This window comes from Parapedobacter lycopersici, from assembly GCF_024643285.1.
Classification (GTDB): Bacteria; Bacteroidota; Bacteroidia; order Sphingobacteriales; family Sphingobacteriaceae; genus Parapedobacter; species Parapedobacter lycopersici.
On sequence record NZ_JAMSLW010000002.1, the window covers coordinates 461372 to 518222 of the forward strand.

Here is a 56851-nt window from a genome sequence, read left to right on the forward strand (position 1 = left end):
CCGGTCTTATATTCATAGGCTGTGCCGCTTCCAGTACAGTTTATGTATAGCATACCTGTTGCCAGCAGGCATGCCATAAGTCCATTCCGCATCATGATGCTAATATTGGTTATTAATGACTGTCAAGTCCTTTAAGGCCGGATGATCGTACCGTCTCCCTTGCGGATTGTCCACCGCGAGCGGGTGCCGATCGGGTATTTCGCCGCTTCCTTCTCATTGATGTCCACACCCAGTCCCGGTTTGTCACTCAGCTGGAAGTACCCATTCTCAATGACCGGTGTACCGGGCAGTACCTCATGAACCCGCTCGTTGAAAAACTGGGACTCCTGGATGCCGAAATTCCAAACTGCGGCGTTGATCGCGTTGTTTGCCGCATGTCCAACCGGAGAAGTATCGCCCGGTCCGTGCCATGCCGTTTTCACATTGAACCATTCGCCCAGGCGGGCAACCTTCATTGCCGGTGTAATGCCACCGATCTGCGAAATGTGAATCCGTATATAGTCAAACAGCTGGTCCTTCATGTAGTCCCGGAACTCATTGATGTTATTGAACAGTTCGCCCATCGCCAACGGAACCGTCGTCGATGCACGGAGCTGTCGGAACCAGCCCATGTTTTCGGGCGAGAACGGATCCTCAATGAAAAATGGCCGGTACTCTTCCAGGCGCTTGATCATATTGATCGCGTCCATCGGCTCCACGCGCTCGTGGACGTCGTGGCACAGCTCCAATTTCTCCCCAAACCGCTTCCGTACAGCCTCGAACATCTTGGGAACCGTTTCCAGATAAGACCGTTGGTCCATGTACTCGTCGCCCTCCTTACCGTAGCCCGCCGCCCGGAAATCAGGAACATAGTCCTTGTCGAGCCCCACACCACCGTATGCGCCCAGCTGGATCCGCACATGCCGGAAACCGCGCTCCACATAGCCCGCAACATTATCGCAGACTTCTTCGATATCACGTCCGCTTGCGTGTGCGTAAGTATCAATCGCAAACCGTGTTTTACCACCCAGAAGCTGGTAAACCGGCACCCCAAGACGCTTGCCTTTAATGTCCCAGAGTGCCTGGTCCAGACCCGAAAGCGCATTGTTCAGCACCGGACCGTTCCGCCAGTACGAACTTACATATGCCGCCTGCCACATGTCTTCGATGTTATCCACATCACGTCCCTGGCAGAATTCGTTTAAATAAATATCAATCGCGGGTACCACTACCGCGGCTCGCTGGGTAAATGTAGCACAGCCAAGTCCGTAAAGACCCGGCTCGCTGGTTTCAACCTTTACAATCACCAGATTCGCACCACCCGGGGCCGTCGTAATTGCCCGCACACGCGTGATCGTAACCGGTGCCGCACCGCGCGCATATTGTGGCGTCAACCGGTCCATACCACGTGCCTCACCCATACCCATGAGTCCAAATGCACCCGCAGCCGAGCCCAAGCCCAGCAGCTTTAACATCTCCCGCCGATTCGATAATGTCTGTTTCGCTTTAGATTCCATAATTGTTATTTTAAGTGTTCATATTCAAAGTCGTATTTGCGGCAACAGCTGACAAACTTGATAACCGCCAGTTGCGAACCCCCTGCAACTGATGATACCTACTGGTCCTTAAAAACTCCTGCGATAAAAAGTGGTTCGGCGAATCAGCGATCCGCCTAATTTGGCAGTTTCCTGTGAAACCCTCACCAATATTACGGATTAATTGCTAATAAAAGCACGGTTTATCCAAAAAATGACCCGTATGGTCCTCCGGGTAATACCAGCTGGTACTGGCACATCCGGAGGATCGTGTAATGAAAAAGCCCGCCCATCTCATCCGTTGCATCTGAATAAAAATATTGCCTTTTTAAACAATTTATGCTAACATTGCGCATTATTTAAAAAAAGTCTAAATAACATTAAATGAAACTTCATTATCTATACTTATCAATCCTCCTATCGGTTGCTTTCGCAATACCGGCTCAAAGCCAGGATCTTGCCATATCAGGCAGCATCCGATCCGCGGAAAATCAACAGCCCGTCCCGGGGGTCACTGTACGGGTTTCGGGCGTGAGCAACAGCCGGGTTTCCGATGAAGACGGAAAGTTCGCCTTTGAAAACCTCGCAGCCGGATCGTACACCGTTTCGTTCTCTTACCTCGGATACGAGCCGCAACGCATTACCCTGGCACTACCGGCCGCAGGAAGCCGTAATTTATCGATTCTGCTCACCCCGACATCCAGCCGCCTCCAAGCCGTGGAGATCATCGGCAGAAAGGAACAGTCTTATAAAAACACCGCTTCGTTTTCCGGCACCAAAACCGAAACACCCATTAAGTATGTTCCACAGGCGATCAGTTATGTTACGAAAGAAGTCATCAATGACCAGCAGGCATTCAAGACCAGTGACGTACTGAAGAATATCAGCGGCGTAAACGTGTATTCATTCTACAACAACGACTTCACCCTCCGCGGCTTTCGCGCAGGCAATGCCTTGATCAATGGCCTCCGTAACCCAACCAGCAGTTGGTCGCAATCACTGCTGCCAAATGTGGAACGTATTGAAGTGATCAAGGGTCCTGCTTCCGCGCTTTTTGCAAACACTGACCCGGGAGGCACAGTAAATACGGTGACCAAAAAACCCCTTGATGTAGACCGCAAGTCTGTTAGTTTTGCCACCGGAAGTTATAATATCTACCGGATTACGAGCGACTTCACCGGTCCGATGAATAAGGAAAAAACACTGCTGTACCGACTGAACCTGGCCTATCAAAATGCGGAGTCATTCCGTGTCCTGCAGGGTGGCGAAGATATGGTAATCGCACCCTCGATTTCATTCATTCCCACGGACCGCACCCAGGTCAATGTCGATTTCGTCTACGCAAAGACGAAATCGAGGCTTGACCGCGGACAGCCAATTTTCGGCGCTTCTGCAGGAACAGACCTGAATTCCACACCGATCTCTTTCGCCATCGGCAAAGAAAATGACTATGCCAATGAGCTGAATCTCTATACCACAGCTTCACTGCAGCATAAATTCACGGACCGTATTTCGTTCAATGCATCCTACATGAAATTTTTGTATGACGAGGATTTGTTAGAACACCGCACTTCCAACCGGTATGCAATAAATGCCGACGGGGAAGAAATTCCCACCATGATGGAAATGCAGACCATCCGCAGAAAACGGAAAAATTACAACGACAACATTACCCTGTATTTTGTCAGCGATTTCAACACCGGTCCGTTGACCCATAAATTATTAGTTGGATATGATTATATCCAGAACGTATCTCCCGTCGGTGGCTCCAACTATAACGCGCAGGGATACCGCAACGCGGCTAATAACGGGGCTATTGGCAGCTATAATCCCGCAAACCGCGATGATTACCTTATCCGCGATAACATCCCGGTTCCGAACGTCCCTCACTTTGACCTAACCAACCCCGATTATTCCATTTCGGAGATCTCGGGCTATTTCAACGTATCCAGCCCGCAGGCGGTCACCCGGTATTACGTAAACGGTGTGTATCTACAGGACCAGATAAGCTGGGGTCCGTTGCAGGCGCTCCTCGCATTCAGGCAGGAGTACTATGTTGACATCCTGAATTATAAAAAAGCCAATGCGGAAGAAGTCCAGCAGCAGGCATTCATTCCCCGTTTTGGGCTGGTATATACGCCGGTTGAGCCCATCAGCCTATATGTTACCTATGCGCAGGGATATCAGCCACAGGGAGCCGGCACGATTGGCGACCCCAGCCGTTTCGGCGGACCGTTTGATCCGTTAACCAGCACCATGTATGAAGGTGGTGCCAAAATGGAATTTTTAAATAAAATGCTGAGCATTAATGCGGCCATTTATCATATCGAACAGAATAACATCCTCATCAATGCCAACGACCCGGGCAACCCTGATTTATTGCGGCAGATCGGGCAACAACGTTCCCGTGGGGCGGAATTGGATGTTTATGGACAATTGCTGCCCAACCTCAGCGTTACGGCTAACTTTGCGGTCAATGAAGCCATTATTACCAAAAGTGAAGATGCGGACGAAGAAGGCAATGTGTTGCCCAATGCGCCGAAACATCAGGGCGGTGTATGGGCCAAATACACCTTCACCATTCCGGCACTGCAGGGTATCGGCATCGGTGCCGGCGCAAATTACGTGAGCTCACGGGCAACGCTCAGTGACATCCTCACGTTACCCTCATACGTAGTAGCCGATGCCGCACTGTACTACACGGTAGATCGATTCAAACTGTCGGCCAACCTGAACAATGTATTCAATAAGACACACTGGGTGGGGGGATACGATTTTAACAGGCTGTTTCCGGGCACACCCCGCAACTTCCTGGTTAGTGTAGGATACGAATTTTAACGGTCTATGTCAAAGCACGCCGCTAAAGCCGATAAAAGCAAAAACCTGTTTTGGCTTTTGCATCACTGGGTAGGGCTGTATACCGGTATACTTATCGGCATACTCAGCCTGACCGGCGCACTGGCGGTATTCATTCCTGAAATTGATTCCTGGATTGTAAAGCACCATTACGAAGCCACATCAACCGCGGTAAATGGAACGCCTAGATTCGGGCGTTCCGTCCATACACTCACACAGCGCTTTCCGGACTACCGCTCCCTGACGATCAGTCTGCCCGAGGCAAAGGAGCAAGTGGCAAAAGTGGATCTGGTTGTCGGCCTGCCGGGCAACCGTCCGGCGCGGTACGATTTTTTTATCGATGCCGGCAATGACCGCCTGGTTGGTCAGCGCGATCATCAAAATTCGTTGGCAAATTACCTGCGCCAAATGCATGTCCGGTTGTATGAAGGATATTGGGGCCGGCAGCTTGTCGGGATTGGCGGACTGGCACTCGCCATCGTGGCTATCACCGGTCTTATCATCTATGGCAACTTCATGAAGAAGCAATCCTGGCCCAATATCCGGCAGCGGGTTAACCTTCGGATCGCCATGGCCGACTGGCATAAAATACTGGGCATAAGTGCACTGGCTTTCAATTTAGTTATCGCCTTGACTGGCGCATGGCTTGGGTTGCAGCCCCAGCTTATGCGGTGGTTCAATATCACGACCCCGAACTCCTATGAAGCACCTGTCGTGATGGAACCCACGGCGGACAGGCAAATGGCAATCGACTGGGAAAAAGCGCTGGCCGCTGCCAATACGGAATTCCCGGACCTACAGCCCCGCCACTTGCTGCCTTCAACCGATGGTTCGGGAACGATTCTGATCAGGGGAAATATCAGCGGACTTATCTACGAGCGGGACATCAACAGTCTGGTCCTTTCAAAAGCGACATACGCCCCTGTATTTAAGTATGATGTCAGGACGCAGTCATTTGCCGATCAGTTTTATTTCATCCAGGAGGCCCTTCATTTTGGCGATTTCGGCGGACTGATGCTGAAGTTAATCTATGCATTGCTCGGTCTGACCAGCGGATTCCTGTCCATCAGTGGTTTCGTTATTTATATTTATCGACGGAAAAAGAAAAAACAGGCTACGGCCGCCACTACGATGAAAATAATAGTCGCCTATACCATGCTCGTTATCCTGTTCTTAACGGTAATAGCACTGATCAGCTTATTTGTCGGATATGCACAGGCATCATTCCTTGCGGGCATACTCATTAATACATTGTTAGTCGCACTACTTTTATATGCACTGATAAAATACGGTATGAAAACCGGAATAAAACGCCTGGGGAGAAGATGAAAAACAAGCAGCAGCATATTGTAATTGAACATTACCTCGTCCCGGCCGGACTTTTCCTGCTGAATATCTGCCTGATACACCTGGTTTATGTTTTTGCTACGGATGGCTGGCAGCGGGAGTGGTACACTGCCGCATTGACCGTTTCATTTTTGATGCTCAGCACATCGCTACTGGCCAAAAGAAAAGGCTATCTTTTTTTATCGATAGCCTTTTATCTTGTTTTACTGCTGGTGTTGGTCTGATCCGGCTATTTCACCCAGCCCATTAATTGTCCGGCGCGTTCCGCCAGCCAGTCGTAACCCGCGGCACCCGCTGGTTGGGCGAATAATTTGGATCCCATGCCCACAGCACTGACGCCCGCTTCAAACCATTCGGAAATATTCTGTTGGTCGGGGCTCACGCCGCCGGTCGGCATAAAACGCATCGTGGGGAAAAGCGGCTTAATCGCTTTTAAAAACTTCGTGCCCAACGTATCACCAGGAAACAGTTTTACCAATGGTGCGCCCAGGTCTTCCGCCAGGCTGATCTCCGTCGGTGTCATGCAGCCCGGTATCCACAATACGTTTTGCTGTAGGGTTACCTCCGCAATTTCTCTTTTAACCACCGGGCTGACAATAAAATCAGCCCCGGCCTTCAGGTATTGCCTTGCTGTAGCGGCATCCTTAATCGTGCCGATCCCCAGCTTCAGTTCCGGAAGATTCGCATTCCGGAATTCAAGCAAATGCCCAAAATTATCCAATGCATTTGCACCCCGGTTTACAAATTCAAAAACCCGGATTCCCCCTTTATAGCATGCGTTAACCACATCGATACATGTTTGCGGGTTATCGTGGTAATAAACCGGCAATACCGGATAGGCAAGAATATGATCAAGTATTTTTTCCATTATGTTTTGCTTTATGCTATACACGCCGGGCACAAGCGGTTTACCGCTTACGCCTATCGCGTACGGCCACTGTTAATTATATTTCCCCGTCCCCGAAATCTCCCTTTACAAATAACTTCTTAAATCCGGCGGAAGTTGCCGTATCCACGATTTCCTGGCCCGGTTTCCCCGCGATAAGCGCATAAATAAGTCCCGCCATAAATGCGTCGCCACTGCCAATACGGTCTACGACTTCATTCGTCTCATGGATTGTCGAAATAAAATTGCTTTCCCGGTCATGGTATGTACCGTACAGCAGGTTATGGGTTGGCGAATCCATAAAACGGAAGGTATAAGCAACATGCTTACACCGTGGGATAAGGTCAAATATTTCGCGCGCCGACTGTGCTGCATGTTCAAAATAAACATCAGCCGGGGTATCCCTTCCCAACGTTTCCAGCACCGCAGTGCCCAGCATTTTATTTGCCGCCCAGATATTGCCCATAACCACATCGCAGTATTGCAGCAGGTCGGGCATAACCTCAATGGGCTGCTTACCGTAGTTCCAAAGCTTATTGCGGTAATTAAGGTCGACCGACACGGTCAGCCCTTTCCGTTGGGCAGCCACCAATGCCTCTTTGCAGACTTCCGCCAACGCGGTATTCAACGCAGGGGTAAGCGCACTCCAGTGAAACCAGGTATACCCTTCGAGCACACTGTCCCAGTCAATCATACCGGGTTCCAGTTGGCTAAGCGCAGAATACTTGCGGTCATATACCACTTCTCCTTTTGATAGCCCGTTGGCGGAAAGCAGGAAGTACAGTCCCAGGCGGTCGCCTTCAAGCAGACAGGGCGTGGTATCCACACCCAGTTTATGGAGTACCTGTATTACCTGTTTTGATAATTCGTTATCCGGGATTCGACTCATGTAACTGCATCGTAGTCCCCATTGGCCAAGCGAGGCCGCCACATTGGCTTCGGACCCTCCCGGGAAAACCGTCACCCCATTACCCTCACCTAAAAAAGTCTCGCCGGCCGAGCTCAGTCGAAGCAGCAGCTCGCCAAACGACAGTATGTTATGTTGTTCATTCATGATCGGAAAATTGGGTGGCTAATATACGAAAATAGCCATATTCCGGGGAATTCAGCTTAATAAATATCGGGATAAAGCGATCTGTCACTAATCGTTTACATATTGGAAAGCCTGTGCAAAATCCGCAATCAGGTCATCGATATGTTCAATGCCCACGGAAATCCGCAATAAGCCTTCATTAATGCCTGCCCGTTCCTTCTCCTGCTTGGAGTGGTGTTTCCCCCACATGCTGGCCGGGTGCACAATCAGCGACTCCACACCGCCCAGGCTGGCCGCATTCGCAAAGATCTTCAATTGACGGAGTATGGTCTGTGCACGGTGGAACTGCTGTGGCTCATCCTTTCCATCCACCTCAATGCAAAGCATTCCGGTAAACCCCTTCATCTGGGCCTTAGCCAATTCATGCTGCGGGTGCGAGGGAAGTCCGCTATAAATGACGCGCCGGACCAGCGGTTGTTGTTCAAGCCATTGCGCCAGTTGGAGTGCATTTTCATTAATCTGGCGTACACGCATGGCGAGCGTGCGCAGTCCGCGGAGCAATAACCACGTATCAAACGGCGCCAGCGCACCGCCGAATGAGAGCAGTTTTTTCCAGGCAATATTAATCGCTTCCGTTGTGCCGCAGATCACGCCCGCTGTAAGGTCGCTGTGCCCGCCAAGGTATTTTGTCGCGCTGTGGACCACGATGTCAATCCCGAAATCACCCGGCCGCTGGTTGATGGGACTCGCAAAGGTATTGTCACAGATCGTCGTAATGCCCTTCTCCCTGGCCAGCGTACCCACGAAAGCCAGATCGGTTATGGCCAGATTCGGGTTGGATGGTGTTTCCAGATAAATCAGGGTGGTATTCTCGCGGATCGCTTCCCGGAAAGAATTATTGTCGCGCTGATCGGTGTATGATACCGATATGCCAAATTGCGGCAGTACTTCCTTAAGAAATATGCCGGCGGCCGAATAATGGGACTGCTGGGCAATCACGTGGTCACCCGCTTTGACTACCGACAGGATCGCCGTACTGATGGCCGCCATGCCGGTGGCCGTCAACAGCGCGGCATCCTTACCTTCCAGCCTGGCTAACAGCTCGGCTGTCTGGCTGCTGACCGGATTGCCATGTCGCTGATAGAAATGCGGGTACCTCGGCGCAGTAGCTGCCTCAATGAATTCTTCCACCCCCGGTGGGGCATAATAGGTTGCGGTTTGGTAAATTGGAGGTACTACAGAACGGGATGTATTAAATGCATTACCCGAATGGATTAAATCCGTTTCAATATGGTTCATGCTGTTTGAAATTTGATAAGGCTAAGGTAAGGAGATCTTCGGCGAAAACAAATATACCAGCAATGAAACAGGTCCGATGGACGTTCCTTTCCGCTGTCCGAAACCACCGGCAGCTCCGGGACGGAACGCACTGCGGCTATCCCTGATGGAATAGCCGCAGCAATGATATCCGCCCCCCGGGATGGAACACTTTTTAATGTGTTCGGTGTATTGTTTCTGCTATTTGCTGATCATTGGCAGGTACTTCCGGCGATTCTCGATAATGACCCAGATATTGATGGCCATAATAAAGAGCGCAACCGGTAATCCGGACGGTGCTACGGTTGAATGTACGCACAGCACCCCGACCGTAATGGGCAGGATGACAATGGCCCCAAGTGCCCGGGACCTTGCCGGGATAAAAAGCACGCCGCCGATAATTTCGATGGCGGCCACCAACGGCATCAGCCAGCTGACTTCCATCAGTGCCATGCTGTCCTTGATCAGCTCTTCCGGCAGGTCAGGGGGTACCGGCATGTAATTAAAAATTTTGTTCAATCCCGAGTTGATGTAACCCAATCCGAATAAGAGACTCAGTACAAATAAAATTTTCGCTTTCATCGTGTTAATTTTTAACGTTTATAATTGTTCAATAATAAAATATATTCCTCAATCATCTTTTCCTTCTCATCATCTTTCTGCCCTGGTTAAAGCAAAATTCCTGATAAAATCCGACAATAGGGTGGTGTGAAAGTGTCATCTTTGAGGGGTTATCACGACAAAATACTGCCATTGATGCAATATCCTCCCGAATAAGTAATAAACACTTGTTTTCAGTCCGGAAGGGTTGCCAAAAAAATAAAAGAGTTTTTTGTCTTTTATTAAAATAACATTACTTTTGTACCATAAACAAACGTGAATGTTCTCTAAAACCTGCGAGTATGCAATAAGGGCTGTGATCTTCATCGCACGCGAGTCGAAAGACGGACGGCGTGTCGGTGTCCGGGAAATTGCCCAAGGCATCGGTTCACCGGTGTATTTCATCGCCAAAATTCTGCAGGAGCTCAGTAAAAAGGGGATTATCCAGTCGCTGAAAGGCCCCACCGGCGGATTCTATATGGACGGACAATCACTCGATTATACGTTAGCCGATATCGTGGTGGCCATTGACGGCGATAAACTGCTCACCGGCTGCGCGCTCGGGCTAAATGAATGTTCGGAGAAACGGCCCTGCCCCCTGCACTTTGAATTCAGACATATCCGAAAGGAACTGCACGCGCTGCTGGCGCGGACGAAACTGAATGAATTACAGGATAAATTTGATGCCTCCATCTTCTATCTGGGCAGCAAATAAAATTTTTTGAATTAATAAAAGACAAAAAGGTATTAATATCGTTTTTATGACACTTTACGACAAAGCAAACCTATCCCTGGTTGGCGTTACATTGCAGGCACCCAATATTTATTCATTGCAGCTCGGCTGGTCCGAGTTGGCAATGGGTGCACTCGTCGTTATGCTCCTGGTACTGCTTGGGGTACTGTTATCGTTATACCGGCGGGTTGCTGCCATCCGTAACAGCATCCAAGGTGGGTTTGATAACCGGATCAGACGTCAGCTCAGCCAGCTCAACGGTCGCCAGTTGGACACTGTGCTGCAACACAAAAAACAGGGTGGTCAAAAACGGGGTACCCTCGCAGCATCGGGAAAAGCGGTGCTACTGATGATGGCGCTACTGGCTGGCCTCCCTGCGTGGGCGCAGCCCGACGGTGCTGTTTCGGGAATTGCCTGGGGCAGTGCCGGCATTGTCATCACCCTCGTACTTATACTTATCCCTGTACTCTGTGGCCTCGTTTTAATGGTCGTAAAGATCCGGCGGACACTAACCCGCTACCAACGCCGGCAGCACAGTGCGCTGGCCGATGAATTCGCCCAGTACCTGGATGGACTGACAAAGAAAGAAGAACTGGATCAGTTGACCAGCCGGAAATCGGCGCTGGATTACCAGCTGACAAACACCGAACTTGCCGGCGACGGCGACGTGCACGACAGGCGGGGTCTGGTAGCATCCGCGAGCAGCGACTTGAATCTGCCCATTGCCGCGCCAAAAAAACGGGCGGTACGCCGGCCCAATATAGACAGTAACCTGGCCAAACTGGTGCTGTGGTACATCGGCACCTCAGCATTCTGGCTGCTATTCGGCACAACGGTTGGTCAATACCTCGGCATCAAATTTCTGGCGCCGGACGCCGACCAGCTAAGCTGGCTGAGTTTTGGCCGGCTCCGTCCCGTACACACCAATGCGGTATTCTGGGGATGGGCATCACTGGGAATGCTGGGGCTGGGCTACTACATTGTACCCCGGGTAAGTAATACATCCATCGCAAACCTGCGGCACGGCTGGCTTTCGCTGATCCTGATTAACGCTACAGTCGTGCTGGGTACAGTTAGCCTGATGGCAGGTATCAACAATGGCGGCGGCGAATACCGCGAATACATCTGGCCGGTCATGCTCCCGTTTGCAGTGGCATTGGTGCTCACCCTGACCAATTTCCTAAAAACCATTGCCCGCCGGAAAACTACGGAAATCTACATCTCCAACTGGTATATGATTTCGGCCATTATTTTCACGATTGTCATTGCACTGGTGGCCTATCTTCCTTTTTGGCAGAATGGTCTCGGTGAAATTATTGTACAGGGTTACTACATGCACCAGGGTGTGGGCATGTGGTTTATGCTTTTTACATTGGGTATTGTATACTACTTCCTGCCGCAGCAGCTTAATAAACCGATCTACTCCTACAGCCTCGGCATACTGGCCTTTTGGACGCAGATTTTATTTTACACGCTGATTGGCACCCACCACTTCATCTTCAGCGCCATTCCCTGGTGGCTGCAGACCGTGGCCATCGTGGGCAGTGCGGGCATGGCCATTCCGGTAGTGGCCGGCACCACCAATTTCCTGATGACATTCAAAGGCGCCTGGTATAAAGTGAAAGACAGTTACACGCTTCCTTTCTTCCTGGCCGGTATCATCTTTTATTTTACCGGTTCCATGCAGGGTACCGCCGAGGCGTTCCGGTATACCAACCTCATCTGGCATTTCACCGACTTTACGGTGGCCCACTCGCACCTCACCATGTACGGCATCATCTCCTTCCTCCTTTGGGGAAGCATCTATGCCGTAGTGCCGCGCCTCACGGGACAGGAACCTCCCCAACTCACTGTTGGGGCTCATTTCTGGTTCTCGCTCATCGGCCTTATGTTCTATACCGTACCGCTCATGTATGGCAGTTCCTTACGGGGCCTGATGTGGATGGACGGAAAGCCGTTTATTGACAGTGTGGTACTGATGGCCCCCTACTGGCTATGGCGGGCCATCGGAGGCACCCTGATGTGGCTCTCGCACCTGCTGTTCGCCTATAACCTTTACAAAATGTACAGCACAGACAAACAATCGAACATCGTCGAAGAAGCACTCGAAAAACTGACCGGAAACGACGCACAGGTCACGCAAACAAAGTAATGATAAGCACCCATGGAATTTTTCAACAACCATACTAAACTCTTCACCACCGCCTTTCTCTTCTTCGCGATACTTACGCTGTTCGTGGTAATTATCCCCGCCATCAGCAACCAGCAGCGTAATGCCGAACTGCCGAATGCGGTACCGCTCAGCGAAGATGCCCGGAAGGGCAAGGAACTGTTCATCGCCAACGGCTGTGTCGCCTGCCATACGCAGCAGGTGCGTAACGTGGATATGGACAGCCGCTGGGGAAGCCGACCCGGCATCGCCGCCGACTATGCGGGCATGAAGCGGATGGATATCTGGCGCAATACGGCAACACTCGCCGGCACTGAGCGTACCGGTCCGGATCTCACCGATGTAGGCAACAGGCAACCGAGTCTCGACTGGAACCTGGTTCACCTCTATAATCCGCGGATTGTGGTTAAAGAATCCATTATGCCGGCTTACCCCTGGTTATTTGAATACAAAACCGTGCTTTCAAAAGGAGACGTGACTGTAACCGTACCCGAAGCCTTCCTCAATGGCAAAGGAGGAAAAGTAGTAGCAAAAAAAGAGGCCCTGCAGCTCGTCGCTTACCTGCAATCATTGAAACAGGTGGAATTACCGGGAGAAAGCCGGACGCCCCAGTTCCTTTATAAAAGAGAAGCGGACGCAGCAGACAGCTCCGGCGAGACCACCGCGGGAGCCGATGGTGCCCTGCTCTACGCCAATAACTGCCAGGCATGCCACCAAGCCGATGGAAAAGGGCTGCCCGGCGCGTTTCCCCCGCTGGCCGGCAGCCCGGTAGTAACCGGCGATGACCTATCGTTGTATGTAGACATTATCATGAACGGTTATGACGCACGCCCGGAATACGGCGCCATGCCCGGTGTGGGTACGATGATGGGTTTTTCCGCCGGGGAAGTTGCAGCCATTATTAATCATGAACGGACCAGCTGGGGCAACGGCGGCAAACAGGTGACGACCGAAGAAGTACAGGAAATTTTAACCCTATTGGAAACAGCGAACTAAGATGCGACCGTCATGTACGGCAACAAAAACTCACATACAGATGAAACCTGCATAAATTGCCCGATACACAAAAGAACAGGAGTAATTCACGCAAGATTCATTGCCTTAAAAGTAAATCAAATGAAAAAAAGAATATATACCCTCCTGGGTCTGATGCTCCCCGCCCTTACCGGGTTGGCGTGCCCGGTGTGCGAAAGGCAGCAGCCGAAACTGCTTCAGGGAATAACGCACGGTTCGGGGCCAGCCAGCGACTGGGACTACGTGATTATCGCCGTAATGGTGGCAATCGTTGTCTTTACCGGCTATTTCTCCATTAAGATGCTGGTAAGGCCGGGAGAAAACACGCCGAATCATATTAAACATACCATATTAACTTTGGAAGATGGCAGCGAAAAGTAAAGTCATAATCTACATCGATGACGAGCCCAACCCCATCGCGGCTTTCGATACCCCGGTTAATTTCGAACTGGATACCCGGAAGCTGGTTGATGGCCAGCATGAGCTCACCATCATCAGTAAGGATCCGACGGGCAAGGAAGGGATCCGCAAGGTCCCCTTTGAAGTGCGGAATGGGCCTGCCATCAGCATCGAGGGTATCCGGGAAAACGCCGTGGTGGACGGCATCGTGCCGCTCATGATCAATGCATACGGGAAAGGCGATCAGAAAGACTTTCTGATCTCAGGGAGTGAAACTCCCCAAAGCATACCTGCCTGGGTATGGATTTTGATTATTGGTTTTGCAGGGTGGGCATTATTCTATCTATTTAGGTATTTTGCAATGCCGCTATAAGGCGTCAAATGGGAACGATCATGGAAAAGAAAAACGACATCACAACAATTGCCGATATCCAGCAGCTGGTAGACACATTTTACGGCAAGGTAAGGGAAAATCCATTAATAGGACCAATCTTCAATGGCGTAATCGGCGACCGCTGGCCGGAGCATCTCGCAAAAATGTACCGGTTCTGGCAAACGGTGCTGTTCGGCGAACACACGTATTTTGGCAGTCCATTCCCCCCACATGCCCAGCTTCCGGTGGATCGGCGGCACTTCGACACCTGGTTGGGGCTGTGGCACGGCACCATTGACCAGTTTTTTGAAGGAGAGAAGGCAACCGAGGCAAAATGGCGGGGTGATAAGATGGCCGAAATGTTTCTCTCCAAAATCGATTACTTCAGAAATAATCAATCATCCCCGCTGTTATGAGTACCCTCGTTAAACAACCTACTGCGGTTGCCTGTCTTTTTATCTGGATCGGCATTGTCTGCGGCATCAGTTTCCTGGAAGCCTGGCTTAAATTCCGCGCACCCGGTGTCACGATGCCGATCGGCCTGGGCATCGGCCGCCTCGTTTTCAATGCCCTCAACAAAGTAGAATGGGTACTTGCCGCCATCGTTGTGGTCACCGCGGTGATGCACACCAATACGCTGTTTTCAGCCAGAAATGCATTTCTGCTCCTGGCAGTTATCATCCTCATCCTGCAAACGGCGTGGCTGTTGCCCACATTGGATGCCCGGGCTCAACTGGTTATCGAAAACAAGCCGCTTCCACCCTCCAATCTTCATTACCTGTTCATTGGGGCGGAAGTGCTGAAAATTGCAGGCCTCTTTGCCGCGGCAATCGGCCACTTTGAAAAAATTACTTAAAAATACTGCCATGGAAATTACAACCCAACATACTGTCGGCCAGGTGGTCGCCAGAGACTACCGCTCGGCCGCCGTATTCAGCAAGGCCGGAATCGATTTCTGCTGTGGAGGCAACCGGACCATTGACGAAGCCTGCCAGCAGGCAGGTGTCGCCCCTGCTCCCCTGATTGACGCCCTAAAGACCGCCCTTACGACGGATCAGGGTACCGGGGAAAACGACTACGATGCGTGGCCGCTTGACATGCTCGCCGACCATATTGAAGAAACACATCACCGCTATGTCGAATCCAGGATCTCGGAAATTACGCCGCTGCTTCAGAAAATAAAAACAGTGCATGGCGACTGCCATCCGGAACTTGCCCGGATAATGGACTTGTTTACGGAAGCCGGCGGGGAACTCACTTTGCACATGAAGAAAGAAGAGCTGATGCTCTTCCCGTTTATCCGGCGGATGGCACAGGCACAGCGCCAAGGGGAACCGCTGCTGCCCTCCCGCTTCGGGACGGTAGCCAACCCGATCGCCATGATGGAGCACGACCACGATGGCGAAGGTGAGCGTTTCCGCCAGATTGCCGCGCTGTCCGGAAATTACACTCCCCCATCGGATGCCTGCAACACCTACCGGGTAACCCTGGCCCTGCTGCAGGAATTTGAAGCCGACCTCCACCTGCATATTCACCTGGAAAATAACATCCTATTTCCGAAAGCCGTCCAAATGGAAAGCGAGCTGTCGTCCTGACAGCGGGCCAACCCAACAACCGCGATCATGGATAACAAGCCACTGAAAAGAAGCACCTATTTAAAGTCCATCAGCCGCGATCACCACCATGGATTGCTGTTCTGCTGGAAAATCCGGGAAGGGTTCAAACGGGGTGTCGCCGCGGATCGCATTAAACAGTATGCCGACTGGTTCTGGCGAGCGCACCTCATCGATCATTTCGAAGTGGAAGAGCGGTACATCTTTCCTGTTCTTGGCAACGGTCACGAACTGGTGAAACGGGCGCTTGCCGAGCATAGGCGACTGAAACGGCTGTTCGAACAGGAAACGGAAGTGTGGCGCTCCCTAAGTTTGATCGAAGAGGAGCTGGACGAACACATCCGTTTTGAGGAGCGGGTGCTGTTCAGCGAGTTACAGCGCCTGGCCACTACCCCGCAGCTGGCGGAAATAGCCGAACACCACGGCGACGCGGCGCATGTTCAGGAGTGGGGCGACGAATTCTGGAAAGACTAGGTGGTCATATCCCGTAGTATGCGGATTGCCTGTTCAATATCGGGAACCTGTTCAAAGGCAATACGCAGGGAGCCCTTTACCTCCTTCAGGTTGCAGATCGTCGGGTTCTGCTGTACAAACTGCAATACCCTGCCAAACTGGTCACTTTCGAAATAACCCGGATTAGTGGAAAAATAACCCCGGAGCACCTGCTTCTTGAACGAAATTTTCTCAAAGCCGATTTCCCTCCCCAGCCATTGCAGGCGCAGCGTGTTGAGCAGCTCCTCTACCTGACGGGGTGTCGGACCGAAACGGTCGCGCAGCGATTGCCTAAAAGCTTCCAGCTGCTCTTCATTTTCGAGTTTGGCAATTTCATTATAGAGATTATACCGCTCGCCCACATGGGTAACGTACTCATCGGGAATAAGCACCTCCAGGTCGGTATCAATCTGCGTAAATGACACAAAATCACGCGGCTTAACATCCTTGAACAGGTCTGCAAATTCATCGTCCTTCAGTTCCTGTATAGCCTCGTCAAGGATTTTGTGGTACATCTCGAAGCCGATTTCGGCGATAAAGCCGCTCTGCTCAGCACCCAGGAGATTGCCACTGCCGCGGATATCAAGGTCGCGCATGGCCACGTTAAAGCCACTGCCGAGCTCCGAGAATTCCTCGATGGCGCTAAGCCGCTTATAAGCTTCGGTGGTGAGGGTAGACAGTGGCGGACTCAATAGGTAACAGAAGGCCTTTTTGTTGGACCTGCCCACCCGTCCGCGCATCTGGTGGAGATCGCTCAACCCAAACATATGGGCGTGGTTGATGATGATCGTATTGGCATTGGGAATATCAAGCCCTGCCTCAATGATGGTTGTGGCCACCAGCACATCGTATTCGTGGTTGATAAACTTGAGCATCACATCCTCAAGCGCATCACCCTCCAATTGTCCGTGAGCCACACCAACGCGGGCCTGGGGCACCAGCTTCTTAATCATGTTGCCCAGCTGAGGCAGATCCGCCACACGGTTGTGGATAAAAAATACCTGCCCCCCACGGTCGATTTCATACGAAACAGCCTCCTGGATCAACGTTTCATTGAAAACGTGCAGCTCGGTCTGCACGGGCTGGCGGTTGGGCGGCGGGGTATTGATGATGCTGAGGTCACGCGCGCCCATCAATGAAAAATGCAACGTGCGCGGAATCGGTGTAGCCGTCAGCGTAAGCGCATCCACGTTGGCACGTAGCTGCTTGAGTTTTTCCTTCACCCCCACGCCGAATTTCTGCTCCTCATCTACGATCATCAGGCCGAGGTCCTTAAACTTCACATCCTTGCTCACCAGCCGGTGGGTGCCGATTATTATATCCAGCTTACCTTCGGCAAGCCTTGCCAGGGTTGCCTTGATTTCTTTCGATGTCTTAAAACGGTTGATGTAATCGACCGAGCAGGGAAATCCTTCAAACCGTTCGGAGAACGTGCGGTAATGCTGCATGGCCAGAATGGTGGTCGGTACCAATACGGCCACCTGCTTGCTGTCGGCCACTGCCTTGAATGCCGCACGGATGGCTACTTCCGTTTTACCGAACCCTACGTCGCCGCATACCAGGCGGTCCATCGGATGGGGCGATTCCATATCGCGCTTGACATCCAGCGTAGCCTTCTCCTGATCGGGGGTGTCTTCATAGATAAATGAAGCCTCCAGCTCCGTTTGCAGGTAGGTATCGGGATTAAAGGCATTGCCGGTCTGTGCTTTGCGCTTGGCGTAAAGCCGGATCAAGTCGCGCGCAATGTCCTTAACTTTTTTTTTAGTGGTCTTCTTCAGCTTATCCCACGCATCGGTACCCAGTTTGTTCATTTTGGGTACCGCACCCTCCTTCCCGCTGTACTTGGAAATGCGGTTGAGGGAATTGATATTGACATACAGCAGGTCATTATCTGCATATACCAACCGGATCATCTCCTGCGCCTTCCCGTTCACCTCCACCTTTTCCAGTCCGGCATATTTGCCGATACCGTGGTCAATATGCGTAATAAAATCCCCTGGTTTCAGCTCGCGCAGCTCCTTGAGCGTAATTGCCTGGGAGCGCTCGTAGCCCTTTTTGCGTTTATATTTATAATAACGGTCGAATATCTGGTGGTCAGTATAACAGGCGATGCCCCGGTCCAGATCGGCGAACCCTTCCCGCAGCGACAGGTGGATGGGTGTAAACGTAATGGATTTATCCAGGTCATCCAGGATAGCGATCAGTCGTTCGATCTGCTTCGGTGAATCGCTGAAAATGCAGTTCTGTATTTTCGCCTGTTCATTTTCCCTGAAATTATGAATCAGCAGGCTAAAGTCCTTATTGAACGAAGGCTGCGGGCGCTGTGCAAACGTAATGGTGTGCGTGGCATCGTAAAAAAACTGCTTGCCGAACTCCACGACGGCAAAGTCGCGCAACATGGCCGACAGGTTTTTTTCGTCGACAAAATTAAACAGCGGGTTTACCCATTCGGGATTCTGCTGCCTATCGGCTTCCGGCAGTGCTTTCCAGAGTTCCTGGGCTTTCTTATACCCCTTACCTACCACATCCAGCGTAAACTGGACGTCCTTGAACCAGATGGCCGAATCCGCTGCAACGTATTCCAACAGGGCGATATTGCCTTCCGTGAGGAATTTCGCCTGCACATTCGGCACAATCGTCACCGTCCGTATTTTGCTGACGGAAAGCTGGCTTTCCACATCAAACGTACGGATGCTATCAATGTCGTTCCCGAAAAACTCAATGCGGTAAGGCAAGTCGTTCGAAAAAGAGAAAATATCCACTATCCCGCCACGGATCGCGTACTGGCCCGGTTCGTATACGAAGTCGACCCGCTCAAACGCATACTCCTGGAGGAATTCATTGATGAAATCGATATCCAATGATGCATCCTGGCTGATTTCCAAGGTGTTTTTTTCCAGATCAGTCCGGTTAATCACCTTTTCCGCCAGTGCTTCGGGGTAGGTGACCACCAGCCTGGGCAGTTCCGACACATGGTTCAGCGTGTTCAGTGTTTCTGCACGCTGCAGCACATGGGCGCTATCGGTCTGGGTAAAATCAAATGCTTTGCGGTACGAGGCGGGGAAGAACAGTACCTGTTTGTCGAAGAGGCTCTCCAGGTCACTCAGGAAATACGACGCTTCCTCATGGGTAGGCAGCACAAATACCATCGGTTTTTCCTGAAGCTGATAGCAAGCCACAGCCACCATCGCATCAGCCGACCCGATCAGTCCCTTAAGCTGGACTTTCGGGTTTTTTCCGTGCAATGCCTTCGTCAAGGCTGTTACGTGTTCGCTTTGACGATAATTCGCTAATATATCATCGATGCCCACTGCGGTAAAACGGGGGCAAAGGTAACGAAAAAACAACATTTCTGTACACGAAATAAACCTAAATAGCGACTTAGGAGGTGGCCACCGCGCAGCATGTCATTAAATTTCCTGGATTTTAACCTGATTTGGCGTTAATGTTGCTATATTGTTTTCATGCTGAAAAAATGCACATTACTCATCGGGGTAATCGCCCTCCTGATGGCCTGCGGTTTGGACAAACAAGCAAAAGAACTGCGCGCACTGGAAAACTGCCGCTATGAATTCGTATCGGCCGACAGTATCTTTCTGGCCGGCACGGATGTGGGCCGGCTGATCGCCGGCGGCCGGCTTGATGTGGGGAGCCTTCCCGGCGTTGCGTTGGGGTTCTTAAACCGGGATATCCCATTGTCCGGCTTATTGCAGGTCCGGGTCACCAACCCGACTAAAAGCCGGGCCGGTATACAGCAATTCGCTTATAAAATCCTGATTGAGGACCGCGAGGTAATGGACGGAACGTCCGATCTCCCGGTCATTATTCCAGCGGGGGAAACCGTCACTGTTCCCGTAAAATTGCAGGCAAATGTATATTCTTTTCTTTCCGACAGGCAGACCCAGGGCAAACTGCTGGCGTTCCTGAAAAAGGTGCAAAACGGTCAGTCGGACGAAAAAATCAAAGTAAGTCTGAAGATCAAACCGACGCTTGCACTGGGCAATAAACAACTGAACTACCCCGGCTATATTACGGTTGACAAAGCGGTTGATGGCCGTATGCTCACCGGTAAACAGGTGCTTTAATGCATAACCGGCGCGACATATCCTGAAGCCCTAAAAATACATCGCCGGTCTTTACGGGAGCTCTTCCCGGATATGGCGTTCCAGAAACTTAACCCGCTCCACAACGGGCACCAGGGGTACGTCAATCAACTGATAGCCATGTTTGCTATAAGTCTTTTTCATCATTTCATAGGTAAACACCGCCTCTTCCCACGTCTGTTTCCGTTCGGCATCGGTATGATAAATTTCCGGCCAGGGAGGTAGAATAAACACGCGACGATGATAACGGTACCTGCTGGCCAGTTCCGGCTCGCCGGGAATTTCCAGGCCGATCATGGCGGCATAACACAAGGTATCCGGTATTCCCCGGTCAAAAAACACCACGCTGCCGGGAGTGTATTCATTCATCGTTTGCAGGTAGTCCTCCACGGACGCCGTCAGCATCAGCTGCGTATAAGCCGCTTTATTTTGCCACGGCAGCGCATCACCGCCACAGGCAACCTGTTCCCGGATAATTTCACGGGCAACCTCGGGAATGCAGGGAAATTGTTTTGCCCGCAAGGCATCCAGCAGGGTTGTTTTGCCTGTTCCCGGTCCACCCGTAATCACAAAAAACCGGTTTGGAGAAAAGCATTGTTCACCCATACTGCACAAAATCCGCCTTTCGGCCACTAACTAATCAACGGGGTTTAGTCAAAGTCAAAAAAGTCGCCTAAAAAGGACTTTTTCTTACGGGGATGACCCTGGTGGTGCCTATCGTCGTACTTCGGACGGTCGCGATCGCGTTCCCAGTCTCCTGACGGGTTGCGGGAGGCATTTGTTTCTTCCCTTTCAGCGTAGCTGATAATTTTGTCGAGCTCGCCCCGGTCCAACCATATTCCCCTGCACGACGGACAATAATCAATCTCTACCTGATTCCTTACGGACATCAATAACGTTTCATTGCAATTCGGACATTTCATCGTTACGTTAGTTATGTTTACAAACAAACATACCATTTTAATCCGGGTCGTACCCGGGCATCATGGTAATAATATGGATACGGTGATTCTGTTTTAAAATGCTGCGGGTCAGGCCAGCCGGGCGCTATCCGCCGTACTGTTCCGCGTAATATTGCTGATAATGGCCGGAAGTTACATCCTGCAGCCATGCTTCATTTGCGAGGTACCAGTCCACCGTTTTTTCCAGCCCTTCCTCAAACTGCAGGCTGGGTTCCCAACCCAGGTCCTGTTTCAGCCGGGTGGCATCAATAGCATACCGCAAATCGTGTCCTGCACGGTCTTTTACAAACGTGATGAGCCTGGCGGATTCCCCGTCTGCCCGCCCCAGTTTTTTATCCATGATCCCGCAGAGCAGCTGGATCAGGTCAATATTCTTCCATTCATTGTGTCCGCCGATATTGTAGGTCTCGCCCGAGGCCGCCCCATGGAAAATTACGTCAATGGCACGTGCGTGGTCTTCCACCCAAAGCCAGTCGCGTATGTTCTCACCTTTCCCATAAACGGGCACCGGCCGTTTATTTTTGATGTTGTTAATGGCCAATGGGATCAGTTTTTCCGGAAAATGGAAGGATCCGTAATTATTGGAGCAGTTGGAAATCACCGTATCCAGCCCATATGTGTCATGATAGGCCCTTACAAAATGGTCAGAGGAAGCCTTGGATGCTGAATAAGGTGAATGGGGATCATACCTTGTTTCTTCGGTAAACATCCCGGTATCGCCCAGTGCCCCGTAGACCTCGTCGGTAGACACATGGTAAAACCGGTGTGTGTCGTATTCGCCTTCCCAGTGCTTTTTCGCTGCGTTCAGCAGGTTTACGGTACCGACCACATTGGTCAGCACAAACTCCAGCGGGCTGCTGATGGATCGGTCGACATGCGATTCCGCCGCCAGGTGAATCACGGCAGCAGGCCGTTCAGCCGCGAACAGTTCATCCAGAAAAACCGTGTCGGTGATATCGCCCTTCACAAAACGGTAGTTGGGCCGGTCTTCGATATCGCGGAGATTCGCCAGGTTACCTGCATAAGTCAGCTTATCCAGGTTGATTACTTCGTAATCGGGATAACGGGTCACAAACCGCCGGACCACGTGCGATCCGATAAAGCCGGCTCCGCCGGTGATGATGATTTTCTTCATAATACAATATACCCAATAACTAGCTCAGCGGATTCGCCTTCAAATACTGTTCCCATTTCCATGCCGACTGCATCATCTCCTCAATTCCCAGTGCAGCCTTCCAGCCCAGCTCTTCGGTGGATTTCGTTACATCCCCCCACACCTGTTCCACATCTCCGGCACGGCGGGGTCCGATCTGGTAGTCAAGTTTCACGCCCGTGGACGCCTCGAATGCCCGGATAACTTCCAGCACCGAATTGCCGGTACCCGTCCCTACATTGAACACATCGTAGTTTCCATTCGGGTTCCCCTGTTCCAGCAGGTCAATGGCCGCCACGTGTGCGCTGGCCAGATCCACCACATGGATATAATCGCGTATTGCCGAGCCGTCGGGCGTACGGTAATCGTCGCCGAAAACCGTAATTGGTCCGCGCTTGCCAATTGCGCTCTGGGTAATAAATGGGATGAGATTCTGCGGTACGCCAAGGGGCAGTTCACCGATGAGCGCGCTTTCGTGGGCACCCACCGGATTAAAGTACCGAAGCGATATGACCTGGTAATTATCAAATGCCGCTGCTGTTTCGGATAGGATTTCCTCGGCAATCTGCTTCGTATTGCCATAGGGTGATTCAGCCTGCTTTACCTGTGCCGTTTCGGTTACAGGTAACTGATCGGGTTGGCCGTATACCGTACAGCTGGATGAAAACACAAAATTTACCGGTTTACCTGCATAGGCATTAAGCAAGTTAATCAACGAAAATAAATTGTTGTGATAGTATTTAAGCGGTTGCTGAACAGATTCACCCACGGCCTTATAAGCCGCAAAATGAATGATTCCGCTGATATCCGGATTAGCCGCTACGAATGCCCGCACCCGCTGTTCGTCACAAAGATCAAACTCGTGGAATTCCGGCTTTTCACCGGTGATTTTTTCAATCTGGTCCAGTACACGCACATTGGAATTGGAAAGGTTATCCACAATTACCGGGGTATGTCCCGCCTGCTGCAATGCAACCACCGTATGCGAACCGATGTAGCCGGTACCGCCCGTCACTAAGATTCTGCTCATTTATCGTTGATTATAATACGTAAAGTCCTTATGTGCTATTTCCTGGTCGGGCAACGATTTAAAGTAATCATACGTAATCCGGAGTCCTTCTTCCCGTCCTACTTTGGGTTCCCATCCCAGGATTTCCCGCGCTTTGGTAATGTCGGGTCGCCGCTGCTTGGGATCGTCCACCGGCAGGTCCCGGAATACCAGCTGCCTGTCCGTACCGGTAAGCTTGATAATCTCCTCACCAAACTGCCGGATGGTAATCTCATCGGGGTTACCGATGTTTACGGGATGCGGATGATCACTCAGGAGCAGCCGGTAGATGCCCTCCACCTGATCGTCCACATAGCAGAAAGACCGGGTCTGGGAGCCGTCGCCGAAAACCGTCAGGTCCTCGCCGCGCAATGCCTGCCCGATAAATGCCGGTAGTACCCGGCCGTCATTGAGCCGCATCCGGGGGCCATAAGTATTAAAAATGCGCACAATACGCGTCTCAAGGCCATGGAACGTGTGATAGGCCATGGTAATGGCTTCCTGAAAACGCTTCGCCTCATCGTATACACCCCGCGGACCCACCGGGTTCACATTGCCCCAGTACGTCTCCGGCTGGGGGCTCAGCGTAGGATCGCCGTACACTTCCGACGTGGAGGCTACCAGAATCCGGGCACCTTTCGCCCGGGCCAGACCCAGCAGGTGGTGGGTACCCAGCGAGCCCACTTTCAGGGTCTGGATGGGGATCTTCAGGTAATCGATCGGGCTTGCGGGCGAGGCAAAGTGAAGGATATAGTCCAATTTGCCAGGCACATGCACAAAGGTAGACACATCGTGCCGGTAAAATTCGAAATTAGGCAGCTTGAACAAATGTTCAATATTACGGAGATCACCCGTAATCAGGTTGTCCATCCCGATGACATGGTAATCTTCATGGATAAAACGATCGCAGAGGTGGGACCCCAAAAAGCCCGCTGCACCAGTGATAAGTATCCGTGGGTTTGACATAAGCTAATTTGCATATCATTTACCTCCTGAGCCCAATTGCTTAAGTAGGTAACTTTATTTAAGTTTGAGGCGAATATAAGGATTATGCAGGCAATTTACCTGGTCAGTATCAAAATTTACGGTTTATTTTTATGGCTGTTATCACCCTTTCATGCCAAGGCCCGGAAGTGGGTCAGCGGCCGCCGGAATCTCCTGCACCGCATTGCACGGGAGGTCGATCCGGACCGCGGATGCATCTGGTTTCACTTTGCTTCACTGGGCGAATTCGAGCAGGGGCGCCCCGTGTTGGAGGCGCTGCGCGCCCGACGAACCGACAAGCCTTTTCTGGTCACTTTTTACTCGCCTTCGGGTTATGAAATCCGGAAAAACACCCCCCTGGCCGATCACGTCTATTACCTGCCCGCCGACACCCCCCGCAATGCCCGCCGCTTTGTTGAACTGGTTAATCCCGAATTTGCGGTTTTCACCAAATACGAATACTGGCCGTGTTATTTTCAGGCGCTGCACCGCAGGAACATTCCCCTGTATCTGATCTCCGCTATTTTCCGGCCCGGACAGGTATTTTTTCGCTGGTATGGGGGTCTGTTCCGCAAAGCGCTCCGGTGCGTGACCTTCTTTTTCACCCAGAATGAAGAAAGCCTGCGGTTGCTGGCACCGCTGGGTCATACCAATGCCGTGCTTGCCGGCGATACACGGTTCGACCGCGTGGTTACGCTGCCCCGGACGAGCAAAGAACTCCCGGGGATCGCGGATTTCGTAGCCGGTCATCCGGTGCTGGTCGCGGGCAGCACCTGGCCTGCAGACGAAGTCCTGCTTGCCGGCCTGCGCAGGCGGTACCCCGACTGGAAATTCATCCTTGCACCCCATGAAATCCACGAAGAACACATCCATTCCATCGAAAAGTTGTTTCCGGACAGCCAACGGTATTCCAATATGAATGAAGGCACCGATCGGCTTTCAGCTACCGGAAATCAGGTCACCGGCCACGCATCACCAGTCGTAGATCACCAACTACCAACCACCCTCATCATCGATAACATTGGCATGCTTTCCGCGCTGTATGGTTATGGCCACGTAGCCTATATCGGCGGCGGCTTTGGCAAAGGCATTCACAATACGCTGGAGGCGGCCACTTATGGCATTCCCGTTATATTCGGCCCAAATTACCGGAAATTCCAGGAGGCAAAGGACCTGATTGCCGAAGGTGGCGGTTTCACGGTTGCGGACGCCGACGGACTGGCTACGGTTTTTAACGAGCTGCAAACGGAAGAACGGCGACTCATGGCCGGACAGCGGAGCGGGACTTATGTGGCCTGCAAGGCGGGGGCCACAGCCATCATCATGGCAAAAATTGCGCCCGTATAGGAAAAAGGCCCCGGGAATTAATCCGTAAAAAACAGTTCCGAAGCGAGGTGGTCAGCCAGCAGTTTTCCGCTCCTGGTCAGTGTAGCCACCTCCTCCCTTACCTGGACATCCCCAGATAGCAGGAACGCCTGTAATGCTTCCGCGAGGGCCAGCCGGCGCTCCCGGCCGAATTCAGCTTCGACAATCCGCAGATCAAGTCCCCACACCGTCCGCAATGAGGTCATAATATACTCATTCAATCGATCCCGGGCCGTCAGGAATTCACGTTCCCCGGGCAGTTTATCGTCCTGCAATGCCCGGAGGTATTTCACATTATTGCTTACGTTCCATTGCCGCGTACCACCATCAAAGGAATGGGCGGAGGGGCCGATACCGAGGTAGGAAACACCCTTCCAATAGTTGCTGTTGTGCCTTGCGTAGCACCCTTCCCGGGCGAAATTTGATATCTCGTACTGGATATACCCGGCCTGGCCCAGCGTATCCATCAGGTATTCAAATTGCACCGCACTTTGCTGCTCATCCATCGGCCGTTGCTTCCCCTTCCGGATCAGGGCTGCCAGGGCAGTCTGCGGTTCCACGGTCATGCTATAGGCAGAAATGTGCGGCACATTAAACGCAAGCATTTTCGCCACATTCCGCTGCCACTTTTCGTTGGTGAGCAGTGGATAACCATAAATCAGGTCGGCCGTGATATTGTCAAAACCGGCATCCTGAAGCCGCTTGATTGCAGTTTCGGCATCCGCAGCCCCGTGTGCCCGGTTCATCCAGCGCAGGTCCTCCTCAAAAAATGACTGGATGCCCACGCTCAGGCGATTCACCGGTGTATCACGAAGCCCGGCAATGAAACCGGCATGCAAATCATCCGGATTGGCCTCCAGTGTGATTTCGGCACCCGCATACACCGGGAACAGATCCGTCACGGTTCCAAGCAGTCGCCGTATTTCATCGGGCGCGAGCAGTGAAGGGGTACCCCCGCCGAAATAAATGGTTTCGACGGGCTCGTTGCCCAGGTATGCCTTCCGCAGGTTCAGTTCGCGCTGCATGGCATCGATCATTTCATCGCGGTATTTCAGCGAAGTGCTAAAATGAAAATCGCAGTAATGACACGCCTGCTTACAAAAAGGAATATGAAAATAGATACCCGCCATTATTCAGCGCCAAAGTTAGCTTAAAGATCAGAATTAATTTGTTCCGCAGGAAGCTTTCGTTTTTTTATGTTTCTTTGCGCAAGAAACATAGCCGGATGATCGCTCCTGCTAAACTGATTCCAATATGGCACACAGCAACAAGGCCTCCGTTTTTCTTTACCTGGGTTTACTATTCAGCGCCTGTCAATTGACAGAAAATGCGAAGCAGGGGCATACCGGGGGATCAATTCCGCCCACCGCCGACGCAGCGGAACAGCCGGCAACGCCGGCAGCAGCGCCTTCTTCCGACGGCAGGGCCGATTCCGCCGTCTACTGGGCGGGGTTGCATGCACTGGCTCATGGGGATACTACCGGAAGGTGGCCCGTAGCGGACCAGCCGATCCCGCTTGAAGGGGCCGTATTGCCCGGCAAACGGATCATCGCCTACTATGGGAACCTGTATTCCCGCCAGATGGGTATCCTTGGCGAACTGCCCCCTGCGCAAATGCTGGATAAACTGGATGTCGAAGTAGCCGCCTGGAATGCAGCGGATACGGGTATTACGGCAGTTCCCGCGCTCCATTATATTGCCGTCACCGCACAGGGCAGTCCCGGACGGGACGGCAAACACCGGCTGCGCATGCCATTCAGCCAGATCGACTCCGTGCTTCGCATTGCCAAAAAAAGAGATGCGCTGGTCTTTCTGGACATCCAGGTCGGCTTCAGCACACTGGAAGATGAGATCCCACGCCTCGACACCTTCCTGCGTATGCCGCACGTGCACCTGGGCATTGACCCCGAGTTTTCCATGAAAGAAGAACTGCCCCCAGGCAAACGGATCGGCTCATTTACCGCTAAGGATATCAATTTTGCTGCCGCCCATCTTGCCGAACTGGTTCGCGCCAATAACCTTCCTCCCAAGGTCCTGGTGGTGCATCGCTTTACCCAGGGCATGATTAAGGATTATCAGCAGATTAAGCTGTATCCCGAGGTGCAGCAGGTCATCAACATGGACGGATGGGGCGCGCCGGCGTTGAAGAAAAACACCTATCGGAGCTACATATTTCCCGAACCCATTCAGTTTACCGGATTTAAGTTCTTTTATAAGAACGACCTGATCCCGGCACCGCACCGGATGATGACACTGGAAGAAGTGCTGGCATTGACACCGGCACCCATTTATATCCAGTATCAGTAGCCTGCTTTTTCGCCGGGACACCGATGTCTTTTCTTCGAGGTGAGTCCACGGTGACTCCACCATGAGTCCACGGTGAATCCACGTTTCTTCGGTTAGTGGGTGGACTTGCTGTGGAAGCATTCCGGGAGTACCGTACACACAGGGCATATCTGTATCCTACCGTTTCCGGGCAATCCCTGACCGGCTTCCTTTGATCCAATGCATTTCATAAATTGCGGAAAATCCGTTAACTTTAGCTCGACCAATACAATTTCAACATTGTAAACCAATGAATTATGAAAAGATTTTCCATTGTTTTAGCCGTACTGGCTATGTTGCTGTTGACGGATTGCTCGAAAAAGCAGCATTACACCATACAGGGATCATTGGGTAACCTGAATGCCCCTGCTACTGTTTACCTGCTGGAGGTTCAGGATCAGGCGTACGTTGTCCGCGATTCGGCTGTGCTGGAAAATGGTAAATTCACATTTGAGGGTGATATTGATACTGTTGCCGAGGTTCAAATCGTATTAAACAGGGAAGGAACAGGCTACGAGAGAGCCAGTGAGGGTAACCGACTTTTCCTTGAGGATGGTGCCATTACCATAACGGACAGTACCGGAAGCCTGCGCCAAGCCACCATCAGTGGCACACCAAATAATGATGCGAAGGCGCTATATGAAAAAGAAGTAAGCTTGCCCCTTCGTGAAATGCTTAATGAACTGGAAAGAAAACAACAGGAAGCGACTCCTGAACTATTGGAGAAAGAAACGTTTACCGCGGAATTAACCGAAATGGAGCAGCATTTTAACGCACAGGTTATTAAACGTGTCAGCGATTTTGTCCAAGCCCACCCCAATGTTTTCGTCAGCCTCCAGCAGCTTGCCATGAACTTAGTTGGGATAGCAGACAATGCGCACGTGGAATCCCTATACAACGGCCTATCTGCCGAGCTCAGGCAGTCGCCGATTGGCCAGGATGTAGCCGCTAAATTGGCTCGGTTAAAATTATTTGAAGTAGGCAAGGTGATGCCCGAATTAACCCTACCTGATACCAGTGGTAGTCTGGTCAGCTCGTTGGATTTCAAGGGACAATATCTGCTGGTCGATCTTTGGGCGGGCTGGTGTGGCCCTTGCCGGGTGGAAAACCCCAACCTGGTTGCCATGTATAACAAATACCGAAACAAGGATTTCAATATCCTCGGCGTTTCATTGGATGATTCCCGGGAGCAATGGACCTCGGCTATCCAAAAAGACGGCTTAGTGTGGCCCCAGGTGTCTGATTTAAAGCGCTGGTCAAGCAAGATTATTGCACATTTTGGCATCAACAGCATCCCGACAAACTACCTGCTTGATCCGTCGGGAAAAATCATCGCAAAGGACCTACGCGGACAGGCACTGCGGAATAAACTGGAAGAACTGCTGGAAAAAGGGACATAATGCAAATACACCAGCAGCAGCTTACGCTCCGTGCATACCCGCGGGGGTTCCATTTAATCACGGACGAAATTAACGCATGTTTAGGTCCGGTGCGGGAGTGGAAATCGGGCATCTGTAACCTATTTATCCAGCACACTTCGGCTTCGCTGACGATCAACGAGAATGCCGACCCGACGGTGCGCCGTGACTTCGAAACGTATTTCAATAAAGCCGTTCCGGAAAATGATCCGGATTACCTGCATAACGATGAAGGTTCCGATGACATGCCCGCGCACCTCAAGGCTTCATTGATGGGGGCATCGCTGAATGTTCCGATCCGGAACGGGAAACTGGCGCTGGGAACCTGGCAGGGCGTCTATTTATGCGAACACCGGAATTATGGCGGGCAGCGGAAGCTGCTGATTACGGCCTGGGGCAACTAAACAGGCAAAGGCCGGAGCAACCCGCTATTCAGGTTATTCCGGCCTTTGGATATATCCCTTGGCTGCACCGCTGCCGCAGCTAAGCCGCTACCACAGTGGCAGACCCGGTTACGATTGGTTTGCCTGCTTCTGGGCTTCCTCAATCATTTTATCGTTCGCAACAATCACAATCTCCACGCGGCGGTTCTGTGCCCTGCCGGCCTCCGTACCGTTATCTTCGAGGGGTTCATGAAAACTCCGGCCCTCGGTTTTAATCCGGCGTGCCGCCAATCCCTGTGATACGGCATAGTCACGTACCGCTTTGGCCCGGCGCTCGGAAAGCCCCTGGTTGTACTGATCCGTACCCTTATTATCCGTGTGTCCGATAACCAGAATATCTGTGTCCGGGTTATTGTTCAGCGAAGCCACCAGATTCGCGATGTTTTCGCGGGCAGCGGTCTTGACCTCGGTCTTATCAAAATCGAAAAGAATACCCGAATCAAACTTGACAACAATACCTTCTTCCGCTTTAATTACTTCCGCTCCCGCTACCGTACGCTCAATCTCAGCCGCCTGTTTATCCATTTTTTTACCGATAAGTCCGCCTGCGACGCCGCCAATGGCCGCACCCGCTAATGCGCCGATCGCCGTATTGCCGGCCTTGCCCCCGATAAGGGCACCCAATGCACCACCGGCAGCTACGCCTACGGCCGCTCCTTTCTGTGTATTGGACATGGACTGTATGGTGCTGCAACCACTGAACAGCATCATCGATGTTGCTACAGACAGCCCAAATAAGGTAAGTTTTCTATTCCCAGTCATAATGTTTAAGTTTTGTTATGTATTAACAGATGCAAACCCAGTGCCAAAACAACCCGTCTCCGTCAGTATCAGCAAAACGCAACCGCTAATCTTCGGGCGGGTCGGCCTTTAATTCAGGCAGTTTCGGCGGCGCCGGACGGCCATCCCGTTCAAACTGTTTGAACGACTGCATAATGTACGCCGTCATATCATATTCCTGCCAGTGCTGTATTTTTTCGTAGGAAGGACGGAACCAGACGATAAAGTTATTGAGGTCTTCCCCCTCAAGGCCGGTCAGGTCCTGGATCAGTGCCTTATTGAATTTCCGGTCGACTTCCGTTGCTGCAAGTTCCTGGCTCATGTAATTCTGGAAGCGCCGCGCATTCCGCGGTGTGCGGCCGAATAACTCATAAAGCGAAGTGACGGGATTAAAAATATACGCCAATGCCGGGGGTTTGCCATTATAGTAGACGCCCTGCTTCCGGTAGCCCTGCATGGCATCGCGAAGCTCCGCCTCCTTACTCATCCGGTCCACTGTTGCAGTTTCCAGCTGAATCGTCCCCATCTTCATATCCAGCAGGATATCACTGAGGGTGGTAATTTCCGTAGCGACAGGCACATACCCCACACTGCTGGCGGTCAGGCTGTCGCCCACTGTCACATAAATTTCAAAGGTGCCGAGGTTATTGGATATGGCGGTACGCTGCGTGTTTTTGTTCGTAACGGTTACGCCACTTAATCGTTTGCTGCTGCCTGCCTCGACGATAATACCCCGTATTACGCCCGACTCCTGGGCACATAACCACACCGGCAATAAGACATTGCAGAGGAAGAGGAACGTTATTTTGGTAAGGCAATTCATTTACATGTCTGCAGCGGCGGGTACGGTTGCCGTCATCCGCCATAAGGGGTTTGACCGTTTATGCGCCCCAACGTTTAACCTGCTGGTTGATTTTCTTATTTTTGGTACGGATAATACACAAAATTAGCGCCTTCGGGAACGATGACGAAGACACACATAAAATCCTCCGGCTTTTTATATTTTTTAATAAAATGGGCCTTCCGCTCCTCTTTAATGATCCCGCGTTCAATAAATTCTTCCAGGGAGGAGGCATGCACCGACCATTCGGTGCCCAGTTCGTTTTTATCCAGAATCAGCTCCCCCAGATTGATTTCGTGCTGGTGTGCCACAAAAATGGGGTATGCCGAAAACCCTTCTGCCATAATTTCCACCGCGGTCTCCTTAATGGATTCACCGTAAAAATCCAGGTCTACTTTTAAGCTTTTAAGCGGGCTCTCTTTTTTCGGCTGGCCATCGTCGCCGGCCTGTGCGCCCAATAAATCCGCCAATTCCATAAGCTGGTTATCCTTTTAGCGTCAATAAAACCACATTTTCAACGTGTTGTGTCTGCGGAAACATATCCACCGGACGGATCCGCATCACTTCATATTTTTCCTGCAGCAGGGCCAGGTCCCGGGCCTGTGTTGCCGCGTTACAGCTCACGTATACGATCTTCCCGGCTTCCATCTCCAATAACCGGGCCACGACATCGGCATGCATACCGGCACGCGGCGGGTCCGTGATCACGACATCCGGCTTGCCGTGCTCGGCAATAAAATCCGGGGTTAATACGTCTTTCATGTCGCCCGCGAAAAACTTCGTGTTGGCAATGCCGTTAATGGCCGAATTGATTTTGGCATCTTCAATGGCCGTTGGCACGTACTCCACCCCGATTACTTCCTGCACATGTCCGGCAATAAAATTGGCAATGGTGCCTGCACCGGTATACAGGTCATATACCCGTTCGTTGCCTTCAAAGGCCGCAAAATCACGCGTAATCTGATAAAGCGCATAGGCCTGCTGAGAGTTGGTCTGGTAAAAAGACTTGGCACCGATTTTAAACCGCAAGCCTTCCATTTCTTCAAAAATATGGTCGCGACCGGCAAAAAGGTGGATATCCTGATCAAAAATAGTGTCGTTTTTTTTCTGGTTGAGGATATAGAGCAGCGACGTAACCTGTGGAAATTCTTCCTGGAGAAAGGCCATGGTCTTCTGCACGGTTTCCGCATCGGCATAGGCAAACACGACAATCACCATCAGCTCCCCTGTTGATGCCGTGCGGATAATGAGATTCCGTAATGCACCTTCGTGTTGCCGGAGGTCATAAAACGAAATCTGCTCCGCCAGTGCAAATGCCCGCAACTGGTTACGGATGGCATTTGACGGATCCTGCTGCAGGTAACAATGGTCGACGTCCAGAATTTTATCAAACCGGCCGGGGACGTGAAAGCCCAGCGCGTTCATCTCAGTAGCTGCCTGTTCGTCGTCCACCTGTGTCAGCCACCGTTTATTGGAAAATGTATATTCAAGTTTATTGCGGTAGTAGGCCGTCTCCGGGGCCGGCAGTATCGCCTCCATATGGGACGTATTAACCTTACCCAAGCGTGAAAGGGCATTGGCTACGCTGTTCTGTTTATAGGTAAGCTGTGCGGGGTATTCCATGTGCTGCCATTTGCAGCCGCCGCATACCCCGAAATGATCACAGAATGGTTTAATCCGGTGCGGGGAATCTGTCTTGAGCTGAACGATCCTTGCCTCGGCGAAGTTCTTTTTCTTGCGGGTTAACTCCACATCTACCACATCGCCGGGAATGGCTTTATCCACAAAAAGAACCAGGTCCTCTGCCTTGCCAACCCCTTTTCCCTCTTCGGCGATATCCGTAATGATGATATCCTGTATCAGCCGCTTTTCGGGCGGAATCCTTCGTCTGCTCATAGGGTGCAAAGGTACGGGTTTTGCCGGTTATCTTTCAAATTAGTCACCATCCACCGTTGCCTTCACTAGATACGGAAGGATTTCCTTTTGGAAGGAAACAAAATTCTTACGCACGTCCGCTTCACTTACCGACGTAAAGGCAAAGGAGAATACGATATTTTTACTGGCTTTGATCAGAAAAGTCAGCTTTTCGGGCGCTACGGCACGCCCGATTTCCGTGCTGTTGATAAACGAACTGACCAGCAGGAACTCCAGGTCGTCCGACAGTGTTTTGAGGTATTCCTGCGTGTTGGCCGACTCCCGGATAAAGTCCCAGCCCAAAAATTCGTTACAGATGGTATAGGTCAGGCGGCTGACCCGCAGAATGGTATTGCCCAGGTAGGTCTCCAGATCGGACTGGTTGTTGTATTTGCCCAACAGGTCGTCCACACTTTCGCGGATGTAATCCATCAGGATGGCATGCAGTACAAGCTCTTTGCTGTCAAAATACTTGTAAATCGTCGCCTTGGCAATCTTCGCTTTCCGGGCAATTTCGTTGACACTGGTTTTTTTATAACCATAGCGGCGGAATAGTTCCCGGGCTGACCGCTTTATTGATTCTTTAACTTTATCGGCTTCCATTAATTTGATACGATTATGGTTTCGCCATTTCGAGACGCATGGTATGGTTTCAGCGGACACTCTGCCAATTCAGCCGGCGATCCGTTGACCAGCAGGTACCGCGCACCTGAACAGGGATCCCTGGCTACCACACCATTTTCTTCCACAACAACTGCACAACGCTTTTCCGGATTTACCGTACTGCACCGGTCAAAAGCCACATAACCATTTCCGGTATTCACCACAATTAATCCGGCCACCCCTCCGCGGTCCGTCACCGCTACCCCATTGGGCACATAGAGCTGGGAATACTGGACCATGGACACCTGTTCCGTTACCGGCATGTTTTCAATGACGTTACATCCTCCTTTTTTGCAGGCCATGGGCAGGACCAGCAAAACAAAAGAAGCGATGTACAGTATGTTGGACATTTAAATTAATTCCGTGTCAAACTGGCTAAGGAAACGGACGTCATTTTCGGAAAACAACCTCAGATCCTTGATTTCATATTTCAGGTTGGTAATGCGTTCGATACCCATTCCGAAAGCAAAACCACTGTATTTCGTGCTGTCAATCCCACAGTTGTTGAGCACATTGGGATCTACCATTCCGCAGCCCAATATCTCCACCCAGCCGGTTTGCTTACACAGCTGGCAGCCTTTCCCCTTGCAGATGGTACAGCTGATATCCATTTCGGCCGAGGGTTCTGTAAACGGGAAATAAGACGGGCGGAAACGCACCTTGGTATCGGCACCAAACAGCTCCTGTACAAAGTAATACAGTGTCTGTTTCAGGTCGGCGAAGGACACCCCTTCGTCGATGTAGAGCCCCTCTACCTGGTGGAAAAAACAGTGTGCGCGTGCCGAAATGGCTTCGTTTCGATAAACCCGGCCCGGCATAATGGAACGGAAGGGCGGCGTGCCGTTTTCCATCATCCGCACCTGCACAGACGACGTATGGGTGCGCAGTGCAATATCGTTTCCTTCCTGCTTTTTAATGAAAAAGGTATCCTGCATGTCACGGGCGGGATGTTCGGGAGGGAAATTAAGTGCCGTGAAATTGTGCCAGTCGTCCTCGATTTCGGGGCCTTCCGCAACCGTAAAACCCAGTTTTTTAAAAATCTCCACGATTTCCTTCCGCACCAGAGACAACGGATGCCGTGATCCCACGGCAAAGCCCTCCCCGGGGAGCGTAAGGTCGTACTGTGCTTGTTTGGATGCTGATGAGGCCGAAGAAAATTGCTCCTGAAATGTGGCATAGCGGCTCTCGGCAAGCTGCTTGAATTCATTCAGCACCTTGCCCAGCACACGCTTCTCTTCCACGGGCACTGTTTTGAATGCTTCGAACAAATTCCGCACAATGCCTTTGGTTACTAAAAACTTAAGCCGGAATGCTTCGGCATCGTCAGCGGATTTCGGGTTAAACGCTTCTATTTCTTTGGTATACTGCTGTATTTTCTCTTGCAACATGACGCCAAAGATACAGCAAAAAAATAAATTAGCGAGCAGCTATTAGCAATGGGTTCGCGACAAGATCCGTTATTGCCCGTGGAGCGTGTGCTTAGGTGTTGACATGATGCAGGCAAAGCCGCCAAATGCGAAACGCGCTTCAGCTTCGCTAGAATCGGCCCGACACCAACCGGGTATGTGAAGTAAGGGGTACGTTAAAAAAGTGCATCATCTTCGTCATCATTTTCCTTGAAGTCTACCTCGGCATCGCCATCCGTCTTCTTTGCCGCCTGTTCCCCTCCCGACACGCCGGTACTGCCCGTTGGTTCAAAATCACTCCGGCGCCCCAGCAGTGTAAAGTTCTCGGCAACAATTTCAGTGGTATAACGCCGGATCCCTTCCTTATCCTCATACGTGCGTGTCCGGAGCTTGCCCTCAATGTATACTAACTTCCCCTTGAACAGGTACTTTGCTGCTACTTCAGCCAGTCCGCGCCACATCACAATATTATGCCACTCCGTCTGTTCCATCTTCCGGCCGTCTTTATTGTAAGTTTCCGACGTAGCCAGCGGAAAACTGGCAACGGTAACATTACCTTCTAAATGACGAATTTCCGGATCCTTCCCCAGGTGCCCCACTAAAATGACTTTGTTGATGCCCGACATAATAATTTAGGTATTACAGTTTAACCATAAAATTTTCCAAAAAGGAAAAAATCAGCTTAGGTTTAGCTAATGTATTCAAATCTTTTAAAAATACATAATTCCCGCTGATCTTTTTTTCTATGGCTATTGAGGTATCCCTGCGGCTTACGAGGATAAACCGGGCAAAGAGGTTTTGATGGCTCAATACGTGTTTAACAGTTCCTGATATGGCTTGCAGCACCGCTTGTTCTCCGAAGAGGCCGGCTACCTCCTCCTGCACTGCCAGTTCGGCGATGTCCATCGCATGTACCGTTTCCACGAGGGGCAGTTCATACAGGTTCTCCCAGATATCGCCCTTCCCGCGCTTATGCATTAACATCCTGTTATCCTCCATCACGACGAAATAATTGAAATAGCGGTTCCGGCTTGCCTTGCCCTTAATTTTAACCGGCAGACGCTCGACATCGCCCGCATGGAAGGCCCGGCAGCCTAAGCGGATAACGCAATTGGCACATTGGGGATTTTTAGGGCGGCATTGCAACGCGCCGAACTCCATGACGGCCTGGTTATACAGGCCTGGCTGTGTCTCATCGAGCAGGCTTTGTGCCAGCTCCAGAAAAAGCTTCTTGCCTTTCACGGAATTAATCGGCTCGTCGATACCGAAATAACGGGCCAGCACCCGGAACACATTGCCATCTACCACCGCACGGGCTTCGTTCGCCGAAAACGAGGCAATGGCTGCTGCCGTATATTCCCCGATGCCTTTCAGTTTGATCAGGGCGTCATACCGCGAAGGAAAAACGCCGCCATGTTCCGCTACCACGGCTTTGGCTGCCGCGTGCATGTTGCGCGCCCGGGAGTAATATCCCAGCCCTTGCCAATGGAGCAATATTTCATCCTCGGGGGCATTGGCAAAATCAGTCGCCGTAGGGTAGTGCTCCAGAAACCGGTAAAAGTAAGGCAAACCCTGCTCCACACGCGTCTGCTGCAGAATCACCTCCGAAAGCCAGATCACATAAGGATCGTGTGTATGCCGCCAGGGAAGATCACGTTTGTGGCGTTGGTACCAGGCCATGATTTCATTGGAAAATGCCATGCTGCAAACATCTTACTTTTTTTTCATACCCACTGCAATTTGCCGGCTCATCTTAAATTTAGCCCTCGCCGGGCAGGCCTTCATTTTGCCTTGATGCAAAACGAAGCAAAAAATCAAGGCTGTGAAGTCTCGGTCGCAGGCTGATTGCAAATCATCTATTGCGCGTATTGTAGCCGCTACGCTTCCCCAATCCGCTTGGTTGTTGCCTGTACAAATTTGCAGCACATGCTTTGCTTCTCGCTGCTTCCCGATTCTTCAAGGCCAATATTCATCCGAATGGCCGTCCGGTGCACGTCCAGCACCAGCCCTCCGTTCACCGTCAATGCCGCCTTGGCCGGATGCGATATGCACGTTGATGCACTGCCGTGGTAGCATCCGGGTACAGCGGCGAGTTTTGGACACTTTTGCGATCAAAAGTGCCTACGCCCGGCAATCTGCCAAACTGTCACACATTCAAAAATATTATTGTTAACTTTGTAGGCTTTAATAAACAAAAATGGTTGAGATACCCACAAGTACGAAACAGCACGATGAATCCCGGCAGGGAGAAGCCCTGTTGTTGGAGCAGGACCCCAAAAAAAGTGACGGCCGGAAACTGTATATCGAAAGCTATGGTTGCCAGATGAATTTTTCTGACAGTGAAATCGTGGCTTCCATCTTAGTGGATAAAGGATTTGAGACCACACGCGATTACCGGGAAGCCGACGTAGTGTTTATCAATACCTGTTCGATACGGGAAAATGCCGAACAGCGGGTACGTAACCGGCTGAAGGAATTTGAGTCGGCCAAGGCCAAGAACCCCGGTATGGTTGTAGGCGTATTGGGCTGCATGGCCGAACGGCTTAAATCTAAATTCCTCGAAGAGGAAAAATTGGTGGATGTGGTGGTGGGTCCGGATGCATACCGGGATCTTCCCAACCTGATTGAGCAGGTCGACGAAGGTGCCCGGGCGGTCAATGTACTGCTGTCCCGCGAGGAAACGTATGCAGACATCAGTCCCGTCCGGCTTAATTCCAACGGAGTAACCGCATTTATTTCCATCATGCGGGGATGCGACAATATGTGCTCTTTCTGTGTGGTTCCGTTTACCCGGGGCCGTGAACGCAGCCGTGATCCGCAGTCTATCGTTAAAGAGGCACAGGATCTTTTTATGGCGGGTTACCGGGAAGTGACATTATTGGGCCAGAACGTAGATTCGTATAAATACGCGGCTCCGGCTACCGATGGCGGGGAACCTGAACCGGCGATTAATTTTGCCAGACTGCTTGAAATGGTCGCCCAGGTAAATCCGTTATTGCGCGTACGTTTTTCAACGTCGCATCCGAAAGATATCACCGACGAAGTACTGCACACCATAGCCCGCTATGAGAACATCTGTAAATACATCCATTTGCCGGTGCAGTCGGGCAATTCACGCGTACTCGAACTAATGAACCGCACGTATGACCGGGAGTGGTATATGGAGCGTGTGGACGCCATCCGGCGGATCATTCCGGAATGTGGTATTTCCACGGATGTAATTACCGGGTTCTGCAGCGAGACAGAAGAGGAGCACCGGGATACATTAGCGATGATGGACTATGTGAAATACGATTACGCATATATGTTTGCCTACTCGGAACGGCCGGGTACCCTGGCTGCCAAACGTTATGCCGATGACATCCCGGAGGAGGTGAAGAAAAGGCGGCTCACTGAGGTGGTTGATAAACAACGTGAACATAGCCTGGGACGTTTGCAGACTTACGTTGGCAAAGTACATAAAGTACTTATCGAAGGACTTTCAAAGCGGTCCGACCAGGATTACTGCGGCCGGAATGACCAGAACAGCATGGTCGTTTTTCCGGCGGACACACGCTATAAGGTCGGCGATTACGTTAATGTCTATACAGACCGGTGCACTTCGGCCACATTAATCGGCCGCATTGTGGATTGATTAAGATCAGTGCCAGGGGATACCAATGGCGAGGACGCAACTAAGAAATAAAAATGGACATTCAGGACATAAAAAATAGATTTGGTATCATTGGCAACTCACCGTTGCTCAACCGGGCGATTGATGTAGCCCGTCAGGTGGCGCCAACGGATATCTCGGTGTTGATTACGGGCGAAAGCGGAAGCGGTAAAGAAGTATTTTCCCACATTATCCATCAGCTTAGCTCGCGCAAACACGGTCCTTTTATCGCCGTTAACTGCGGGGCAATTCCCGAAGGCACCATTGACTCCGAGCTTTTCGGCCATGAAAAAGGGTCATTTACCGGTGCCCATGAATCCCGGAAGGGTTATTTCGAAGTGGTTAATGGCGGCACTATTTTTCTAGATGAGGTGGGTGAATTACCCATTGGCACGCAGGCCCGGCTGCTTCGCGTGCTGGAAACGGGTGAATACATCCGCGTGGGTTCGTCAAAAGTACAGAAAACCAACGTGCGCGTAATCGCAGCGACTAACGTGGACATCTACGAGGCGGTGCAGAAAGGTAAGTTCAGGGAGGACCTCTACTACCGGCTGAATACCGTTCCCCTGCGGATCCCCCCGCTGCGCGACCGAAAGGAAGATATTTACCTGCTCTTTCGTAAGTTCGTAGCCGATTTTACCGACAAATACCGGAGCCCGAGTGTACAATTGACCGAAGACGGGCAACAGCTGCTTTCCGGCTTTTCGTGGCCTGGCAACGTCAGGCAGCTAAAAAACATTGCCGAGCAGATTGCGGTACTGGAAAAAGAACGGGTTATTGATGCGCAGACGTTGCAGCATTACCTGCCGGCGGATAACCGAAGCAACCTTCCGGTGTACGTGGGCCAGAAATCCAACGATGATTTCTCGGAACGGGACCTACTTTACAAGGTACTCTTCGACATGAAAAAAGACATGGTCGAACTGAAAAAGCTGGTAGTCGAAATCATTCAGAACGGCATTAATTCGCGGACTTTCGAAGATAATTCCCCCTACATACACCAGCTGTACCGTGAAGTGGATACGCCTGTGGGGCAGGAACAGCAGCTGGCCGCACCTTCCACGCTTACGATCCATCGTCCGCAAACCAGTAGCCAGCACGATGATTTTAATATCCAGACACAGGATGCGGAGGAAATAGAAGAGTCGCTCTCCCTGGTGGAGAAGGAGTCAGACCTGATCAAAAAAGCATTGAAAAAGCATAAAGGGAAACGTAAGTCCGCCGCCCAGGAGCTGGGTATATCCGAAAGGACGCTGTACCGGAAAATCAAGGACCTGAATTTGAACTGACGACAACATGGGTTTTACGACACGCAATAAACGTTTCTTTTTCAGCTTGCTGCTGTTGCTGGCCGGCATCCAGAGCTGCGGGGTTAAATATGGCTTTACCGGAGGCTCCATCCCCGAGGGAATGAAGACGGTAAGTGTCCTGTTTTTCGAAAATGCCGCCCCCATCGTTTATCCCACACTCAGCCAGTCGTTCACCGAGGCGCTGAAGGAACGTGTCCGCAGCCAGTCAAGCCTCAGTCAGGTCGACAGCGAAGGCGACGCCATCTTTGAGGGGCGGATCACGGGATACAGCATCACACCTGCTGCCGTGGAGGCCGGAACGGACCGCGCAGCACTGAACCGGCTGTCCATTACTATCAGTGTAAAATATACCAACAACATTAAACCGGAAGACAGCTTTGAGCAGTCGTTTACCCGGTTTAAGGATTTTTCTTCGGCTACGAATACCATACAGGGCCAGGAAGAGTCATTAATACGGGAGATCAACGAGATGCTTACCGAAGATATTTTCAATAGGGCATTTGCCAATTGGTAACCATCCATTCGAAATGGAATAGAAGCATTATGGCTGATCAGGCACTTTATAATCAAATCTTGTCCAATCCTGCGGATTACAATGGGGAAATTATTGCCGGGCTGATCCAGCAGTATCCCTATGCACAGTCTTTAAGGATTATCCAGGCTCAAAAACAACACGAAGCAGCAGCAGCAAATCCTTTTGATGAGGCATTGCTCTATACCCATAACCCGCTATGGCTTTACGAGCAGGTAACGGAGGTGAAGGCGGAAACAGCTCCGCCGGCGGAAACAGCCGATGAGGAGGAAGCCAGCTACCACCCCGGTGAGCAACCCCATGCAGCCATCGATGAGCAGGAGGAAATTGCATTGCAGTTAATGCGGGAAGACCAATCCGGGTCTTTGCAGGATGGGGCAGCCTTCGGGATTGACGACCCTGAGGCCCAGGCCGCCGATGAAATGCTCCGGGAAGAGGTTCCCGCACTGGCGGCACCGGAAGTCCCGGATCAGCAAATTGATTCGGATAACGGGACTGACGAAGAACCGACGGAAGCATCAGTTACCGCAGACCCACTATTGCCGGATCATCCGGTATCTGTAGATTACCTTGCCTACGAACAACTAACAGATGAAGAGCCTCCCGCTGAAACAGCGGACGACCGACAGGGTGGCCGCCTGGATATTGTTCCCGCGTCGCAGGGAACACCTCATGAAAAAGTGAGTCTTTACGACGATGAGCACATGCCTTATAGTTTCCTCTGGTGGCTCAATAAAACCCGGATGGAATATGCACATACCTACCAGCCCTACGCCTCAGACCCTAGCGCGGCAACGGCGCACGCGGGCGAGGAACAGGTGCTGGACCAGCAGATCCGGGAGAATATTTTTCACCTGCAATCGCCGGAAGAGAAACTCAGCGATCCATACAAAGCCAATACCATACCTTTTAAGGTACCGCAAAAAACAGATCCGGTAATCGAGCGGTTTATCCGTGAGGAACCCCAGATCAAACCGCCGCAGCCCGAAAAGATCAATCTGGAAAACAAAGCGAGGCAAAGTGCAGAGGACCAGCTGACGCTGGTAACAGAAACATTGGCAAAAATATACGAGGATCAGGGGCTATATCCTAAAGCAATAGCCATTTATAAAAAATTAAGTTTGAAATATCCTGAAAAAAGTGCTTACTTTGCCGCGCTGATTACTACATTGGAAAACAAGTTAACATAACACATACTATGCAAACGCTATTGATCATACTGATTATTTTAGCCAGTATTTTAATTTCTTTTATCGTCTTGATCCAGAACCCCAAAGGAGGAGGTCTTGCATCCGGTTTTGCCGGAGGCACTAACCTGATGGGGGTAAAACGTACAGGTGATATTCTGGAAAAAGGAACCTGGGGATTGATGATTGCCATCATTTTATTTTCCCTTGTAATCAACATTTTAGGTCCGTCTACCGGTTCATCCGGGGGTGGCCTCACCGATCAGATTAATCAGCAGACGCCCACTGCGGCTCCGCTTCCCGCTGCAGAAGCACCGGATACCGTGCTGGAAACCGATACGGCGCAGTAACTCATTTATGGCTGCGGTAGGCGCAGCCGGTTGACAGACTTACCGTCATCCGCTGGATCAGCAGGTGACGGTTTTTTTTATGCGTGACACGTGCACTGATGTCATCCGGGAACCAACTGCCATCCTGACACGCAGCCCATTTAGCAAAACCGATGCTGGCCGTATAACGTGAAAAAATGGCAAAAACGAATAACAATTAATGCCTTTGGCATAGTTGATGAGCAACTAATTGCAGAAAAATTAAAACAAATTAATAACAATAATAATTAAATCAATTATGGCATTAAGTATTAAACCTATTGGAGACAGAGTGGTGGTGGAATCCGCCCCTGCTGAGGAAAAGACTGCTTCAGGAATCTACATCCCGGATACCGCGAAAGAGAAACCCCAGCGCGGAACCGTAGTTGCTGTCGGCACCGGAAAGCCGGACGAACCACTTACAGTGAAGGTAGGCGATCAGGTGTTGTATGGAAAATATTCAGGAACTGAAATCACGTATGAAGGCAAAGAATATCTGATCATGAAGGAATCGGATATCTACGCTATCCTCTAAGGATCGCATTCGATACGGGTTTCGATAAACGATTCAAGCGTTAATTACAATGGGGTATAGCGCACGGCTGTCCCATCACTGAAAATCTAATAGCTCAAAATCTAATTCAAAAAATGGCAAAACAAGTTAAGTATAATGTAGAAGCACGTGACGCACTGAAAAAAGGTGTAGACACGTTGGCAAATGCGGTAAAGGTAACGTTAGGTCCCAAAGGACGTAATGTGATCATCGAGAAGAAATTCGGTTCTCCCGCAATCACGAAAGACGGCGTTACCGTTGCAAAAGAAATTGAATTGAAAGATGCCCTGGAAAATATGGGTGCCCAGATGGTTAAAGAAGTAGCGTCCAAAACAGCTGATCAGGCTGGTGACGGTACAACTACTGCTACGGTATTGGCCCAGGCTATCATCGCTCCGGGACTGAAAAGCGTGGCCGCAGGGGCAAACCCGATGGACCTGAAACGCGGTATTGATAAAGCCGTAAGCAAGGTCGTTGAGAGCCTGCAATCACAATCCCAGACTGTGGGAGAAGACAACAATAAAATCAAGCAGGTTGCGAGCATTTCTGCCAACAACGATGAGGTAATCGGTGCACTTATCGCCGAAGCCATGGAAAAAGTTGGTAAAGACGGTGTAATTACGGTGGAAGAAGCAAAAGGAACGGAAACCGAAGTGAAAACGGTAGAAGGGATGCAATTCGATCGCGGTTACCTGTCACCGTACTTCGTAACCAACACCGATAAAATGGAAGCTGAACTGGAAAATCCTTACATCCTGATCTACGACAAGAAGATCAGCAACATGAAGGAACTGCTTCCTATCCTTGAAAAACAAGTACAAACCGGCAAACCGCTGTTGATCATCGCAGAGGATCTCGACGGGGAAGCACTGGCAACTTTGGTGGTTAACAAAATCCGTGGCTCATTGAAAGTGGCTGCCGTTAAGGCACCGGGCTTTGGCGATCGCCGCAAAGCGATGCTGGAAGATATCGCGATCCTCACCGGAGGTACGGTTATCTCTGAAGAAAGAGGCTACAAGCTGGAAAATGCTGAGCTTTCTTACCTCGGCCAGGCCGAAAAAGTAGTGATTGACAAAGACAACACCACGGTAATTAACGGTTCTGGAACTGCAGACGACATCAAAGCCCGTGTAAACCAAATCAAAGCGCAGATTGAAACCACTACATCCGATTACGATCGTGAAAAACTGCAAGAGCGTCTGGCTAAGCTGGCCGGCGGTGTAGCGGTATTGTACGTAGGTGCTGCGACTGAAGTGGAAATGAAAGAGAAGAAAGACCGGGTTGACGATGCCCTGCACGCAACACGCGCAGCGGTTGAAGAAGGTATCGTAGCCGGTGGTGGCGTGGCCTTTATCCGGGCAGGCGAATCCTTGGTTAACCTGAAAGGGGCCAACGAAGATGAGAACATCGGTATCGAAATCGTGAAACGCGCTATCGAAGAGCCGTTGCGTCAAATCTGCAATAACTCCGGTATTGAAGGAGCTATCGTGGTGCAAAAAGTAAAAGAAGGCAAAGCCGACTTTGGTTACAATGCACGGACAGATGGCTATGAGAACTTAATCGGCGCCGGTGTAATCGACCCGACTAAGGTATCCCGTGTGGCGCTCGAAAATGCCGCATCAATTGCCTCAATGTTGCTGACTACTGAAGTCGTACTGGCCGATGAGCCGGAAGAAGACAAAGGTGCAGCAGGTGCTCCCCCTATGGGCGGCGGCATGGGCGGCATGATGTAATATCCGGTTGAACCGATCAAACAAAAAGCGGCATTCCAAATGGAATGCCGCTTTTTGTTTTTCTATGGTCCGGTTACTTTAAAAATCCACCCTAAAAACCGCCGCCTTCGTTATATTCTCCCTGATTCCCTTCCATACCGTTATTTCGTTGTTCATCGTCGTTGCGGCGCCGAAAATCCTGTTTTCCAAAACGGTAACGTAATGAAAGCATAAACATCCTCGGCATCCAGCGGCTTTCGAAATACCGGTAGAACTGTTCGGTCTGCGTATACCCACCCCACTTACGCTGGTTGAGCAGGTCGCGTACGTTAAACATAATACTTCCCCGCTTATCCAATACATCCCACCGCATACCGGCATTGATCACGAACATCTCTATTCCCCGGCCCTGCGCCATTACCCGCGGTGCCTGATAATCGGCCCGTGCCTGCATGGAAAGCCAGGGTTTGATGCGGTAATTAGCCGTAACATTGGCATTCCAATTGAAGCCTTCAGACGGTTCAATATGAAATTCTTCGCTCCCATGGAACTTGGAATGATATAAATTCGCATTGAACATGGCGTCTACCTGCTTCGTGATATCCACGTGAGATATGAGCTCAAAGCCGGCGGATTCATTGCGGCTGATGTTTTCCCATCGCGAAAAAGTGGCTCCTCCTGCCCCCTCGGCAGTAGTAACAATCGGATTTATTACATCATTTACCCGCCGGTAGTACACGGAAGAGTTCAACGTAACCCCATCCCAGAATTTGGCATAGCTTAACTCAAAGGAATGGATATCTTCCGGTAACAGGTTAGGGTTGCCCTGACGTTTATTAATCGGGTCAGAGACGTCAATAAATGGGTTGACCTGCCATCCCCGTGGCCGGCTTACCCGACGGGTATAATTCAGCTGTACCTGATGGCGGTCGCCAAATTCCTGCGTGAGGAAGATGCTGGGATATACCCGGAAATAATCCAGGCTTCCCACCGCTACGCGGTCCTCCGGGCTCAGCTCCGGGTCAAATGAAATATATTCGGTATTCAGGTAGGCCTGTTCGGCCCGCAGCCCAACCTGGAAGCCCAATTTCTCCGTCAGCTTCTTCCGGTAATTGGCGTATAATGCGTGTACACTGCTCTCCATTTCAAAGTCATTGGTGAGATCATAATCCGGAAGCATTGTTCCCTGATCGACGTCAAAATAGGCGGAATGCTGAGAGTCGTTGGATCTCCTTATAAACGTGCGGTAACCAGCCTCTACTCGCTGGTTTTTGCCAAATGGCCGTACATAATCTACCTGAACGTTGAGGTTCCTGCCATCCTCGCCAGTATTGTTTACCCGCTTATCCTGTACACCGGATGGATCGGTAAATGTCTGGTCGAAGGTATTCACCCCATCTTCGGTATCCCGTCCGAATGAAAAATTGGCTTCCAGCTTTTCGCTCTCACGGCGGAAATTATGCTCAAAATCCAGGTTAAGGTCATATCCAAAATCATCTTCGTCCTGCCGGGAGAACCGGTCGCTGGTACCCGTAAGTTCGGGATTATTAAAATAAGTATAGTAAATATCCTCGTTTCGATTATTTCCGCGAAGGCTGAAATTTCCTGAAGCGCCAATGATCGTCCGATCACTGAAATAATACTCCGTGCCCAGACGGACACCGTGGTTCAGTCCCAGATTCGCACTCTTACTGGAATTCTCCGTGATGCTGTTATTCGAAAAGAACTCGATATTATTCAATCCATTACCCACGCTATTCCGCCGGTTAAAGTGATAGCCGCCGAAATAGTTCCATTTATCGCCCCGGTAATTGAGATTCAGCCCGGCGTTGTAATTATCATAGGAACCCGCTGAAACGTTTACTGTGCCGTTGATACCCAGCCGCACATTCTTTTTCAGTACGATATTGATGATGCCCGATTGACCCTCCGCATCGTACCGGGCGGAAGGATTGGTGACCACCTCTATCCTTTCGATCGAATTGGCAGGCATGGCCTGGAGCAATTGGGTGATGTCGCTGCCGGCCATGGCCGACTCGCGTCCGTTGATTAGGATCCGTACACTGCTCGATCCCCGCAGGCTTACACTGCCGTCTACATCCACCTGCAACGACGGGACATTCTCCAGCAAGTCTGTCGCTGTACCGCCTTCGCTGATGGTGCTCTGTGCCACGTTAAAAATTTTGCGGTCTATCCCCAGCTCCATGGCCGGAGGAGTACCCGATACAACAACTTCTTCCAGCAGCTCTCCAGATGGTGTCAGCGGGATATTTCCGAGGTTTGCTGCCCGACCTGACTGGATTCCGATGTCTTCCCTTACGTAGTCCTTATACCCCACGTAAGTCACCCGGATCATATACGTGCCCGCCGGAACGTCTGTAAACGTAATCTTACCGTCATCAACGGTCTGCATCCCCTTGACATAACGCTGCGAACCCTGCTCCAGCAGCGCCGCACTGGCGAACCCCACGGGTTCTTCCGACGTGGCATCCACCACCACGGCGGTAATCGACGAATTTTCCTGGGCTATGGCATTACTGGAGATGGTGATGACCGCAAATAAAATAATCCTTCCGGCTTGTTGTACGAAGTTCATTGTTTTAGTTAATAGTATCTGATCTGGTATTTAAGCCACAAAGATTATGCTTTTATCACGATAGGGGGTATCGCGTAACCGCATTATTACAGCTACAGGGCTGCTTCGATGACATTGTTACGTAGTGCTATTCGACACTGACGGTCAGGCCTTCGGATTTAAGGATTTTCCGGTAAACTTCCACCTCGGTATAGGTTCCTTCCAATACGATGCATTTGCCCTCGTTATGGACGGTCCAGGCGATCTTCTCAGCCTGTGTCTCGGTATATTGCAGGTGTTTCACCAGGCAGTTTATGACATGATCGAACGTATTCGTATCGTCATTCCATAGCACCAGCTTATGACTGGCAGCGATGGTTGCCAACACTTCATCCAGTGTATAGGTTTCTTCCTGTGTCTCAACAGTCATGCATACAAAATTAGCGAAATTGGCCTGCATTCACCAACTTCAGGCGAACAAAATGCATACGCTGTTGTTAATTACCTGGTGCCCGGGACTGTCGCAGTCACCATCACCTTGAGTGAAAGCTACTTGCAGGACACCTCGTGGACGGCCGACCGGTCATCTCACAAAATTTATGTAATTTGCACACCAAATAAAGCCGCAATCATCGCCTATGTATCAATCAAAAATAGCAGGAGCCGGTTACTATGTGCCACAGCATGTATACACCAATCAGGACCTTACCCGTTTTATGGACACTAGCGATGAGTGGATACAGGAGCGGACTGGAATCAGGGAGCGGCGCTTTGCCGACCGACACGGGGAAACAACCACGACGATGGGCATTGAGGCCGCTAAAATGGCACTGGAACGGGCGGGCATCACCGCGCAAGACGTTGACTTCATCGTGTTTGCCACGTTAAGCCCGGATTATTATTTCCCCGGCTGCGGCGTGCTGTTACAACGCGAGATGGGTATGGGTGAAATCGGCGCACTGGATGTCCGGAATCAATGCTCGGGATTTGTATATGCCCTTTCCGTGGCCGATCAGTTTATCAAAACAGGTATGTATAAGAATGTGCTGGTTGTCGGTAGTGAGAAGCACTCCTTTGCAATGGATTTTGAAACACGGAGCCGGAATATATCGGTTATTTTTGGAGACGGCGCCGGCGCGGTGGTACTCCAGCCTACAACGGAAACGGGTAAGGGAATCTTAAGCACGCATCTGCACAGCGATGGGACGGATGCCGAGTCGTTGGCCATGTACTACCCCGGATCACATGCGAACAAATGGCTACCGGAGAAACCGCCTTTTCCGGAACAGGAACTGGGCGGTTTGTTTTTAACAACGGAACAGCTGGAAAATGGCGAGGCCCGGCCATACATGGACGGCCCAGCGGTATTTAAGAAGGCGATAGTCAAATTTCCGGAGGTCATCCGGGAAGCCTTGGCGGCAAACAACCTAACGACACAGGACCTTGATTTACTTATCCCTCATCAGGCCAACCTGCGCATCAGCCAGTATGTGCAGCAAACATTGGGGTTGCGGGACGACCAGGTTTTCAATAACATCCAGAAGTACGGGAATACCACTGCAGCTTCTGTGCCCATCGCCCTTTGTGAAGCGTGGGAAGAAGGAAAAATCCGCGATGGTGATTTGATTTGCCTGGCCGCTTTCGGTTCCGGGTTCACCTGGGCAAGCGCGTTGATCAGGTATTGACTCTCCTCCGCAATTGGCCGCGGGCAATTGGTTATTTTACCGGATCCAGTGCTTCAAACGGCGAGTTCTTGCTCACGAATTCCGGAACAATTTCTTTCATTTTCCGGACCACCCCGCTGCTATTTTTACGTTCATTCAGGGCGATCAGCTCGTATACCACACGCTTGGCTACCTCATGGTCAATGGGGTTTACTTTTGCAATATGGATTTTCTGATGGTATGTAGGCAATACTTTCTCTCCGTCGTTTAGCAGTTCTTCATAGAGCTTTTCACCACTTCGCAGGCCGGTATAAACGATTTCGATGTCCTTCTCCGGCTTTAGTCCGGCAAGCTGGATCATTTTTCTCGCCAGGTCAATGATCTTCACCGGATTGCCCATATCGAAGACATAGATTTCCCCTCCCTGTCCCATGGTACCCGCTTCCAGCACCAGCTGTACCGCTTCAGGAATAGTCATAAAGTAACGGGTAATTTCGGGATGCGTAACGGTAATCGGGCCGCCCTTTTCGATCTGGGCCCTGAAGCGGGGAATAACCGAGCCGTTCGACCCAAGGACGTTACCAAACCTTGTTGTGATAAAACGGGTTCCTTTCACCATCATCCCAACACCGTTTGCCGCTGGCGTCAGCGGCATCGACTGCGTACCGTCCAGGCTCTGCGTATAGATCTCCGCAATCCGTTTCGAAGCCCCCATCACATTGGTTGGATTTACGGCCTTATCGGTCGAAATCATCACAAATTTTTTGACCCCGAACAAAATGGATAAATCGGCCACATTCTTCGTTCCTCCCACATTGGTGCTAACCGCTTCACCCGGATTCTTTTCCATCATCGGCACGTGCTTATATGCAGCGGCGTGATACACCAGTTCGGGACGGTAATCGTTAAATATCTGGTGCATGCGTTCCAGGTTCCGGATATCCGCAATGGTGATCACCACATTGCTATTGGGGAATTTCTCTTCGATTTCCAGCTGAATGTCATGCATGGGTGACTCGGCCTGGTCGCAAAGCACCAGCATTTGCGGCTCATAACGCAGTACCTGACGCACAATTTCCGATCCGATGGAACCCGCGGCACCGGTAATCAATATGCGCTTTCCGCAGAGGTCATCACAGACCTTATCGTTATTAATTTTAATCGGCGCGCGCTGCAACAGGTCTTCGATACGCAGGTTTTTAATCTGCTGTATTTTCAGTCGACCGGATACCCACTCCGAAGCAGGGGGAACGGTAAGCACTTTGATACCCAGCCGGAGGCACCGCTCCACAATTACTTTTTTATCACGGGTTCCCAGGTGATCCTTTACAAAGATCATCTGATCAATCGCATATTTCTTTTTGAGAGCAGCCAGGTCCTTGATGTGGTAAACCCGCTTTCGCTCAATATAGCTATTCAGCTTCCCCCGGCTGATATCAATGAAACCGACGATAACAAATTTGGTTTCTGTGCTATTTTCCAGGGCCTGTTTGGCCATGATTGCATTTTGGTCCGCTCCATATATCAGCACCCGTACCGTGTCCAGATCGCGGGCTTTACGGGTCAATATGAAATAAATGTTTTTCACCGTAATGCGGAGCATGACCAGAAGGGATGTCCCGATAAAGAAGTTAATCAGCAGGACGAGACGCAGCTGGGTACCTTTTATATCCAGCAGTGGGACAAGTGCCGAGTAGATGACAATCACATATGCAGCGCTCGTAATCAGCATTGCCGAGAAAATCTTCAGCATGTCCCGTGTATCCGAATACCGGATCAAGCCGGTATGGATCCGCATAAAATAGAAGACGGGTAGCGCCAGGCTACCGTAAACCGCAGTATAAATAAAGAAGTGTCCACGGACAATCTCCTGAAAATTAAATTGCTTGGCTATAAAATAGGAAAGCGTAAATGCCCAGGTCAGCAACAACAGATCCAAGAGCAATATGGCCCAGCGGGGGACGGTCTTGAAACGAAGTATAAGTTCTTTCATGTGTTAGTGTTAAGTGCCCACCCTCCGCAAAACCAACCAGACCCGATTCTTGCCGCGTATGTAGCTAAGAACCAGACCAAACACACATCACCCCCAACTATTCAATAACCCTGCCAAAAGGAAGTTATCCACATTGCGGGCATTTTGAACAAAGATAATGCAATTTCCGAACATTCAACATACCCAATTGTATGTATTTTAGGGCAAAAGAAAAGGCTGCCTCCCACGCTGAGTACTTAATACTCAACTGGTAGGCAGCCCTTCCGTTTGATTCTTAACCGTTGGACAATGCAGCTGCTCCACTCACGATTTCCGTCAGTTCGGTCGTGATTGCAGCCTGCCGTGCCTGGTTATATGATAACTTCAATGCTTTCAGCAATTCGCCGGCATTGTCTGTTGCCTTATCCATCGCGGTCATCCGGGCACCGTGTTCAGAAGCGTGCGAATCCAGTACGGCTTTGTACAGCTGTACTTTGATGGCTTTTGGAATCAATTCCTCAACGATCGCCTCTTTGTCCGGTTCAATAATGTAATCGACCTCGGCTTTGGGCTGTTCGGTTGTTACCGCTGCCGGCAACAACGGTAACAATTGCTCGGTAGTCAGTATCTGTACGGCCGCATTCCTGAACCGGTTATACACCAGCTCTACCCGATCGTACATACCCTCCGCGAACCCTTTCATAATGGCCTCGGTAATTTTTGAGGTATTCTCAAAACTAAGGGTGGTAAACAACTCATTATTGTCGCCAACTACCTGATACCTGCGTCTCAGGTAATAATCTTGTGCCCTTTTTCCAATGGCAACAATGTGTACATTGCCTGCCTGAAACTGCACATTATACTTAGCGGTAATCAACTGGTTGGCCGTCTTTATCGCGTTGGTATTAAATGCACCCGCCAGTCCTCTATTGGAGGCGATAACCACAACCAGTACTTTTTCCGGTTTGCGATCAACCGTATACGGCGATGCCCCGTCTTCTACACTGGCAGATACGTTGGCCAGAATTTCACGCAGCTTCTCTGCATACGGACGCAACTGCGTAATTGCATTGGTTGCCCGTTTGAGCTTAGCCGCGGAAACCATTTTCATGGCTTTCGTTATCTGTTGCGTAGATGTGACCGACGCAATACGGTTTCTTACCTCTTTTAAGTTTGCCATAGTTAGTACTTGCCTGCTAATTCTTTAGCTACGGTATCCAAAACACCTGTCAGGTCATCGCTGAACTTACCTGCTTTCAGTGCGCTCAGCACCTCAGGATGACGCTGCTCCAGTTGCTGTAAGTATTCTGCTTCAAACTCTTTCACTTTATTCACCGGTACGTTACGGAACAACCCTTTGGTACCCGCATAAATGATGGCTACCTGCTTCTCTACCGCAACCGGTGAAAACTGTCCCTGTTTCAGGATTTCCACGTTACGTACCCCTTTATCCAACACCGCTTTTGTGGCCGCATCCAGGTCGGAACCGAACTTGGAGAATGCCTCAAGCTCGCGGTACTGTGCCTGATCAAGTTTCAGTGTTCCTGCAACCTTCTTCATGGATTTGATCTGGGCATTACCACCCACGCGCGATACGGATATACCTACGTTAATTGCAGGGCGGACACCGGCGTTGAACAGGTTGGATTCCAAAAATATCTGGCCGTCCGTAATCGAGATCACGTTGGTCGGGATATAAGCCGACACGTCACCCGCCTGGGTTTCAATGATCGGGAGTGCCGTAAGTGAGCCTCCTCCTTTTACCAGATGCCGGATGGATTCCGGCAAATCGTTCATCTGCTGCGCGATAGTGTCTGATGTATTGACCTTAGCCGCACGTTCCAGTAAACGGCTGTGCAGGTAAAATACGTCACCCGGGTAGGCTTCACGGCCCGGCGGGCGGCGCAATAACAGTGACACCTCACGGTACGCCACCGCCTGTTTAGACAAGTCATCATAGATGATCAGGGCAGGGCGGCCGGTATCGCGGAAAAACTCCCCGATTGCTGCACCAGCCATCGGAGCGTAGAACTGCATTGGAGCAGGATCCGCCGCCGATGCCGAAACGACAACCGTATAAGGCATCGCACCATTTTCTTCCAGCGTACGCACGATGTTTGCCACTGTAGAGCTTTTCTGGCCAACAGCTACATAAATACAATACACCGGCTGGCCGGCATCATAAAATTCCTTTTGGTTGATGATCGTATCGATACAAACGGCTGTCTTACCCGTCTGGCGGTCGCCGATCACCAGCTCGCGCTGTCCACGGCCAATAGGGATCATGGCGTCAATCGCCTTAATACCGGTTTGCAGGGGCTCGTTCACCGGTTGACGGTAAATAACACCCGGGGCTTTACGCTCAATGGGCATTTCGTATGTTTCACCGACGATAGGTCCCTTTCCATCAATTGGCTGGCCCAGGGTATTCACCACGCGGCCCAACATGCCTTCGCCTACTTTAATGGAGGCAATCCGGCGAGTACGCTTAATGGTATCACCTTCCTTGATCTCATCGGAAGGGCCCAGGAGCACGACGCCCACATTATCTTCTTCAAGGTTCAATACGATACCCTGTAATCCATTCTCAAATTCAACCAGTTCACCGGACTGAACTTGCGTTAAGCCGTAAATCCGTGCAATACCGTCGCCTACCTGCAATACGGTACCCACTTCCTCAAGTTCGGCTTCTGATTTGAAGCCCGACAATTGCTCTCTTAAGATTGCCGATACTTCATCTGGTCTTACCTCTATCATTTTTTTTGTATTAGGGGTTTTTGATACTTATAACTTTATATCCCGATCGGGGAAAATCAATTCACGCTGCTTGATTCGAAATGACGTTCCAGTTTCTGGAGCCGCCCTGCGAGACTGGCATCAATCTGCCGGTCGCCCACCCGCACCACAAAGCCGCCAATCAATTCGGGGTCGACTTCGTTATGCAGTACTACTTCTTTGTTAATCTCTTTTGCGATCGCGTTTTTCAACGCGTCCAGATTAGCTTCCGACAGTGCTGAAGCTGATGCCACCGTAGCATGTACAATGCCTTTTACGTCGTTGTATTCACGGATAAATTCCTGCGCTGTCGGGTACAGGATTCCCGCACGGCCCTTACGCACCATAATATGGAAAAAGGCCATCACGGACGGATGGACTTTCTTTTCAAACAACGCATTCAGTATGTTACTTTTCTTGTCTCCCTTCACGATGGGATTGCGGAATATCGCCTGAAGTTCCTTATTGGTGTACAACACATCAATGAACTGCTCCATATCCTGCTTTACCTCCTCTAGAACACCCCGTTCCTGTGACAGGTCAATAAGTGATTTTGCGTATCGGGAGGCGACTTTAAACTCTGACATATCGTTATGCGATTAGCTTAGGGCTTCTTAATTCAATTTTACGTCCTTAAGCAAGTCGGCTACCAATGCTTCCTGCTTTTTATCGTCTTCAAACTCCTTTTGGAGTACTTTCCGGGCTATTTCCAGCGAAAGCGAAGAAACCTGGTCCTTAACTTCAGTCAGCGCCCGTTTCTTCTGGTCGTCGATCTCCTTTTTTGCCTGTTCGATCAGTTTAGCCCCTTCGGTCTGTGCCAGTGTTTTGGCATCGGCTACGATCTGGTCTTTCAGCACCTTGGCTTCCTTAAGGATGACATCACGCTCCGCACGCGCTTCTTTAAGCAGCTGTTCGTTTTCACTCGTCAGGCGTGCCATTTCTTCCTTAGCCTTTTCGGCAGAAGTCAACGCGTCTTCGATCGATTTTTCACGTTCTCCTATCGCCTCCATGATGGGTTTCCAGGCAAACTTCCGCAAAAGCAGCAACAACAGCAGGAATGCGATTAATGTCCAAAATACCAATCCGTAACTCGGATTGCCAATATCAAAATTCATATTGCACGTTTAAGTATTAATGTGTCAAGCAATAAAGGCCGGATACAGGACCAACCGTCAGGGATCCGGCCTTTGTATTCAGTAACCTTACGCTGGGTTGTTACCCATCAATGCTACTACCACTGCAAAAAGTGCCACACCTTCAATAAGGGCAGCTGCAATAATCATAGCGGTCTGAATTTTAGATGCAGCTTCAGGCTGGCGTGCGATACCTTCCATCGCCTTGCCACCTACTTGTCCGATACCGATACCGGCACCGATCACTGCTAATCCGGCACCGAGTGCCGCAATTGAACCTACCATAATAAAATTATTTAATATATAGTTAATAGATAAGGATTTACCATTAATGATGCTCTTCTACCGCCATGCCGATAAACAACGCGGTAAGCAACGTAAATATAAAAGCCTGTAAAAAAGCGACCAGCAATTCCAGCACGTTCATGAACAATACAAACGCGAGGGAAACAGGCGTGATTACCGTGGCTAATGAATTAAATACAAAAATTAACGAAATCAAGCTCAGGATAACGATGTGACCCGCCGAGATGTTAGCAAACAAACGGATCATCAGTGCAAAAGGCTTGGATATCACACCTACCAATTCTACCGGAATCATGATCGGGTAAAGCCACCAGGGCACATGAGGTTTCAGGATATGTCCCCAGTAGTATTTATTCCCGTTCACATTAACCACGACCAACACAACCAATGCGAGGGCGAATGTGGTAGCGATGTTCCCGGTTACGTTGGCCGCACCCGGAAAAATAGGAATTAAACCCAGTAAATTGTTAAACCAGATAAAGAAGAAAATCGTAAGCAGAAGCGGCATAAACTTAGCATACGTATGTCCGATATTTGGGCGTGCAATATCATCCCGCACAAAAATAATGATCGGCTCGATGAGGGATTGAAATCCCTTCGGCGCCTTACCGACACGCTTCTTATATGCTCCCGCTACTGAAGAAAATATCAGTACCAGTAGGATTACGGATAAAAACATGGCAGCCACATTCTTAGTAATGGAAAAGTCCCACACCTTGGCTGAAGCTGCTTCGTCCACTTCACCCGCCGCATCAACTACCCGGATCTTCTTTTTGTCAACCCAACGGTAGGTATAATGCTTCCCTTGGTGGTCCTGCTCCCCGTGGTGGAACGCAGAGGAAAGGAAAACATCAAATCCTTTGTCAGTATACAGGATAACCGGAAGGGGGATGGAAGTGTGACCCCACAGGTGCCAGTCATGGGAATCGCTGATGTGCTCCATGATCACTTCAGTTGGTTTGAAAACCTCGGCATCATGCGCTCCATGGCTTTCGACAGCGGTGCTGTCTGTTTCGGCAGGAGCTGCCTGAACGGTGGAAAAGGTCGCTAAAACAGCAAAAAATACGATAAAGCTGATTTTTTTTGAAGTGAAAAAGTGCCTAAAATCCATCTATTCCCAATTTTTTATGTCTGATTTTGGTCGCGCAAGTTACGCAACAAACATATAACTTCAAAGAGCGTGAACAAGAAATATAATGAAAAAAAATTGATTGCTGTAAGCAGCTTATTTTCAGGAAATTTTATGATCAATACGGCAATTACAACCAAACTGATCAGCAGCTTCAAAAAAAGCCCTCCCATGAGGCTGAGAATGGACACCTGCCCCCCTTTCCGAATGCCAATATCGCTCAACCCGTAA

Annotated in this window: 58 protein-coding genes (2 of these 58 cut by a window edge); 25 read left to right on the forward strand and 33 right to left on the reverse strand. The window is 50.6% G+C overall.

Annotation, left to right across the window (positions count from 1 at the left end):
- Both NEV57_RS06140 and NEV57_RS06145 read right to left on the reverse strand, forming a co-directional pair.
- A protein-coding gene (locus tag NEV57_RS06140) for an outer membrane protein assembly factor BamB family protein (protein WP_257657420.1) crosses the window boundary here: on the reverse strand, nt 1-95 show its start. The gene continues 2089 nt to the left of window position 1, outside the view; 95 of the gene's 2184 nt are visible here — the first part of the coding sequence; it begins with the start codon at nt 93-95; the stop codon falls past the left edge of the window.
- Between the two features lie 36 nt (nt 96-131).
- Complete coding sequence (locus NEV57_RS06145; RefSeq protein WP_257657421.1) at nt 132-1496, reverse strand: enolase C-terminal domain-like protein; 1365 nt, start codon at nt 1494-1496, stop codon at nt 132-134.
- Between the two features lie 402 nt (nt 1497-1898).
- Here NEV57_RS06145 and NEV57_RS06150 point away from each other — a divergent pair, with 402 nt between their 5' ends.
- Genes NEV57_RS06150 through NEV57_RS06160 form a run of 3 tightly spaced genes read left to right on the forward strand, consistent with a single transcriptional unit; the run spans nt 1899 to nt 5941 of the window.
- Nucleotides 1899-4352 carry a TonB-dependent receptor gene (locus NEV57_RS06150; RefSeq protein WP_257657422.1) on the forward strand — a complete coding sequence of 818 codons (2454 nt, stop codon included), beginning with the start codon at nt 1899-1901 and terminating at the stop codon, nt 4350-4352.
- Between the two features lie 6 nt (nt 4353-4358).
- On the forward strand, nt 4359-5699 hold the full coding sequence (locus NEV57_RS06155; RefSeq protein WP_257657423.1) for a PepSY-associated TM helix domain-containing protein: 1341 nt from the start codon (nt 4359-4361) through the stop codon (nt 5697-5699).
- Nucleotides 5696-5941 carry a hypothetical protein gene (locus tag NEV57_RS06160; RefSeq protein WP_257657424.1) on the forward strand — a complete coding sequence of 82 codons (246 nt, stop codon included), beginning with the start codon at nt 5696-5698 and terminating at the stop codon, nt 5939-5941. Before NEV57_RS06155 ends, NEV57_RS06160 begins: the two co-directional genes overlap by 4 nt.
- A gap of 5 nt (nt 5942-5946) precedes the next feature.
- On the opposite strand, the gene NEV57_RS06165 is transcribed toward NEV57_RS06160, so the two are convergent.
- From NEV57_RS06165 to NEV57_RS06180, 4 genes are all read right to left on the reverse strand, one after another.
- The gene (locus NEV57_RS06165) at nt 5947-6585 is read right to left on the reverse strand and encodes a beta/alpha barrel domain-containing protein (protein ID WP_257657425.1); all 639 of its coding nucleotides are present in this window, start codon (nt 6583-6585) and stop codon (nt 5947-5949) included.
- Between the two features lie 76 nt (nt 6586-6661).
- Nucleotides 6662-7657 carry a sugar kinase gene (locus NEV57_RS06170; protein WP_257657426.1) on the reverse strand — a complete coding sequence of 332 codons (996 nt, stop codon included), beginning with the start codon at nt 7655-7657 and terminating at the stop codon, nt 6662-6664.
- An 87-nt stretch (nt 7658-7744) separates the two neighbouring features.
- On the reverse strand, nt 7745-8935 hold the full coding sequence (locus tag NEV57_RS06175) for a trans-sulfuration enzyme family protein (RefSeq protein WP_257657427.1): 1191 nt from the start codon (nt 8933-8935) through the stop codon (nt 7745-7747).
- A 219-nt stretch (nt 8936-9154) separates the two neighbouring features.
- A complete protein-coding gene (locus tag NEV57_RS06180) occupies nt 9155-9535 on the reverse strand; it encodes a DoxX family membrane protein (RefSeq protein WP_257657428.1) in 381 nt (126 codons plus the stop codon).
- Between the two features lie 298 nt (nt 9536-9833).
- Here NEV57_RS06180 and NEV57_RS06185 point away from each other — a divergent pair, with 298 nt between their 5' ends.
- The 9 genes from NEV57_RS06185 (at nt 9834) to NEV57_RS06225 (ending at nt 16329) form a co-directional block, all read left to right on the forward strand.
- A complete protein-coding gene (locus NEV57_RS06185) occupies nt 9834-10268 on the forward strand; it encodes an RrF2 family transcriptional regulator (RefSeq protein WP_257657429.1) in 435 nt (144 codons plus the stop codon).
- Between the two features lie 46 nt (nt 10269-10314).
- A complete protein-coding gene (locus NEV57_RS06190; protein ID WP_257657430.1) occupies nt 10315-12438 on the forward strand; it encodes a cbb3-type cytochrome c oxidase subunit I in 2124 nt (707 codons plus the stop codon).
- 12 nt (nt 12439-12450) lie between these two features.
- Complete coding sequence (locus NEV57_RS15835; RefSeq protein ID WP_257657431.1) at nt 12451-13452, forward strand: cbb3-type cytochrome c oxidase subunit II; 1002 nt, start codon at nt 12451-12453, stop codon at nt 13450-13452.
- Between the two features lie 120 nt (nt 13453-13572).
- Nucleotides 13573-13851, forward strand: coding sequence for a hypothetical protein (locus NEV57_RS06200; RefSeq protein WP_257657432.1), 279 nt, complete (start codon nt 13573-13575; stop codon nt 13849-13851).
- Nucleotides 13835-14242, forward strand: a complete 408-nt coding sequence (locus NEV57_RS06205) for a cytochrome C (RefSeq protein WP_257657433.1) — start codon at nt 13835-13837, stop codon at nt 14240-14242. Before NEV57_RS06200 ends, NEV57_RS06205 begins: the two co-directional genes overlap by 17 nt.
- Nucleotides 14243-14262: 20 nt before the next feature.
- Complete coding sequence (locus NEV57_RS06210; protein WP_257657434.1) at nt 14263-14658, forward strand: group III truncated hemoglobin; 396 nt, start codon at nt 14263-14265, stop codon at nt 14656-14658.
- Nucleotides 14655-15098 carry a hypothetical protein gene (locus NEV57_RS06215; protein WP_257657435.1) on the forward strand — a complete coding sequence of 148 codons (444 nt, stop codon included), beginning with the start codon at nt 14655-14657 and terminating at the stop codon, nt 15096-15098. Before NEV57_RS06210 ends, NEV57_RS06215 begins: the two co-directional genes overlap by 4 nt.
- A 10-nt stretch (nt 15099-15108) precedes the next feature.
- A complete protein-coding gene (ric, locus tag NEV57_RS06220) occupies nt 15109-15837 on the forward strand; it encodes an iron-sulfur cluster repair di-iron protein (protein WP_257657436.1) in 729 nt (242 codons plus the stop codon).
- Between the two features lie 27 nt (nt 15838-15864).
- Nucleotides 15865-16329: a hemerythrin domain-containing protein gene (locus tag NEV57_RS06225; RefSeq protein WP_257657437.1), complete on the forward strand. Its 465-nt coding sequence runs from the start codon at nt 15865-15867 to the stop codon at nt 16327-16329.
- Here the strand turns inward: NEV57_RS06225 and mfd are convergent.
- Complete coding sequence (gene mfd, locus NEV57_RS06230) at nt 16326-19658, reverse strand: transcription-repair coupling factor (protein ID WP_257657552.1); 3333 nt, start codon at nt 19656-19658, stop codon at nt 16326-16328. The genes NEV57_RS06225 and mfd overlap by 4 nt on opposite strands.
- Before the next feature lie 153 nt (nt 19659-19811).
- Here mfd and NEV57_RS06235 point away from each other — a divergent pair, with 153 nt between their 5' ends.
- Nucleotides 19812-20432, forward strand: coding sequence for an LEA type 2 family protein (locus NEV57_RS06235; protein WP_257657438.1), 621 nt, complete (start codon nt 19812-19814; stop codon nt 20430-20432).
- Between the two features lie 51 nt (nt 20433-20483).
- Here NEV57_RS06235 and NEV57_RS06240 read toward each other — a convergent pair whose 3' ends face one another.
- The 5 genes from NEV57_RS06240 to NEV57_RS06260 form a co-directional block, all read right to left on the reverse strand.
- The gene (locus NEV57_RS06240; RefSeq protein ID WP_257657439.1) at nt 20484-21056 is read right to left on the reverse strand and encodes an AAA family ATPase; all 573 of its coding nucleotides are present in this window, start codon (nt 21054-21056) and stop codon (nt 20484-20486) included.
- A 44-nt stretch (nt 21057-21100) separates the two neighbouring features.
- Nucleotides 21101-21373, reverse strand: a complete 273-nt coding sequence (locus tag NEV57_RS06245) for a TFIIB-type zinc ribbon-containing protein (protein ID WP_257657440.1) — start codon at nt 21371-21373, stop codon at nt 21101-21103.
- Nucleotides 21374-21497: 124 nt separating this feature from the next.
- Nucleotides 21498-22547, reverse strand: coding sequence for a dTDP-glucose 4,6-dehydratase (gene rfbB / locus NEV57_RS06250; protein WP_257657441.1), 1050 nt, complete (start codon nt 22545-22547; stop codon nt 21498-21500).
- Between the two features lie 19 nt (nt 22548-22566).
- Nucleotides 22567-23595: a UDP-glucose 4-epimerase GalE gene (gene galE, locus NEV57_RS06255; RefSeq protein WP_257657442.1), complete on the reverse strand. Its 1029-nt coding sequence runs from the start codon at nt 23593-23595 to the stop codon at nt 22567-22569.
- The gene (locus NEV57_RS06260) at nt 23596-24579 is read right to left on the reverse strand and encodes a UDP-glucuronic acid decarboxylase family protein (RefSeq protein ID WP_257657443.1); all 984 of its coding nucleotides are present in this window, start codon (nt 24577-24579) and stop codon (nt 23596-23598) included.
- Nucleotides 24580-24663: 84 nt separating this feature from the next.
- On the opposite strand from NEV57_RS06260, the gene NEV57_RS06265 reads away from it, so the two are divergent.
- Nucleotides 24664-25944: a 3-deoxy-D-manno-octulosonic acid transferase gene (locus tag NEV57_RS06265; protein WP_257657444.1), complete on the forward strand. Its 1281-nt coding sequence runs from the start codon at nt 24664-24666 to the stop codon at nt 25942-25944.
- A 17-nt stretch (nt 25945-25961) separates the two neighbouring features.
- Here NEV57_RS06265 and hemW read toward each other — a convergent pair whose 3' ends face one another.
- Nucleotides 25962-27092, reverse strand: a complete 1131-nt coding sequence (gene hemW, locus NEV57_RS06270; protein WP_257657445.1) for a radical SAM family heme chaperone HemW — start codon at nt 27090-27092, stop codon at nt 25962-25964.
- A 124-nt stretch (nt 27093-27216) separates the two neighbouring features.
- On the opposite strand from hemW, the gene NEV57_RS06275 reads away from it, so the two are divergent.
- The 3 genes from NEV57_RS06275 (at nt 27217) to NEV57_RS06285 (ending at nt 30109) form a co-directional block, all read left to right on the forward strand.
- On the forward strand, nt 27217-28269 hold the full coding sequence (locus tag NEV57_RS06275; RefSeq protein ID WP_257657446.1) for a hypothetical protein: 1053 nt from the start codon (nt 27217-27219) through the stop codon (nt 28267-28269).
- Between the two features lie 275 nt (nt 28270-28544).
- The gene (locus NEV57_RS06280) at nt 28545-29687 is read left to right on the forward strand and encodes a TlpA disulfide reductase family protein (RefSeq protein ID WP_257657447.1); all 1143 of its coding nucleotides are present in this window, start codon (nt 28545-28547) and stop codon (nt 29685-29687) included.
- Nucleotides 29687-30109 carry a secondary thiamine-phosphate synthase enzyme YjbQ gene (locus NEV57_RS06285; RefSeq protein WP_257657448.1) on the forward strand — a complete coding sequence of 141 codons (423 nt, stop codon included), beginning with the start codon at nt 29687-29689 and terminating at the stop codon, nt 30107-30109. Before NEV57_RS06280 ends, NEV57_RS06285 begins: the two co-directional genes overlap by 1 nt.
- A gap of 108 nt (nt 30110-30217) precedes the next feature.
- Here the strand turns inward: NEV57_RS06285 and NEV57_RS06290 are convergent, their stop codons facing one another.
- The 10 genes from NEV57_RS06290 to NEV57_RS06335 all read right to left on the reverse strand — a co-directional run bounded on the left by NEV57_RS06290 (nt 30218) and on the right by NEV57_RS06335 (nt 37776).
- Nucleotides 30218-30910 carry a YiaD family glycine zipper/OmpA-like lipoprotein gene (locus tag NEV57_RS06290; protein WP_257657449.1) on the reverse strand — a complete coding sequence of 231 codons (693 nt, stop codon included), beginning with the start codon at nt 30908-30910 and terminating at the stop codon, nt 30218-30220.
- Between the two features lie 85 nt (nt 30911-30995).
- On the reverse strand, nt 30996-31751 hold the full coding sequence (locus tag NEV57_RS06295; protein WP_257657450.1) for a peptidase associated/transthyretin-like domain-containing protein: 756 nt from the start codon (nt 31749-31751) through the stop codon (nt 30996-30998).
- 95 nt (nt 31752-31846) lie between these two features.
- Nucleotides 31847-32245 (reverse strand): hypothetical protein, encoded by a 399-nt coding sequence (locus NEV57_RS06300; protein WP_257657451.1) that lies wholly within the window; start codon nt 32243-32245, stop codon nt 31847-31849.
- A 7-nt stretch (nt 32246-32252) separates the two neighbouring features.
- Nucleotides 32253-33665 (reverse strand): 23S rRNA (uracil(1939)-C(5))-methyltransferase RlmD, encoded by a 1413-nt coding sequence (rlmD, locus tag NEV57_RS06305; RefSeq protein ID WP_257657452.1) that lies wholly within the window; start codon nt 33663-33665, stop codon nt 32253-32255.
- A 39-nt stretch (nt 33666-33704) separates the two neighbouring features.
- Nucleotides 33705-34286, reverse strand: coding sequence for a TetR/AcrR family transcriptional regulator (locus tag NEV57_RS06310; protein WP_257657453.1), 582 nt, complete (start codon nt 34284-34286; stop codon nt 33705-33707).
- Nucleotides 34286-34696, reverse strand: a complete 411-nt coding sequence (locus tag NEV57_RS06315) for a hypothetical protein (RefSeq protein WP_257657454.1) — start codon at nt 34694-34696, stop codon at nt 34286-34288. Before NEV57_RS06315 ends, NEV57_RS06310 begins: the two co-directional genes overlap by 1 nt.
- Nucleotides 34697-35734, reverse strand: coding sequence for a phenylalanine--tRNA ligase subunit alpha (gene pheS, locus NEV57_RS06320; protein ID WP_257657455.1), 1038 nt, complete (start codon nt 35732-35734; stop codon nt 34697-34699). It lies immediately after the preceding gene.
- Nucleotides 35735-35928: 194 nt separating this feature from the next.
- On the reverse strand, nt 35929-36378 hold the full coding sequence (locus tag NEV57_RS06325) for a single-stranded DNA-binding protein (RefSeq protein WP_257657456.1): 450 nt from the start codon (nt 36376-36378) through the stop codon (nt 35929-35931).
- 13 nt (nt 36379-36391) lie between these two features.
- Nucleotides 36392-37453, reverse strand: coding sequence for an A/G-specific adenine glycosylase (gene mutY / locus NEV57_RS06330; RefSeq protein ID WP_257657457.1), 1062 nt, complete (start codon nt 37451-37453; stop codon nt 36392-36394).
- A gap of 176 nt (nt 37454-37629) precedes the next feature.
- On the reverse strand, nt 37630-37776 hold the full coding sequence (locus NEV57_RS06335; RefSeq protein ID WP_257657458.1) for a hypothetical protein: 147 nt from the start codon (nt 37774-37776) through the stop codon (nt 37630-37632).
- 173 nt (nt 37777-37949) lie between these two features.
- Between NEV57_RS06335 and miaB the strand changes: the two genes are divergently transcribed.
- The 7 genes from miaB (at nt 37950) to groL (ending at nt 45087) form a co-directional block, all read left to right on the forward strand.
- Complete coding sequence (miaB, locus tag NEV57_RS06340) at nt 37950-39386, forward strand: tRNA (N6-isopentenyl adenosine(37)-C2)-methylthiotransferase MiaB (RefSeq protein WP_257657459.1); 1437 nt, start codon at nt 37950-37952, stop codon at nt 39384-39386.
- 53 nt (nt 39387-39439) lie between these two features.
- Nucleotides 39440-40693 (forward strand): sigma 54-interacting transcriptional regulator, encoded by a 1254-nt coding sequence (locus NEV57_RS06345; RefSeq protein ID WP_257657460.1) that lies wholly within the window; start codon nt 39440-39442, stop codon nt 40691-40693.
- A gap of 7 nt (nt 40694-40700) precedes the next feature.
- Nucleotides 40701-41228, forward strand: coding sequence for an LptE family protein (locus NEV57_RS06350; RefSeq protein WP_257657461.1), 528 nt, complete (start codon nt 40701-40703; stop codon nt 41226-41228).
- A gap of 29 nt (nt 41229-41257) precedes the next feature.
- Nucleotides 41258-42436, forward strand: coding sequence for a hypothetical protein (locus NEV57_RS06355; RefSeq protein WP_257657462.1), 1179 nt, complete (start codon nt 41258-41260; stop codon nt 42434-42436).
- 8 nt (nt 42437-42444) lie between these two features.
- On the forward strand, nt 42445-42783 hold the full coding sequence (gene secG, locus NEV57_RS06360) for a preprotein translocase subunit SecG (protein WP_257657463.1): 339 nt from the start codon (nt 42445-42447) through the stop codon (nt 42781-42783).
- A gap of 277 nt (nt 42784-43060) precedes the next feature.
- On the forward strand, nt 43061-43336 hold the full coding sequence (locus tag NEV57_RS06365) for a co-chaperone GroES (protein WP_257657464.1): 276 nt from the start codon (nt 43061-43063) through the stop codon (nt 43334-43336).
- Between the two features lie 113 nt (nt 43337-43449).
- Nucleotides 43450-45087, forward strand: a complete 1638-nt coding sequence (groL, locus tag NEV57_RS06370; RefSeq protein WP_257657465.1) for a chaperonin GroEL — start codon at nt 43450-43452, stop codon at nt 45085-45087.
- A gap of 91 nt (nt 45088-45178) precedes the next feature.
- Here the strand turns inward: groL and NEV57_RS06375 are convergent, their stop codons facing one another.
- Both NEV57_RS06375 and NEV57_RS06380 read right to left on the reverse strand, forming a co-directional pair.
- The gene (locus NEV57_RS06375) at nt 45179-47662 is read right to left on the reverse strand and encodes a TonB-dependent receptor (RefSeq protein ID WP_257657466.1); all 2484 of its coding nucleotides are present in this window, start codon (nt 47660-47662) and stop codon (nt 45179-45181) included.
- A 127-nt stretch (nt 47663-47789) separates the two neighbouring features.
- Nucleotides 47790-48071, reverse strand: a complete 282-nt coding sequence (locus NEV57_RS06380) for an ATP-dependent Clp protease adaptor ClpS (protein ID WP_257657467.1) — start codon at nt 48069-48071, stop codon at nt 47790-47792.
- A 208-nt stretch (nt 48072-48279) separates the two neighbouring features.
- On the opposite strand from NEV57_RS06380, the gene NEV57_RS06385 reads away from it, so the two are divergent.
- Nucleotides 48280-49326: a 3-oxoacyl-ACP synthase III family protein gene (locus NEV57_RS06385; protein ID WP_257657468.1), complete on the forward strand. Its 1047-nt coding sequence runs from the start codon at nt 48280-48282 to the stop codon at nt 49324-49326.
- Between the two features lie 31 nt (nt 49327-49357).
- Here the strand turns inward: NEV57_RS06385 and NEV57_RS06390 are convergent, their stop codons facing one another.
- The 8 genes from NEV57_RS06390 to NEV57_RS06425 form a co-directional block, all read right to left on the reverse strand.
- On the reverse strand, nt 49358-51298 hold the full coding sequence (locus NEV57_RS06390) for a polysaccharide biosynthesis protein (RefSeq protein ID WP_257657469.1): 1941 nt from the start codon (nt 51296-51298) through the stop codon (nt 49358-49360).
- A 274-nt stretch (nt 51299-51572) separates the two neighbouring features.
- Complete coding sequence (gene atpG, locus NEV57_RS06395; RefSeq protein ID WP_257657470.1) at nt 51573-52457, reverse strand: ATP synthase F1 subunit gamma; 885 nt, start codon at nt 52455-52457, stop codon at nt 51573-51575.
- A gap of 2 nt (nt 52458-52459) precedes the next feature.
- Nucleotides 52460-54034, reverse strand: a complete 1575-nt coding sequence (gene atpA / locus NEV57_RS06400) for a F0F1 ATP synthase subunit alpha (protein ID WP_257657471.1) — start codon at nt 54032-54034, stop codon at nt 52460-52462.
- A gap of 56 nt (nt 54035-54090) precedes the next feature.
- Nucleotides 54091-54639 carry an ATP synthase F1 subunit delta gene (atpH, locus tag NEV57_RS06405; protein WP_257657472.1) on the reverse strand — a complete coding sequence of 183 codons (549 nt, stop codon included), beginning with the start codon at nt 54637-54639 and terminating at the stop codon, nt 54091-54093.
- A 27-nt stretch (nt 54640-54666) separates the two neighbouring features.
- A complete protein-coding gene (locus tag NEV57_RS06410; protein ID WP_257657473.1) occupies nt 54667-55167 on the reverse strand; it encodes a F0F1 ATP synthase subunit B in 501 nt (166 codons plus the stop codon).
- 87 nt (nt 55168-55254) lie between these two features.
- A complete protein-coding gene (atpE, locus tag NEV57_RS06415) occupies nt 55255-55470 on the reverse strand; it encodes an ATP synthase F0 subunit C (RefSeq protein ID WP_257657474.1) in 216 nt (71 codons plus the stop codon).
- Nucleotides 55471-55513: 43 nt separating this feature from the next.
- Nucleotides 55514-56602, reverse strand: coding sequence for a F0F1 ATP synthase subunit A (gene atpB, locus NEV57_RS06420; protein ID WP_257657475.1), 1089 nt, complete (start codon nt 56600-56602; stop codon nt 55514-55516).
- 14 nt (nt 56603-56616) lie between these two features.
- A protein-coding gene (locus NEV57_RS06425; protein ID WP_257657476.1) for a hypothetical protein crosses the window boundary here: on the reverse strand, nt 56617-56851 show its 3' portion. 155 nt of this gene lie beyond the right edge of the window; only the last 235 of its 390 coding nucleotides appear in the window; its start codon lies off the right edge, out of view; it ends in the stop codon at nt 56617-56619.

Excerpts from the sequence above, each read along its gene's own strand:
- NEV57_RS06380 (WP_257657467.1), bottom strand. The coding sequence starts at position 48,071 with ATGACTGTTGAGACACAGGAAGAAACCTATACACTGGATGAAGTGTTG.
- mutY (WP_257657457.1), bottom strand. The coding sequence starts at position 37,453 with ATGGCATTTTCCAATGAAATCATGGCCTGGTACCAACGCCACAAACGT.
- NEV57_RS06290 (WP_257657449.1), bottom strand. The coding sequence starts at position 30,910 with ATGACTGGGAATAGAAAACTTACCTTATTTGGGCTGTCTGTAGCAACA.
- NEV57_RS06205 (WP_257657433.1), top strand. The coding sequence starts at position 13,835 with ATGGCAGCGAAAAGTAAAGTCATAATCTACATCGATGACGAGCCCAAC.
- NEV57_RS06225 (WP_257657437.1), top strand. The coding sequence starts at position 15,865 with ATGGATAACAAGCCACTGAAAAGAAGCACCTATTTAAAGTCCATCAGC.
- NEV57_RS06160 (WP_257657424.1), top strand. The coding sequence starts at position 5,696 with ATGAAAAACAAGCAGCAGCATATTGTAATTGAACATTACCTCGTCCCG.
- rfbB (WP_257657441.1), bottom strand. The coding sequence starts at position 22,547 with ATGAAGAAAATCATCATCACCGGCGGAGCCGGCTTTATCGGATCGCAC.
- NEV57_RS06365 (WP_257657464.1), top strand. The coding sequence starts at position 43,061 with ATGGCATTAAGTATTAAACCTATTGGAGACAGAGTGGTGGTGGAATCC.
- NEV57_RS06375 (WP_257657466.1), bottom strand. The coding sequence starts at position 47,662 with ATGAACTTCGTACAACAAGCCGGAAGGATTATTTTATTTGCGGTCATC.
- NEV57_RS06280 (WP_257657447.1), top strand. The coding sequence starts at position 28,545 with ATGAAAAGATTTTCCATTGTTTTAGCCGTACTGGCTATGTTGCTGTTG.
- NEV57_RS06190 (WP_257657430.1), top strand. The coding sequence starts at position 10,315 with ATGACACTTTACGACAAAGCAAACCTATCCCTGGTTGGCGTTACATTG.
- NEV57_RS06215 (WP_257657435.1), top strand. The coding sequence starts at position 14,655 with ATGAGTACCCTCGTTAAACAACCTACTGCGGTTGCCTGTCTTTTTATC.
- NEV57_RS06240 (WP_257657439.1), bottom strand. The coding sequence starts at position 21,056 with ATGGGTGAACAATGCTTTTCTCCAAACCGGTTTTTTGTGATTACGGGT.
- NEV57_RS06185 (WP_257657429.1), top strand. The coding sequence starts at position 9,834 with ATGTTCTCTAAAACCTGCGAGTATGCAATAAGGGCTGTGATCTTCATC.
- atpB (WP_257657475.1), bottom strand. The coding sequence starts at position 56,602 with ATGGATTTTAGGCACTTTTTCACTTCAAAAAAAATCAGCTTTATCGTA.
- rlmD (WP_257657452.1), bottom strand. The coding sequence starts at position 33,665 with ATGAGCAGACGAAGGATTCCGCCCGAAAAGCGGCTGATACAGGATATC.
- NEV57_RS06390 (WP_257657469.1), bottom strand. The coding sequence starts at position 51,298 with ATGAAAGAACTTATACTTCGTTTCAAGACCGTCCCCCGCTGGGCCATA.
- NEV57_RS06325 (WP_257657456.1), bottom strand. The coding sequence starts at position 36,378 with ATGTCGGGCATCAACAAAGTCATTTTAGTGGGGCACCTGGGGAAGGAT.
- NEV57_RS06300 (WP_257657451.1), bottom strand. The coding sequence starts at position 32,245 with ATGGAATTGGCGGATTTATTGGGCGCACAGGCCGGCGACGATGGCCAG.
- NEV57_RS06265 (WP_257657444.1), top strand. The coding sequence starts at position 24,664 with ATGCAGGCAATTTACCTGGTCAGTATCAAAATTTACGGTTTATTTTTA.
- atpA (WP_257657471.1), bottom strand. The coding sequence starts at position 54,034 with ATGATAGAGGTAAGACCAGATGAAGTATCGGCAATCTTAAGAGAGCAA.
- NEV57_RS06145 (WP_257657421.1), bottom strand. The coding sequence starts at position 1,496 with ATGGAATCTAAAGCGAAACAGACATTATCGAATCGGCGGGAGATGTTA.
- NEV57_RS06295 (WP_257657450.1), bottom strand. The coding sequence starts at position 31,751 with ATGAATTGCCTTACCAAAATAACGTTCCTCTTCCTCTGCAATGTCTTA.
- NEV57_RS06385 (WP_257657468.1), top strand. The coding sequence starts at position 48,280 with ATGTATCAATCAAAAATAGCAGGAGCCGGTTACTATGTGCCACAGCAT.
- NEV57_RS06210 (WP_257657434.1), top strand. The coding sequence starts at position 14,263 with ATGGAAAAGAAAAACGACATCACAACAATTGCCGATATCCAGCAGCTG.
- NEV57_RS06285 (WP_257657448.1), top strand. The coding sequence starts at position 29,687 with ATGCAAATACACCAGCAGCAGCTTACGCTCCGTGCATACCCGCGGGGG.
- NEV57_RS06310 (WP_257657453.1), bottom strand. The coding sequence starts at position 34,286 with ATGGAAGCCGATAAAGTTAAAGAATCAATAAAGCGGTCAGCCCGGGAA.
- hemW (WP_257657445.1), bottom strand. The coding sequence starts at position 27,092 with ATGGCGGGTATCTATTTTCATATTCCTTTTTGTAAGCAGGCGTGTCAT.
- NEV57_RS06245 (WP_257657440.1), bottom strand. The coding sequence starts at position 21,373 with ATGAAATGTCCGAATTGCAATGAAACGTTATTGATGTCCGTAAGGAAT.
- NEV57_RS06175 (WP_257657427.1), bottom strand. The coding sequence starts at position 8,935 with ATGAACCATATTGAAACGGATTTAATCCATTCGGGTAATGCATTTAAT.
- NEV57_RS06275 (WP_257657446.1), top strand. The coding sequence starts at position 27,217 with ATGGCACACAGCAACAAGGCCTCCGTTTTTCTTTACCTGGGTTTACTA.
- pheS (WP_257657455.1), bottom strand. The coding sequence starts at position 35,734 with ATGTTGCAAGAGAAAATACAGCAGTATACCAAAGAAATAGAAGCGTTT.
- NEV57_RS15835 (WP_257657431.1), top strand. The coding sequence starts at position 12,451 with ATGGAATTTTTCAACAACCATACTAAACTCTTCACCACCGCCTTTCTC.
- NEV57_RS06350 (WP_257657461.1), top strand. The coding sequence starts at position 40,701 with ATGGGTTTTACGACACGCAATAAACGTTTCTTTTTCAGCTTGCTGCTG.
- atpE (WP_257657474.1), bottom strand. The coding sequence starts at position 55,470 with ATGGTAGGTTCAATTGCGGCACTCGGTGCCGGATTAGCAGTGATCGGT.
- NEV57_RS06345 (WP_257657460.1), top strand. The coding sequence starts at position 39,440 with ATGGACATTCAGGACATAAAAAATAGATTTGGTATCATTGGCAACTCA.
- NEV57_RS06410 (WP_257657473.1), bottom strand. The coding sequence starts at position 55,167 with ATGAATTTTGATATTGGCAATCCGAGTTACGGATTGGTATTTTGGACA.
- NEV57_RS06260 (WP_257657443.1), bottom strand. The coding sequence starts at position 24,579 with ATGTCAAACCCACGGATACTTATCACTGGTGCAGCGGGCTTTTTGGGG.
- NEV57_RS06170 (WP_257657426.1), bottom strand. The coding sequence starts at position 7,657 with ATGAATGAACAACATAACATACTGTCGTTTGGCGAGCTGCTGCTTCGA.
- NEV57_RS06355 (WP_257657462.1), top strand. The coding sequence starts at position 41,258 with ATGGCTGATCAGGCACTTTATAATCAAATCTTGTCCAATCCTGCGGAT.
- NEV57_RS06180 (WP_257657428.1), bottom strand. The coding sequence starts at position 9,535 with ATGAAAGCGAAAATTTTATTTGTACTGAGTCTCTTATTCGGATTGGGT.
- atpG (WP_257657470.1), bottom strand. The coding sequence starts at position 52,457 with ATGGCAAACTTAAAAGAGGTAAGAAACCGTATTGCGTCGGTCACATCT.
- miaB (WP_257657459.1), top strand. The coding sequence starts at position 37,950 with ATGGTTGAGATACCCACAAGTACGAAACAGCACGATGAATCCCGGCAG.
- NEV57_RS06315 (WP_257657454.1), bottom strand. The coding sequence starts at position 34,696 with ATGTCCAACATACTGTACATCGCTTCTTTTGTTTTGCTGGTCCTGCCC.
- NEV57_RS06150 (WP_257657422.1), top strand. The coding sequence starts at position 1,899 with ATGAAACTTCATTATCTATACTTATCAATCCTCCTATCGGTTGCTTTC.
- groL (WP_257657465.1), top strand. The coding sequence starts at position 43,450 with ATGGCAAAACAAGTTAAGTATAATGTAGAAGCACGTGACGCACTGAAA.
- NEV57_RS06235 (WP_257657438.1), top strand. The coding sequence starts at position 19,812 with ATGCTGAAAAAATGCACATTACTCATCGGGGTAATCGCCCTCCTGATG.
- NEV57_RS06165 (WP_257657425.1), bottom strand. The coding sequence starts at position 6,585 with ATGGAAAAAATACTTGATCATATTCTTGCCTATCCGGTATTGCCGGTT.
- NEV57_RS06155 (WP_257657423.1), top strand. The coding sequence starts at position 4,359 with ATGTCAAAGCACGCCGCTAAAGCCGATAAAAGCAAAAACCTGTTTTGG.
- secG (WP_257657463.1), top strand. The coding sequence starts at position 42,445 with ATGCAAACGCTATTGATCATACTGATTATTTTAGCCAGTATTTTAATT.
- galE (WP_257657442.1), bottom strand. The coding sequence starts at position 23,595 with ATGAGCAGAATCTTAGTGACGGGCGGTACCGGCTACATCGGTTCGCAT.
- NEV57_RS06200 (WP_257657432.1), top strand. The coding sequence starts at position 13,573 with ATGAAAAAAAGAATATATACCCTCCTGGGTCTGATGCTCCCCGCCCTT.
- ric (WP_257657436.1), top strand. The coding sequence starts at position 15,109 with ATGGAAATTACAACCCAACATACTGTCGGCCAGGTGGTCGCCAGAGAC.
- atpH (WP_257657472.1), bottom strand. The coding sequence starts at position 54,639 with ATGTCAGAGTTTAAAGTCGCCTCCCGATACGCAAAATCACTTATTGAC.